The organism is Pedomonas mirosovicensis (assembly GCF_022569295.1).
Taxonomy (GTDB): Bacteria; Pseudomonadota; Alphaproteobacteria; order Sphingomonadales; family Sphingomonadaceae; genus Pedomonas; species Pedomonas mirosovicensis.
The window spans coordinates 858,358-905,578 of record NZ_JAKFIA010000002.1 but is presented as its reverse complement, the minus strand read 5'-3'; the positions used below and the strand labels follow the sequence as shown (position 1 = coordinate 905,578).

General features: G+C 64.9%; 30 protein-coding genes and 7 pseudogenes (1 of these 37 cut by a window edge). 15 read left to right on the top strand and 22 right to left on the bottom strand.

Features of this window, described 5'->3' with window-relative positions; translation table 11 throughout:
• From L0C21_RS16660 to lldD, 3 genes and pseudogenes are all read right to left on the bottom strand, one after another.
• A pseudogene (locus L0C21_RS16660) lies at positions 1–589 on the bottom strand (alpha/beta hydrolase); the annotation flags it as partial.
• Between the two features lies 1 nt (position 590).
• Positions 591–1,547 carry a rhamnogalacturonan acetylesterase gene (locus L0C21_RS16655; protein WP_259279510.1) on the bottom strand — a complete coding sequence of 319 codons (957 nt, stop codon included), beginning with the start codon at positions 1,545–1,547 and terminating at the stop codon, positions 591–593.
• Positions 1,548–1,829: 282 nt separating this feature from the next.
• Positions 1,830–2,966 (bottom strand): FMN-dependent L-lactate dehydrogenase LldD, encoded by a 1,137-nt coding sequence (gene lldD, locus L0C21_RS16650; protein ID WP_259279509.1) that lies wholly within the window; start codon positions 2,964–2,966, stop codon positions 1,830–1,832.
• 324 nt (positions 2,967–3,290) lie between these two features.
• Between lldD and L0C21_RS16645 the strand changes: the two are divergent.
• The 4 genes and pseudogenes from L0C21_RS16645 (at position 3,291) to L0C21_RS17005 (ending at position 11,131) form a co-directional block, all read left to right on the top strand.
• A pseudogene (locus L0C21_RS16645) lies at positions 3,291–6,046 on the top strand (DUF5695 domain-containing protein).
• Between the two features lie 365 nt (positions 6,047–6,411).
• Positions 6,412–9,372 (top strand): TonB-dependent receptor domain-containing protein, encoded by a 2,961-nt coding sequence (locus L0C21_RS16640; RefSeq protein WP_259279508.1) that lies wholly within the window; start codon positions 6,412–6,414, stop codon positions 9,370–9,372.
• 263 nt (positions 9,373–9,635) lie between these two features.
• Complete coding sequence (locus L0C21_RS17010) at positions 9,636–10,448, top strand: family 43 glycosylhydrolase (RefSeq protein ID WP_374940280.1); 813 nt, start codon at positions 9,636–9,638, stop codon at positions 10,446–10,448.
• Between the two features lie 23 nt (positions 10,449–10,471).
• Positions 10,472–11,131, top strand: a complete 660-nt coding sequence (locus L0C21_RS17005; RefSeq protein WP_374940279.1) for an AbfB domain-containing protein — start codon at positions 10,472–10,474, stop codon at positions 11,129–11,131.
• A 189-nt stretch (positions 11,132–11,320) separates the two neighbouring features.
• On the opposite strand, the gene L0C21_RS16630 is transcribed toward L0C21_RS17005, so the two are convergent.
• The 3 genes from L0C21_RS16630 to L0C21_RS16620 all read right to left on the bottom strand — a co-directional run bounded on the left by L0C21_RS16630 (position 11,321) and on the right by L0C21_RS16620 (position 13,967).
• Complete coding sequence (locus L0C21_RS16630; RefSeq protein WP_259279507.1) at positions 11,321–12,523, bottom strand: mechanosensitive ion channel family protein; 1,203 nt, start codon at positions 12,521–12,523, stop codon at positions 11,321–11,323.
• Between the two features lie 205 nt (positions 12,524–12,728).
• Entirely contained in the window at positions 12,729–12,989 is a 261-nt protein-coding gene (locus L0C21_RS16625; protein WP_259279506.1) for a hypothetical protein, read from the bottom strand.
• A 57-nt stretch (positions 12,990–13,046) separates the two neighbouring features.
• On the bottom strand, positions 13,047–13,967 hold the full coding sequence (locus L0C21_RS16620; RefSeq protein WP_259278896.1) for a hypothetical protein: 921 nt from the start codon (positions 13,965–13,967) through the stop codon (positions 13,047–13,049).
• A 402-nt stretch (positions 13,968–14,369) separates the two neighbouring features.
• On the opposite strand from L0C21_RS16620, the pseudogene L0C21_RS16615 reads away from it, so the two are divergent.
• Positions 14,370–16,174, top strand: a pseudogene (locus L0C21_RS16615) (IlvD/Edd family dehydratase).
• A gap of 29 nt (positions 16,175–16,203) precedes the next feature.
• Positions 16,204–17,064, top strand: a complete 861-nt coding sequence (locus L0C21_RS16610; RefSeq protein ID WP_259278894.1) for an SMP-30/gluconolactonase/LRE family protein — start codon at positions 16,204–16,206, stop codon at positions 17,062–17,064.
• A 281-nt stretch (positions 17,065–17,345) separates the two neighbouring features.
• On the opposite strand, the gene L0C21_RS17000 is transcribed toward L0C21_RS16610, so the two are convergent.
• The 6 genes and pseudogenes from L0C21_RS17000 to L0C21_RS16585 all read right to left on the bottom strand — a co-directional run bounded on the left by L0C21_RS17000 (position 17,346) and on the right by L0C21_RS16585 (position 24,976).
• Positions 17,346–18,095 (bottom strand): DUF6805 domain-containing protein, encoded by a 750-nt coding sequence (locus L0C21_RS17000; protein ID WP_374940289.1) that lies wholly within the window; start codon positions 18,093–18,095, stop codon positions 17,346–17,348.
• Positions 18,096–18,152: 57 nt separating this feature from the next.
• A pseudogene (locus tag L0C21_RS16995) lies at positions 18,153–19,681 on the bottom strand (glycoside hydrolase family 127 protein); the annotation flags it as partial.
• Positions 19,682–19,810: 129 nt separating this feature from the next.
• Positions 19,811–21,304: an alpha-N-arabinofuranosidase gene (locus tag L0C21_RS16600; protein ID WP_374940288.1), complete on the bottom strand. Its 1,494-nt coding sequence runs from the start codon at positions 21,302–21,304 to the stop codon at positions 19,811–19,813.
• A gap of 121 nt (positions 21,305–21,425) precedes the next feature.
• Positions 21,426–22,358 carry a Gfo/Idh/MocA family protein gene (locus L0C21_RS16595; RefSeq protein WP_259279503.1) on the bottom strand — a complete coding sequence of 311 codons (933 nt, stop codon included), beginning with the start codon at positions 22,356–22,358 and terminating at the stop codon, positions 21,426–21,428.
• Between the two features lie 2 nt (positions 22,359–22,360).
• Positions 22,361–23,346 (bottom strand): annotated as a pseudogene (gene araD1, locus L0C21_RS16590) (AraD1 family protein).
• Between the two features lie 54 nt (positions 23,347–23,400).
• Positions 23,401–24,976: pseudogene (locus L0C21_RS16585) on the bottom strand (aldehyde dehydrogenase (NADP(+))).
• Between the two features lie 224 nt (positions 24,977–25,200).
• On the opposite strand from L0C21_RS16585, the gene L0C21_RS16580 reads away from it, so the two are divergent.
• Together L0C21_RS16580 and L0C21_RS16575 are read left to right on the top strand one after the other, a co-directional pair.
• Positions 25,201–28,011 carry a TonB-dependent receptor gene (locus tag L0C21_RS16580; protein ID WP_259279502.1) on the top strand — a complete coding sequence of 937 codons (2,811 nt, stop codon included), beginning with the start codon at positions 25,201–25,203 and terminating at the stop codon, positions 28,009–28,011.
• A 75-nt stretch (positions 28,012–28,086) separates the two neighbouring features.
• Positions 28,087–29,127, top strand: coding sequence for an arabinan endo-1,5-alpha-L-arabinosidase (locus tag L0C21_RS16575; protein WP_259279501.1), 1,041 nt, complete (start codon positions 28,087–28,089; stop codon positions 29,125–29,127).
• A gap of 138 nt (positions 29,128–29,265) precedes the next feature.
• Here the strand turns inward: L0C21_RS16575 and L0C21_RS16570 are convergent, their stop codons facing one another.
• The 7 genes from L0C21_RS16570 to L0C21_RS16540 form a co-directional block, all read right to left on the bottom strand.
• Positions 29,266–30,042 (bottom strand): FadR/GntR family transcriptional regulator, encoded by a 777-nt coding sequence (locus L0C21_RS16570; RefSeq protein ID WP_259279553.1) that lies wholly within the window; start codon positions 30,040–30,042, stop codon positions 29,266–29,268.
• Positions 30,043–30,117: 75 nt separating this feature from the next.
• Complete coding sequence (arfA, locus tag L0C21_RS16565; protein ID WP_259279500.1) at positions 30,118–31,674, bottom strand: arabinosylfuranosidase ArfA; 1,557 nt, start codon at positions 31,672–31,674, stop codon at positions 30,118–30,120.
• 39 nt (positions 31,675–31,713) lie between these two features.
• Entirely contained in the window at positions 31,714–33,039 is a 1,326-nt protein-coding gene (locus L0C21_RS16560) for an extracellular solute-binding protein (protein ID WP_259279499.1), read from the bottom strand.
• Positions 33,036–33,866: a carbohydrate ABC transporter permease gene (locus L0C21_RS16555; protein ID WP_259279498.1), complete on the bottom strand. Its 831-nt coding sequence runs from the start codon at positions 33,864–33,866 to the stop codon at positions 33,036–33,038. The genes L0C21_RS16560 and L0C21_RS16555 overlap by 4 nt, the downstream gene beginning before the upstream one ends.
• The gene (locus tag L0C21_RS16550) at positions 33,863–34,765 is read right to left on the bottom strand and encodes a carbohydrate ABC transporter permease (RefSeq protein WP_259279497.1); all 903 of its coding nucleotides are present in this window, start codon (positions 34,763–34,765) and stop codon (positions 33,863–33,865) included. The genes L0C21_RS16555 and L0C21_RS16550 overlap by 4 nt, the downstream gene beginning before the upstream one ends.
• Before the next feature lie 10 nt (positions 34,766–34,775).
• A complete protein-coding gene (locus tag L0C21_RS16545; protein WP_259279496.1) occupies positions 34,776–35,894 on the bottom strand; it encodes an ABC transporter ATP-binding protein in 1,119 nt (372 codons plus the stop codon).
• Between the two features lie 74 nt (positions 35,895–35,968).
• A complete protein-coding gene (locus tag L0C21_RS16540) occupies positions 35,969–37,126 on the bottom strand; it encodes an aldose epimerase family protein (RefSeq protein ID WP_374940278.1) in 1,158 nt (385 codons plus the stop codon).
• A 134-nt stretch (positions 37,127–37,260) separates the two neighbouring features.
• Between L0C21_RS16540 and L0C21_RS16535 the strand changes: the two genes are divergently transcribed.
• The gene (locus L0C21_RS16535; RefSeq protein ID WP_259279495.1) at positions 37,261–38,559 is read left to right on the top strand and encodes a sugar MFS transporter; all 1,299 of its coding nucleotides are present in this window, start codon (positions 37,261–37,263) and stop codon (positions 38,557–38,559) included.
• A gap of 106 nt (positions 38,560–38,665) precedes the next feature.
• Here L0C21_RS16535 and L0C21_RS16530 read toward each other — a convergent pair whose 3' ends face one another.
• Positions 38,666–39,694, bottom strand: coding sequence for an alpha/beta fold hydrolase (locus L0C21_RS16530; protein WP_259279494.1), 1,029 nt, complete (start codon positions 39,692–39,694; stop codon positions 38,666–38,668).
• Between the two features lie 81 nt (positions 39,695–39,775).
• On the opposite strand from L0C21_RS16530, the gene L0C21_RS16525 reads away from it, so the two are divergent.
• From L0C21_RS16525 to L0C21_RS16505, 5 genes and pseudogenes are all read left to right on the top strand, one after another.
• On the top strand, positions 39,776–40,444 hold the full coding sequence (locus tag L0C21_RS16525) for a response regulator (RefSeq protein ID WP_259279493.1): 669 nt from the start codon (positions 39,776–39,778) through the stop codon (positions 40,442–40,444).
• Between the two features lie 2 nt (positions 40,445–40,446).
• Positions 40,447–41,214, top strand: coding sequence for a hypothetical protein (locus tag L0C21_RS16520; RefSeq protein WP_259279492.1), 768 nt, complete (start codon positions 40,447–40,449; stop codon positions 41,212–41,214).
• Positions 41,190–41,780: a sensor histidine kinase gene (locus L0C21_RS16515; RefSeq protein ID WP_259279491.1), complete on the top strand. Its 591-nt coding sequence runs from the start codon at positions 41,190–41,192 to the stop codon at positions 41,778–41,780. The genes L0C21_RS16520 and L0C21_RS16515 overlap by 25 nt, the downstream gene beginning before the upstream one ends.
• 50 nt (positions 41,781–41,830) lie before the next feature.
• Positions 41,831–42,490, top strand: a complete 660-nt coding sequence (locus tag L0C21_RS16510; protein ID WP_259279490.1) for an EipA family protein — start codon at positions 41,831–41,833, stop codon at positions 42,488–42,490.
• A pseudogene (locus tag L0C21_RS16505) lies at positions 42,487–43,581 on the top strand (glycosyltransferase); the annotation flags it as partial. The gene L0C21_RS16510 and the pseudogene L0C21_RS16505, both read left to right, overlap by 4 nt.
• A 210-nt stretch (positions 43,582–43,791) precedes the next feature.
• Here L0C21_RS16505 and L0C21_RS16500 read toward each other — a convergent pair.
• Positions 43,792–45,690 carry an HAD-IIIC family phosphatase gene (locus L0C21_RS16500; protein WP_259279489.1) on the bottom strand — a complete coding sequence of 633 codons (1,899 nt, stop codon included), beginning with the start codon at positions 45,688–45,690 and terminating at the stop codon, positions 43,792–43,794.
• A gap of 377 nt (positions 45,691–46,067) precedes the next feature.
• On the bottom strand, positions 46,068–46,793 hold the full coding sequence (locus L0C21_RS16495; protein WP_259279488.1) for a PEP-CTERM sorting domain-containing protein: 726 nt from the start codon (positions 46,791–46,793) through the stop codon (positions 46,068–46,070).
• A gap of 248 nt (positions 46,794–47,041) precedes the next feature.
• Here L0C21_RS16495 and L0C21_RS16490 point away from each other — a divergent pair, with 248 nt between their 5' ends.
• On the top strand, positions 47,042–47,221 hold the 5' end (the start) of the coding sequence (locus tag L0C21_RS16490) for a M3 family metallopeptidase (protein WP_259279551.1). 1,872 nt of this gene lie beyond the right edge of the window; the window shows 180 of its 2,052 coding nt (coding positions 1–180); it begins with the start codon at positions 47,042–47,044; the stop codon falls past the right edge of the window.

The window sequence follows — 47,221 nt, the reverse complement described above, 5'->3', positions numbered from 1 at the left end:
AAAGGCAGGGCGGGCGGGGGCGGTCGTCCTCGCCATCGACCCGCGCGTAGGTTTGCTCGGAGAATTCGCTGGCAAGCATGAATCGCCAGATGCCCGCCCGCCGAAAAGCCGATGACGCCCACCTTCGCTTGCGGCCCCGCTCTCCCGCGCCAGCAGGCGGAAGGCGCGCTGGGCGTCCTGCAACGGCGCGGCCTGCGGCCCAGCCGTCGTAGGGCAGGCGATAGAGGAGCGTGCCGACGAGGAAGCCGCGTTCGGCGAAGTGATGGGCGATGGGGCCGCCGTCCGGCGCGGTGGCGATCCGCTCGTAACCGCCGCCCGGCACCAGCAGCAGCGCCATGCCATTGGGGCTGGCGGGGCGCACCAGTGTCAGCGTCGGCCGGGTGATGCCGTAAAAGGCAAGGTCATCGGGCGGGGAATCCAGCCTGCGGCGCACGGCGCGCTGGGTGACGGTGACGCGCTGCCGCCTGGCGGGCGGCCGGGCCAGAGGTCGAGGGTCGCATGGACGGGTTCGGAGGGCTTCCCGCGCCAGCGCGGGGGCGGCGACGCCGATGGCGAGGCTTCCATGAAGAAAGGCGCGGCGGTTCAGCATGTCAGTCTCCATCCGGGCGGCGGGCGCTGCGGGCCGTGCTTGCGGGCAGGCGGAAGGCTTCGGGCGGCGAAGGGTTGGCGGGGTCATAGTCCCGCGCCTTGTGCAGCAGGTGCCGGGCCAGTTTCGGGTCGGCCTCGAAAAGCCGGGAGGCCACCATCCGCGCCAGCTCGTAAGCGCCGTAGTTGTTGTGGTGGGTGCGGTCGCGGCCGTCGTCGTTGAAGGCAAGGGGTGCACGCTGCGGCCCCAGTACTTCGTAAAAGGCGATGGTCATGGGGGTGAGGTCGATGAGGCCGACCCTTTCTTCGTGTGCCACCGCCCGCACCGCGTCCGGGTAGCGGCCATGGCTGGGCGTGATTTTGCCCCGGCTGTCAAAATTTCGCCGCTCGGGCGAGGTGACGAGAAGGGGCGTTGCGCCCCGCCGCCGCACCTCGGCGATGTAAGCACGCAAATAGGCGCGGTAGGTGGTTTCGGCCTCCGCATAGGTTTGCGGCCACTGCGCCTTCTGGTCGTTGTGGCCGAACTGATGAGCACCCAGTCCCCCGGCTTCATGCGGGAGAGCGCCTTGTCGAGCCGCAACTCCGCGAGGAAGGATTTCAGCGTCTCGCCGGATCTCCGCATGGTTGGCGACGGCGATCGTCGGCGCGAAAAACCGGGGGAGCATCTGCCCCCAACTGGCGGCGGGCTCGGCGGTCTGGTCGGTAACGGTGGAATCGCCGAGGAGATATACCGTCGGCACATCAATGGGCTCGATGGCGATGGCGGTCACTCGCGGGGCGCTGCCTAAAAATTCCAGCGTCAGCCGGTCGTCCCACGTGGGGCTGCCGATCTCGCGGGGCTTGAGCCGCACGGCCGCGCCGCCCGGCGCATTTTCGGGCGGCGCACCCAGCGCGGGCGTCCGCACGTTGACGATGAAGCTGCGCGTCGCGGTTTCGCCCTTGCCGGTGTGGGAGGCTCTCAACCATCAACCGGCGGCCTTCGGCCTTGACCGTGGTGTCCGACGCCTCCGCGCCGCCGAAGGCAAGGGTGACGCGGTAATTGCCCTCCGGTACTTTGACCGAGAACCGGTTGGCATCTTCCCAGCCGTGGCCGCGCGCGTCGTTGTAGGCGCGCCTGTCCGCCCCCAGCGTGAAATGCCGCGCGTTCTCGCGGGCGCAAGCAGATGTGGGGGCGAGCATAACGGCGGAGGCGGCGATAAACATCAGCGCGAGCCCGGCCAGCCGCCTCATGCACCCCCCGGATTTCATGGATGATGCTTGCTGATCTCCGCGATGCGGGTGGTGCCGGTCAGCGCCATGGCGACGTTCATCTCCGCCCGCATCAGGCCCAGCATGTGGGTGATCGCCTTCTCGCCGCCCGCCGCCAGCGCGTAGGCCCAGGCCCGGCCGAGCATGACGCCGTTTGCGCCCAGCGCCAGCATCCGCACCACATCCAGCCCGGAGCGGATGCCGCCATCGGCAAGAATGGTCATGCGCCCGCCCACTTCATCGGCGATCGGCGGCAGCGCCCGCGCGCTCGATAACGTGCCGTCCAGCTGGCGGCCGCCGTGGTTGGAGACGACGATGCCGTCCGCCCCCGCTTCCAGCGCCAGCCGGGCGTCTTGCCTGTCGAGGATGCCCTTGATGACGATGGAGCCCTTCCACTGGGAGCGGATCCACTCGATGTCGTGCCAGCCCACGTTGGGCTCAAAATTATTCCGCATCCACGCGAAGAAATCCTCAAGGCCGGTGTTCTTGCCGAGCACGGGGGCGACGTTGCCGAGCGCATGGGGGCGGCCGCAAATGCCCACATCCCATGCCCAGCGCGGGTGCAGGATCGCCTGCCCCATGCGGCGGAGAGAGCCCATGAGGCCGGGCGCGCCCGCAAGGCCGGAGCGGTAATCCCGGTAGCGCGAGCCCGGCACCGGCATGTCCACGGTGAAGACGAGGGTGGGGCAGCCGATCGCGGCGGCCTCGGCCAGCAGATCCTTCATGAAGCCGCGATCGCGGATCATGTAGAGCTGGAACCAGAAAGGCTTCGCGGCGGCTTTCGCGACTTCCGCCAGCGGGCAGGCGGAGACGGTGGAGAGAATGAAGGGGATGCCCGCCTTCTCCGCCGCGCGCACGGCCTGCCGCTCGCCGCGCCGGGCGTTCATGCCCGCCAGGCCGATGGGGGCGAGCGCCACCGGCATGGAAAAATTCTGGCCGAAGAGGGTGGTCGTGAGATCGATTTTCGAGACATCGCGCAGCACGCGCTGGCGCAGGGCGACGGCCTCCAGATCCGTGATGTTTCGCCGCAGCGTCACCTCGGCGTAGGAGCCGCCATCAATATATTCGAACAGGAATTTCGGCAAACGGGCGCGGGCCAGTTCGCGATAATCGATAACCGATGCCGCCTTCATGCGCGTCGCCCCTGCGCGAAGGCGGAAATGCTGGATGCCGCAATCAGGCAGCGTGAGTTTTGGAAATGCTGGCGCGGCTGCAGGCTTGATGCGATCATGGTCTTCTCCCCTGATCGTATAGTCATACAAAATATCGACGCATGGCAAGGGTCATTTCATATGTTCGGATGATATCTCATATATTGGGGAAATTGGGCATGTGCTGCAGCGCTTGCCCGGAAGCCGGTCAGCTTGACCGAAATGCGATACTGTATACACTCAGACAATATATACATGTGAACAGCGCAAGAGCTTGAAGACAGGGGAAATCATGAAGCGCACGAACTGGGTACGCGGCGGCGTTGCGGCCGCGCTGGTCATGCTGGCCGCAGGGGTGGCAATGCCCTGCTCGCCCGTTCTCGCCGCGACGCAGGTCGAGGCGACAGTCAGCCAGATTCAGCTGGAAACGCGGGATTTCACGGTTGTTCTCGACCGGGCATCGCAAACTCTCGTCTCCTTGCGCCAAAGGGTGCGGGCGGCTTCGATTTCGCGCCCTCGCACCGCCAGAAGGAGCGGCAGGGCGATGGTTTCTATCATCTGGGCGATATCGACCTCAGGCTGCGATTGGCCGGTGAGACCGAGTGGCGCGATTACGCGACGGCTTATAAACGTCTTCCCGTGACGCCGCTGGCGGCAACCGGCCCGGTGCTGGCGGCGAGCGATGTGTCGGCGGCCTTGCCTGCGGACCTGCCGCTTAAGGTCGAGCGGCGCTGGGTGGTGGAAAACGGCCAGCTGGCCCTGCGCTTCCGCTCACCAACCGCGCTAAGCGCGCTGTCGAGATCGGCGGGCTTGGCCTGCCGATGGTGTTCGATAATATTCTCAGCGGCCGCTCTCTTGAAGAGGCGCACGAACAGGCCAGCTTTGCCGACCCCTACATCGGGCTGGACGGCGGCTATCTTCAGGTCACCCGCCTCAACGGCAAGGGTCCGGCGCTTCTGGTGCTGCCGGAGGCGGGCACGCCGTTCGAGGCCTACAAGCCCATTCTGGACGAGAAGGACGAGAGCGGGCGCACGAAGCTGTTCAACGACGGCACCAAGCGCGGCCAGACCTTCGAGGGCTTCTACGACTGGATGGTGACAAGCCGCGGCTTTGCCGAGAAGGAATGGTCCGGCGCGGAGCAGTGGAATGAGCCAAGCGTGCTGAAGCTCGCCCCCGGCGAGACGCGTGAGATTGGCGTGCGCTTCGCGCTGTCGCCGTCCATCCGCGCCATCGAGGAAACGCTCGTCGCCAACGATCGCCCGGTCGCCATCGGCATTCCGGGCTACGTGGTGCCGATGGATCTGCCGGCTGACCTGTTCCTGAAAACCTCGAAGCGCGTGCGCTCCATCACCGCCTATCCGTCCCGCGCGCTGAAGGTGTCGAAGGATGGCTCGGTCAACGGTTGGGCCCGCTACAAGGTGGAAGGCAAGACCTGGGGGCGGGCGCGCCTCGAGATCGCCTACGCCGACGGCCAGGTGCAGACGGTGCACTATTTCGTCACCAAGCCGGCTGCCGAGGCGGTGGCCGACATGGGCCGGTTCCTCACCACCCAGCAGTGGTTCGATGATCCGAGCGATCCGTTCAAGCGCGGGCCGTCGATCATGAGCTACGACAACGAGGCCCGCTCGGTTGTCCGTCAGGATCCGCGCGTGTGGATTGCCGGCCTCAGCGACGAGGGCGGCGCGGGCGCGTGGCTGGCCGCCATCATGAAGCAGCTGGGCGAGCCGAACGAGGCCGAAGTCGGCAAGTTCGAGCGCTTCGTCACGGAGACGCTGGACGGCAAGCTGCAGGCCAACGAGGGGCCGGAAGCCTTCGGCGTACGCAAGAGCCTGTTCTTCTACGACCCCAAGGGCGTGCCGACCTTTGCCTACGACAGCGCCATCGACTGGAGCACCTGGTCCTCGTGGGACCGGGATCATGCCGCGTCCTTCGCCCGGTCGTTCAACTATGTTCACGTGGCCGCCGCGCACTGGGTGCTCTACCGGCTGGGCCGCTATCAGGAAGGTCTGGTCAAGGCGCACGACTGGCGCTGGTATCTGAACCGCGCCTATGAGACGGCCATCGCCATGGTCCGGCTCGATCCGCATTATTCAAAGTTCGGGCAGATGGAAGGCGATGTCTTCGTCGATATTCTGAACGACCTGAAGCGCGAAGGGCTGCACGCCGAAGCCCGGGCGCTGGAAGCGGTGATGCGCGGCCGGGCCCAGCATTGGGCGGAGGACGCCTACCCCTTCGGCAGCGAGATGCCGTGGGATCTGACCGGCCAGCCGGAGGTCTATGCGTGGATGCGCTACTTCGGCCATGACGACAAGGCGGAGCAGACCCGCGAGGTCATCCTCGGCTATGACCCGACTGTTCCGCACTGGGGCTATAACGGCAACGCCCGGCGCTACTGGGACTTCCTCTACGCAGGCAAGACCCGGCGGATCGAGCGCCAGATCCATCACTATGGCTCGGCCCTCAACGCCGTGCCGTTGTTCGACGCCTACCGGCGCGATCCGAAGGACACTTACCTGTTGCGCGTCGCCTATGGCGGTCTGCTCGGCTCCATCACCAACATCAACCAGGAAGGATCCGGCTCGGCCGCCTTCCACTCGAACCCGGACATGATGCGGTTCGATGCCTACACCGGCGACTACGGCATGAGCTTCTTCGGCCATGCCTACGCCACCGCCGCCTACCTGGTGAATGACGCCACCTTCGGTTACGTCGGCTTCGGCGGCATTGTGGAGAAAAGCGGAGATACCGTCCGCATCGAGCCGAAGGATGCCTTCCGCAAGCGCATCTACATCGCGCCGGCGGGCCTGTGGCTGACGCTGGATGCGGGCCAGTTCGAACGGGCGGAGTATGATACCGCCAGCGGGCGGGTGCGCGTTTACCTCGCCAAGGCCGATCGCTACACGCCCAAGGCCTATCTGAACGTGGAGACCACGGTTGCGGGCAAGCCCGCCTACCAGCCGACACTTGAGACGGTGCGGACGCGCGGCAGCTATGTGTTCGACCTGTCCACGGCGGTGACGGTGGTGGAGCTGAGCCCGACTCAGCCGACTCAGGCTCAATAACCCTGGGATCGAGTTCGGCGTCCCGCCGGGTCGGCTGGTTCTAATGAGCTGGCTTGACCTGGCGGGCGAACTCCGGCCCGATGCCGCAGGCCCGCGCCACTGCGATCCAGGCTCGGCTAAATAACTCAGACTATTCAAGGATTTTCCTCAGCCGCCTGGGCTTGGCCGCCTTGGGCGGCTGTTTTGCAAGTGCTGAAAGACCTTAAATAATATCAATGAGTTAAGCCTGAGTGTGGCACGAGAGCCGCACCTGCCATGCTCGTCGTAGTTGGTATGGTCATAGATCGTATAATTTATTTTGTATAAGTTGTTTCACGTGCTTAAATGCCCCCATCGCGTTGGAGGACGCGACAGGGAGGAAATTTATGAAAAGAAGTTCGATCCGCTTACATTTCATGGCAGGCAGCGCGCTGGTGGCAATCGCCGCGCCGTTTGCTGTGTCTACCGCCGCGGCCCAGTCCGCCGGCGAACAGGCCAGCGCCTCGATGGAAGAAATTGTGGTCACGGGTACGCGTATCCGCCGGCCTAACCTCGAGAGCAACAGCCCGCTGACCGTCGTCAGCGATCTGGAAATCAAGTACCAGGGCGCGACCAACGTCGACAGTGTGCTGAACCGCATGCCGCAGTTCACGCCTGACGCGAACGAGAACGTCTCGAACGGCGCGGACGGTACGGCGCAGATCAACCTGCGCGACCTCGGCTCCAACCGCGTGCTCGTGCTGATGGACGGCCAGCGCCTGCTGCCGTCCCAGGCGATGGACGTGAACTTCATTCCGTCCGCGCTGGTTGAGCGCATCGACGTGGTGACCGGTGGTGCTTCGGCCGTTTACGGTTCCGACGCGATTTCCGGCGTCGTCAACTTCATCATGCGGAAGAATCTGAACGGCATCCGCGCCGATGCTCAATACAGCTTCTACCAGCACAACAATAATAACGACAGCCTGCGCGATCTGGTGCGCGACAGCGGTTACGAAACCGCGCCGGGTTCGGTGACCGACGGCAGCAAGTACGACATCAACATCGCGGCCGGCACCGACTTTGCCGACGGCAAGGGCAACGTCACCATGTACGCCGGCTACCGCAAGGTTCGCCCGGTGCTGCAGGGTTCGCGCGATTACTCGGCTTGCGCTCTCGACCCGACCGGTGAAGGCAACAGCGCCTTTGCCTGCGGCGGCTCAAGCAACAACGAGTACGGTTCGTTCACGGTTCTGAAGGACCCCGTGACCGGCTCTCCGGTGAACTACAACAACACCAAGGACGGCAGCAAAACCTGGGTTCCCTACGACAGCTCGTTCCGTTTCAACTACGCGCCGGAAAACTACATCCAGCGTTCGGACATCCGCTACACCGCGGGCGCCTTCGCGCACTATGAGCTGGCTCCTTCCGCCGAAGTCTACGGCAGCTTCATGTTCATGGACGACCACAGCTACTCGCAGGCAGCCTCCGGCGGCCTGTGGGCGGGCGAGGTCTACTCCATCAACTGCGACAACCCGCTGCTCGGCGCGCAGCAGGCGACCGCCCTGTGCGGTGCGGCTGCCGGCACCGATACCAGCCGGGATACCTTCATCGGCTACCGCCTGACCGGCGAAGGCAGCTCGCCGCGTCGGGACTCGCTGCGTCACACCAATTACCGCTTCACCGGCGGCGTGCGCGGCGACATCTTCGACGGCATCAGCTATGACGTCGGCGCTCTGCGCGCGGTCTCGATCTTTAACGAGAACTACCAGAACGACGTCGATCCGGCCAAGGCGAAGAAGGCTCTGCAAGTCGTCAACGTCGACGGCGTGCCGACCTGTAAGTCGGTCATCGACGGCACCGATCCGAACTGCGTGCCGATGGATGTGTTCGGCTACGGCAACATCGACCCGTCGGCCTACGACTACATCTACGCGCCGACGTTCACCCGCGGCGAGCAGACGCTGACCATGTTCAGCGCCAACATCAGCGGCGACCTGACCAACTACGGCATCGTCAGCCCGTGGGCGTCGAGCGGCGTCGGCTTCGCGCTCGGTGTGGAGCATCGCCGCGAAAACCTGGTCTTTGAGGCCGATGCTCTGGCTCAGGCCAAGGGCACCCTGGAATCTCAGGGCAGCATCAAGGTCAACGAAGTCTACGCAGAAGTTGGCGTTCCCATCCTTGAGAACATGCCGTTCGCCAGGTCGCTCAGCATCACGGGTGGCTTCCGTTATTCGGAATACACCAATGACAGCAAGACCGGCACGGTCACCAAGTACAGCGCGTCCACCTACAAGGGCGAACTGGACTATGCGCCGAGCCGCGACGTGCGCTTCCGCGCCAGCTACAACCACGCCATCCGCGCCCCGAACATCAACGAGCTGTTCGCCTCTCAGGGCCTCGGCAACGTGTCGGCACAGGATCCGTGCGCCGGCACCTCGCCGGTGGCGAGCATGGAGCAGTGCCAGCTCACCGGCGTTTCGCCCGAGCAGTACGGCAACATTCCGGAATGCCCGGCGAACATGTGCGTGGCCCAGGGCGGCGGCAACCCGCTCTTGAAGCCGGAAGAGGCCGACACCTACACCTTCGGTGTGGTGCTGACGCCGACCTTCCTGCCGAACCTGTCGCTGTCGCTCGACTACTACAACATCAAGGTGGACGGCTACATCGGCTCGGTTGACCCGACCCTCACCATCAACCAGTGCGTGCAGACCGGCAATCCCTACTTCTGCGACCTGTTCCACCGGGCTCCGGGTACGGGCGTGCTGTTCGGCACCGACGGCTACGTGGTCGGCACCACGCTCAATACCGGTTACCTGAAGACCTCCGGTATCGACGTGAGCGCCAACTACCGCTTCGACTTCGAGGATGTCGGCCTCAACAACGCCGGTCGCCTCAACTTCGACCTGGTTGGCACCTACCTCGACAAGTCGACCGTCAAGCAGCTGCCGGGCCTCGGCACCTACGACTGCGCCGGTCTCTACGGCCCGACCTGCGGTCAGCCGACGCCGCGTTGGCGCCACAACCTCCGCACCACCTGGGAGATGCCGTGGTCGAACGCCACGCTGTCGCTCAACTGGCGCTATTTCGGCGGAACGAAGCTGTCCAGCAACACGGACAACGAGTTCCTCAAGGGCACGCCGTACATCATCAACCGCAAGCTCAAGGCCTACAGCTACTTCGACCTGAGCGGTACGGTTGAGGTGTACCAGAACCTGGTCCTGCGCGCCGGTATCAACAACCTGTTCGACAAGGACCCGCCGGCGATTGCCCAGGGGCTGCTCAGCTCCTTCGGCAACGGCAACACCTACCCGGGTGTGTACGATCCTCTCGGCCGGACGATCTTCGTCGGTCTGACCGCAGAGTTCTAAAAACACACACACGTGTCCAGCCTGGACCGGCCCGCTTCCCAGCGGGCCGGTCTTTTTTTATGCGGCAAGTTCCTGGGTTCGCGCCTTCAGGCGCGCCATTTGGCCATGGGCTGAATCACCTTGCGGGCGCAGGCCCTGGCTGCGATAGCGCCCCGCCCAAACCTGAAGCCGACCGATTTCGGCTTGAACTGCTCCCAAGCTTTTGCAATTGTCTGAGTAATAAATAGGGCGAAGCCCGCAAACGCTTTGGGGACAGGATTTTCATGATTGCTAAGTATCTGATGTCACGACGCGCCTTTGTCGCGGCTGCGGCTGCCACCACCCTTGCCGCCTGCAGCGGCGGCGGTCGAGGCTCGTCCGAAGAACAGGGTAACGGCAAGAAAGGCGGCGACGGCATGACCCAGAAGGCTCCCACGCCCATCAATCCGCTGGTGCAGCAGCGGGCCGACGCGCAGATCTTCCGTCACACCGACGGCAATTATTACATGACCGCCTCCGTGCCGGAGTACGACCGCCTCATCATCCGCCGCTCGCCCACCCTCGCGGGGCTGGGAACGGCAGAGGAAGTGGTGGTCTGGCATCGCCCGACGGAAGGCAAGATGGGCGGCCACATCTGGGCGCCGGAGCTGCACGAGATCGACGGCCGCTGGTACATGTACTTCGCCGCGGGCAATGCGGGCCAGCGCCCCGGCGACGTGTTCGAAATCCGCACCTATGTGCTGCAGGGCCCCTCGGGCGATGCGTTCAAGGGCGAGTGGTCGGTGCTGGGTGAGCTTGAGACCCCGTGGGACAGCTTCAACCTCGACTCGACCGTTTTCGAGCACAAGGGCGTGCGCTACATCTGCTGGGCGCAGCGTGAGCCGGGCATCGACACCAACAGCAACCTCTATCTCGCCCCGCTGAAAACGCCGACCACCCTTGGGGCCGAGCCGCTGCGTCTCACCGTGCCGACGCTGCCGTGGGAAATCCGGGGCTTCAAGGTGGCCGAGGCTCCGGCCTTCCTCGCCCGCAACGGCAAGGTGTTCCTCACCTATTCGGCCAGCGCCACCGACCCCGCTACTGCCTTGGCCTGCTGACGGCGGACGAGAACGCGGACCTGATGTCGGCAGCCTCCTGGACCAAGTCGCCGGAGCCGGTGTTCGTCACCTCCGAGCTGACCAAGGTCTACGGCCCCGGCCACAACAGCTTCACCGTGGACGAAGAGGGCCGCGACGTCCTCGTCTACCACGGCCGCGATTACAAGGAGATCGAGGGCGATCCGCTCTATGATCCCAACCGCCACACCCGCGTGCAGCGCCTGTACTACCGGCCGGACGGCACGCCGGATTTCGGCATCCCCGTCGGCAACGGCGAGGTGCCGGACCGCTTCTCGCCCGCAGGCCGTCAGGGCGTTTACCTGCGCCACGAAGGCGGCAAGCTGCTGGCGGACAACGGTGGCGCGCTGCCCGATACCCAGTTCCGCCAGAAGCCGGGCTTGGCCGGCGACGGCACGGTGTCGCTGGAGCCGGTCACCGCGCCGGGCCAGTTCCTGCGCCTTACGGAAACGGGCGAGCTGGTGGTGGCCAAAAATGACGGCACCCCGGCCTTTGCCCAGCAGAGCAGCTTCCGCCGCGTCGCGGGGCTGGCGGATCCGAAGGGCGTCTCCTTCGCGGCGGCGGGCGCCGCGGACAATTATCTTCGCGTTGCCGGCAATAGTGTTCGGGTCGCAACCGTGAGCAGCGACGTGGACCGGACCGGCGCGACCTTCCTCGTCAGCTGAGGCGGCGCGCCGCAACGCCGCCGCAGGGCGGCATGGCATCGCAAGGGAAGCCGGAGGTCCGCGCGGGTCTCCGGCTTTTCCTTTGGGGGAAGGATAAGCGGGCATTTCCGGCGCCGCTCCGGCCCCCTGCTGCGCCGCCCAGGCCCGTCATCAGGGATGCGCTTCCTGCTGGTTCCATGGCCGTTGGGGTCAGCCGGCGGGTGGGCGCGACGACGGCGCCGGGCCCAGGCTGCTGAAGGTGGGCGGGGCAAGTCGCAGGCCAAGCTCCGCCACGAGGTCGAGAATTTGCAGCGTCACCTCCTCCTGCACAGCGAGGAAGGCGTCGTAGTCGGGCACGAGCACATAGCTGAAAATCTCGATCGGCAACCGGTCATTTCCCACGCCGAGCAGGCGCACGCGTGGCGGCTCGGGGAACCGGCTGTCCTTGGCCAGCAGCGTTCGCAGTCTCTCAAGGAGAAGGCGGACCTGCTCCGGCGAGGTCTCCTGGTGCAGGTTAATCATGGGGTGGAACCAGAACTGGCCGCGGCGGCTGTAGTTCTCGATCTGCTTGGCGGCAAAATCGCTGTTCGGAATGACGACGAGGGTCTGGTCGAGCGTGCGGATCTTGGTGGAGCGGATGCCCAGTTCCTCGATGGTACCCATGGTGTCGCCCACCTTGCAGAACTCGCCCACCCGCACCGGCTGGTCGGCAAGGATGGTGACGCTGGCCACCAGGTTCTCGATGAGCTTCTGCGCGCCCAGCGCCAGGGCCAGGCCGCCAACACCCAAGGCTGCGATACCGGCCGTCATGTCGTAGCCGAGCGTATCGAAGATCGCGATGATGCCGATGACGACGATGACCGCCTTGATGAGCCGGCGGATGAAGGCGGCGATGGAGGCGATCTGCCCGGTGCCGCGCTGCTGCAACCGCCGGATGATAACGCCGCCGATCGCATCGATCACCCGCCAGGCCAGCCAGGCGAAAGCGATCCAGGCCACCACCTGGATGACGCGGCCGAACAGTTCCCGCGCCACGATGGACAGGCCCAGGCGCGGCGCGATGAAGGTGACGGCAACGGCCGCGATCCACAGGCGCAGCGGCGGCGCAAGGGTTGAGAAGACGGAGCGCGCCTCCCTGTGCCGCCGTCGATACCACCAGGCATCGATCTGCAGGCCAATCGCGATCAACAGCCAGGAGGCGAGGTAGGAGAGCAGGGTCAGGCCGAACAGCGCCAGCCAGTGACCCACGGGCGCGCCCAGAACGTCAGTCTTGAGAAACGGCTCGGGCAGCCATCGCTCAAGCAGCGTCGCCGCATCTGAGTTTTCACCCTCGGCCAGAAGGTCGGGCACGGCATCCAGCGTTTCGGCCGCGATGACCCAGATGGGGCCGGTTTCGCTGTCCACCTGTTCCACCAGCAGAGGGACCGACCCTTGCCGCCCCGAATGGTCCCCACCTGATCGACCTTGGGGTCGAGTTCGTCATCCAGATGGCCGGTCGCCGTGTTGCTGATCGTTGCCCTGGGCAGGAACTGGCCGCCCCTGTCCAGAAGGGTCTGGAGCTGTCGGGCCAGCGCCTGCCCGCGCTTGTGCCGACGGGAGCGGGGAATATCCTCCAGGTTCAGGTAAACGCTGGCGCGCTCGTAGTCCTGGTTGGCGATGGCATCAACGAAACCGGCGACGGTTCCTCCGGCGTGCCGCGGCCGTAGGGATCGACCGGGGCGGGCGCTTCCTCCTCGGCGGGGGCCGGGGCGGTGAGCGCCTGGGAGATCGCCGGCGCCACGGGCAGGCACAGGAGAAAGGCAAGAAAGGCAAGGCCGGGCAGGACGGCGCGCCAGCGGGCAGCGGCGGGCAGCCGGAAGAAGACAAGACGACCGATCATGGAGGAATAACGACATGTCTGGCCGTCCGGTGCCACGCGCCGCCACGCTGCGGTCTGTCAGAACGACCAGCGGAAGCCGAAACGCCAGACCAGCTCGTTGTCGTTAAGGCCGTTCACCACCTTGTCGTTCAGCATCCAGATGTCGACGCCGCCGCCCACCATGAACGGGTTCCCCGCCAGTTCGAACGCCGGCGTGGCGATGGTGACGCCGGTGCGAAAATAGCCGAAGGTGACCTTTCCCCCGTTGGCGCTGTCGTAATAGTCGTCTGACAGCCCAAGGACGAGCGGAATGCGGAACCAGACCGGCCTGTCTTCCCTGCCGAGGTTGAGCGAGGCGGTGAGCGACGGCTGGACATAGAGCGCATCCGCCCGGCCCGGCCGGCCCACCTCCTGGGTGATCCGCAGAGAGGGGGCGAGGGTGAAATCCTTCAAGGGAAGGATCCCCTCCCACTGGCCGGTATCATCATAGCTCACGATCCACTCAAAATCGCTGTAGCCCCGGAAGGAGTGGGCGGGGGAGTGGTAATAGTAATAGGCGGCGGACATGCTCCAGCGCGGCGCCAGCTCGGCGGAGACGCCAGTGTAAAGGTCCGCCTCGTACCAGCCGGACAGCGTTCCTCTGTTCTCCTGCCCAAGACCCGGCCCGCCGAACTGGAAGCTGTTCCAGTTGCCGACGAACCAGCGCACTTCCTCAAACGGTCCGCCTGACAGCTCCGGCAAGGCGATGGTTAGCGTCACGTAGGGCTGCAGGCTCGGCTCCTCGGAGAAGGCGACCCCGCGCGAGATGTACTGGCCGGCCACCCGCATGCCGGTATCGATGCTGAAGCGATCGGGTTGCCGCCGCTGCGTGGGTTTCTCCTTCACTATGATCTCTGATGGCTTCTCGTCGGCTTCCGGCATCAGGCCCTGCTGCTGTTGCTGAGCGGGGACAGGCGCTGCCATCAGCAGGAGCGGTAAGCTCAGCGCTATCCTGGCCATGAGACATCCCAATCAAACAACAGGGTTGGCTTCTGCCCCAACAGCGATAGATGCGGCCTGGTTCCAGAGCTGGGGCCGGACAGTCGATGCTAATATCAAGCCAATCGAGTCGCGGCGCCGGCGAGTTGATTTCGCCTCCGGAATTAGCGTATTCCGCCTGTAGCGCCGATCTTCCAGGCGCATCTTCCCGGCCTGTTCGGCCGTGTTGCATAAGTCCGGATGAATCGAGGCATTCCAAGGAGATTGGGACTTGCACATCCCCAATGGTTCTGTAATTGTCTGAGTTAATGAGCGACGTTGCCAAAGTCGCGATCGGCCGGGGAGGGCTGGCTGACGGTATTTGGTTGGCGTTCTTGACTCATCAATCTTAGTTCTCAACGTCTTAGAAAAAACGAAGGCATCATGTCCCAGGATCGTAATAACGCCTCCAAGCCTTTGCGCTCGCGCGCCTGGTTCGATGACCCGTCCAATGCGGACATGACCGCGCTGTATCTCGAGCGGTACATGAACTACGGCCTGTCGCTGGAGGAACTGCAGTCCGGCAAGCCGATCATCGGTATCGCGCAGACGGGTAGCGATCTCAGCCCCTGCAACCGGCATCACATGGTCCTGGCGGAACGCGTTCGCGCCGGCATCATCGAGGCGGGGGGCATTCCCTTCGAATTTCCGGTCCATCCGATCCAGGAAACCGGCAAGCGTCCGACCGCCGGTCTCGACCGCAACCTGGCCTACATGGGCCTCGTCGAGGTGCTGTTCGGCTACCCGCTCGACGGCGTGGTGCTGACCATCGGTTGCGACAAGACCACCCCGGCCTGCCTCATGGCGGCGGCCACCGTCAACATTCCGGCCATCGCCCTGTCGGTCGGCCCGATGCTGAACGGCTGGTATAAGGGTGAGCGCACCGGCTCGGGCACCATCGTGTGGAAAGCGCGCGAACTGCTCGCTGCCGGCGAGATCGACTACCAGGGCTTCATCAAGCTCGTGGCGTCCTCGGCTCCGTCCACCGGCTACTGCAACACCATGGGCACGGCAACGACCATGAACTCGCTGGCCGAGGTGCTGGGCATGTCGCTGCCGGGTTCGGCCGCCATTCCCGCGCCGCTGCGCGACCGCCAGGAATCGGCCTACCGCACGGGCCTCCAGATCGTCGAGATGGTGCGGGCCGACCGCAAGCCGTCCGACATCATGACCCGCGAGTCCTTCATTAATGCCATCCGCGCCAATGCGGCGCTTGGCGGCTCCACCAACGCGCCGATCCACCTGGCCGCGCTGGCGCGCCACCTGGATGTCGAGCTGACCATCGATGACTGGCAGACCTACGGCCGCGATATCCCGCTGCTGGTCAACCTGCAGCCCGCAGGCGAATATCTGGGTGAGGATTTCTACCGCGCGGGCGGCGTTCCGGCGGTGATGAACCAGCTGATGCGCCAGGGCCTGGTGTTCGAGAACGCGCTCACCGCCAACGGCCGCACCATTGGCGAGAACTACCGCGACGCCACGATCGAGGACGAGAAGGTGATCCGTCCGTTCGAGCGTCCGCTGAAGGAATCCGCCGGTTTCTCCGTGCTGCGCGGCAATCTGTTCGACAGCGCCATCATGAAGCTGAGCGTGATTTCGGAGGAATTCCGCAAGCGCTACCTCAGCAACCCGAACGATCCGGATGCCTTCGAAGGTCCGGTCGTGGTGTTCGACGGTCCGGAGGACTACCATCACCGCATCGATGATCCCGCGCTCGGCATCGACGAGAACACCATTCTCATCATGCGCGGCGCCGGTCCGGTCGGCTATCCCGGCGCGGCCGAGGTGGTGAACATGCGCCCGCCGGTGCATCTCATCAAGGCGGGCATCCATTCGCTGCCGTGCGTGGGCGATGGCCGGCAGTCCGGCACATCCGGCTCGCCGTCCATTCTCAATGCCTCGCCGGAAGCGGCGGCCAACGGCGGTCTTGCCTTGCTGCGGACCGGCGACCGGGTTCGCATCGACCTCCGCAAGGGCACGGCCAACGTGCTTATCAGCGACGAGGAACTGGCGGAGCGCCGCCGCGAGCTGGAGGCCAAGGGCGGCTTCCCTATCCGGAAAGCCAGACGCCGTGGCAGGAAATCCAGCGCATGACCATCGGCCAGATGGAAACCGGCGCTGTGCTTGAGCCTGCCGTGAAGTACCAGCGGATCGCCCAGAAGCACGGCGTTCCGCGGCACAACCACTAAAAGGCGCGGCCTGAAGGGGAGCGGGCTTGATGGCTGATTATCGCATCATCGAACGCGACGTGCGGGACCAGTTGGGCGAAGGCCTCTACTGGTCCCCGCGGGACAACGCGGTCTACTGGACGGACATCATCGGCAAGGCGGTGCACCGGCTCTCCTTCGGGACCGGCGCCATCGCCAGCTGGAGCGTGCCCGAGATGGTGGGCTGGGTGATCGAGCGGGAAAACAAGCCCGGCTTCATCGCCGGGTTCCAGAGCGGTTTCGTCGAGCTGGAGCTTGAGCCGCTTGCCATCCGGCCTATCCATAATCCGCACCCGCACCTGCCGGGCAACCGGATGAACGACGCCAAGGCCGACAGGCATGGCCGCATCTGGGCGGGCTCCATGCACGTGGACGCGGACCGTCCGACCGGGGCCTTCCACCGCCTCGACCCGGACTTCTCCGTCCATAAGATGGACGATGGCTACACCGTCGCCAATGGCCCGGCCCTGTCGCCCGACCAAACGTGGCTCTACCACACCGATACCGAACTGCGCCGCATCTACCGCTTTGCTCTCCACGACGACGGAAGCCTTGACGAGCGCAGCGTCTTCATCGAATTCCAGGAAGACTGGGGCTACCCGGACGGCATGACCGTCGACAGCGAAGGCGGCCTCTGGGTCGCCCACTGGGGCGGCGGCCGCGTCAGCCGCTTCTCGGCCGACGGCACGCTGGAACGCTCCATCCACCTGCCGGCATCGCAGATCACCAACGTGGTGTTCGCAGGCGAAAACTTTGAGCGCATGTTCGTCACCTCCGCCGCCGTCGGCAAGGACGACGAGCCCCTCGCGGGCAGCCTCTTCGAGGTGAATCCCGGCGTGCGGGGCCTGCCCTGCGGGCGCTTCGGCGGATAAGGTTTGCGTCCTGAAGTTTGAACGGGCGGTGGGTTGTCTCAACCCGCCGCCTTTTTTGTCTGTGTTTTTCGTTTTGCAGGAGGGACTCGGTCCCTCCTGCACCTCCCATTCGTTTTGCGGGGCGCTTCCAGCGCCGCCTGACATACGCCCCAATAATAGAATGAGAATTATAGGGCCGCGCCCTGCATCCAGCAGGTAGCGCCAGTACGACCGGGTACGGCCCGATAAAACGAATGGGGGACAAGTCCCCCTTTCATTTCCATGCCCCCTTACACAAACATTCACTTGCCAGCCGTCAGCGTTCGCAGCTCATAAACCGGCGCGTCGCTGCCGCGGGTTTCGAAGCGCACGGCGATGGTGGATTTGCCGCGGATCAGCGCCTCGGGAAGGGCATAGTCCACGGAGACGAACTTCTTTACCGGCTCGGCCTGACGGCGCTCGTTCACGAGGCGTTTGCCATCGATGAGGATATCGAAGTTCTTGTTCACTTCCTCGCCCCAGTAGAGGGCGCGCAGCACCATGGGGCCGGGGCGGACGGCCATGTCCACCTCGATGTAATTGCCCTCGCCCCACCATGCCTGACGGCCGCTGCGGCCCTGCCAGGAGAGCAGATCGCTGTGGTTGGAGCGGAAATTATGATCGCGTTCGGGCTGCATTTCGCCGAGGAAGACCACATCGACCGTGCGCTTCTCCAGCGCCGCCTTTTCCCTTTGCGCGGCAAGGAACGCTTCGCGCTCGCCCGCCCATTCGGCCTGGCTGAAGATGGGGAAGTAGACCGCCGTGCGGTTGTCGTACTGGTTGAAGAAGGGGCGCAGCGTCAGCGCCTGCGGCACCGCGCCTTCCATGCGGAACACATGCTGCGCCGCATCCACTGGCTTCAGCGCCTTGAGCGGGTCGGGCGAGACCAGCGCCGGGGTCTGCTGCTCGAAATGCTTGTCTGCCGGGCCGAGATCGGCGGCGAGCACCAGCGGGCCGTGGAGGAAGGCGAGCAGGCGCGGATTGTCCGGCGTCGCCTCGGTCCGCAGCGGCATCGGCAAGGCAAGTTCGATGCGATCGCCCACCCGCCATTGGCGTTTGAGAATGGCATAGCCGCGCTGGCGCTCGAATGCAGCGGGCTTGCCGTTCAGGAACACTGCCGGGTTTTCGCACCAGCCGGGCAGGCGCAGCGCGATGTCCAGCGGCAGGCCGGAGGTGCGGGTGACCCGCAGCGTCACCGTCTCGCTGAAGGGATATTGGGTGTCCAGCTCGAACGCCATGCCCTTCTCCGCCCAGTCGAGCGTCGAGGGGGTGAACAGGTTTACGTAGAGCGTCCTGCCGTTTTCCCAGTAGATGGAGTCGCCGTGCTTGGAATGGCTTTCGATACCGGATCCGACGCAGCACCAGAAGCTGTCATCCGGCGTTGAGTAGGTGCGGCGCGCGCCCGAGGTCAGCGGCATGAAATAGACGAACATGCCGGTCTCTGGGTGCTGGTGCGCCATGATGTGGTTGAGGTGCACCCGCTCGAAATAGTCGAAGTAATGGGCCTCCGGCTCCCACGCGTAGAGGTGCCGGGTCAGCTTCAGCATGTTGTAGCTGTTGCAGGCCTCGCAGGTGCGGTCGGTGATGTAAGGGGACAGCACATCCGGCGGGCCGAAATGCTCGCGCTCGGAATTGCCGCCGATCACGTAAGAATGGTGGTCGAGCACGGTCTTGTGGAAGAAGCGCGCCGCCTGCGCGTGGCCGGGCTCGCCAGTCAGCTCGTAAAGCCGCGCCAGGCCGATGATCTTGGGGATCTGCGTGTTGGCGTGTAGGCCGGGGAGGATATTCTTTCCTGCCGTGATCGGGTCCAGCACCTTGCGGTCGCGGATGCGCTCCGCCAGTTTTAGATAGCGCGGGTTGCCGGTCAGCGCATAGGTTTCGGCGTAGCTGTCGTTGAGGCCGCCATATTCGGCAGCCAGCAGCTTTTGCATCTGCGCGTCGGAAAGCTGCTCCAGAATGGTTGCCAGATAATCGGCCATGCCGAGCATCACGTCGAGCGCGCGCGGCTCCTTGCCCAGCCGGTAGGCATCGATGAGACCGGCGTGAACCTTGTGCCAAGTGTAGAGCGGCACCCAGCCGCCGTTGATGTCGAACCCGCCGGTGCGGATATCCCCGCGCCGGATTTCCTCGAACACGATCTTGCCATCGAGCACCTTGCCATCGCGCTCGACCGTGGTGCCGCCGACATAACCATCGCCGTGGGCCGCCTGACAGCGGGCAAGTTCGGCAACCATGTACTGGATGCGGGCCTGAACCTCCTTGTCGCCCGTCTGCGCGAACATCAACGAGCAGGCGGAGAGGTAGTGGCCGAGCGTGTGCCCGGCGATGCCGCGGGCTTCCCAGCCGCCATAGACCTCGCCCTTGGGGGCAGCCCGGCGCTCTTGTGGAAATTGTGAAGCAGCCGGTCCGGCTGCAGCTCCAGCAAATAACGGCGGTTCGCCTCGAGCGCGTTTTTCTGGATGGAGGGTTTTAGGCGCACGGCCTCGAGGGGGAGGGGGCGCACACGCTCCCGCGCTGACTTTCCGAGGGCTTCCGCAAGGGCGGGGCCCGCCAGCGCCACCGCACTGGCCGAGAGCAGAAAGGTGCGGCGCGAGAGCATGTGCGAGTTCCCCTTTGATGGTTCTGGTCGTTTTATGGGGACGCATCCGATGGAGCAGGTGCGGCCCGATAAAACGAAAGGGAGATGCGGGAGGAACTGTACATTCCTCCCGCAAGGTCGGTATTTCCCTTAGTCGACGGCGACGACGGCGACCGACTTGGCCGGCAGGTCGAACACCAGCTTGCAGCCTTCGACGCGGCCGCTGAACGCCACCGGCTTGACGACGTTCGGGTTGTCGAAGGTGTTGTGGGCGTCGATCTTGTCGGCGGTCAGCACGCGGCCCTTGGCGCCCTTCACCTTCACGCCGGCGATGTCGGTGGTGACACGTGCCGGACGGGTCGGGTCCAGGTTGACCAGCGCGATGTGCAGCTTGCCCGAGGTATCGCGGGCAGCGGACACGTCGACGCGCGGCAGGGTAACGTCGCCCTTCTTGTACGCCGGCGCTTCAACCGACGCGTTGACCGGGGTCGCGCCCTGGAACGGCACGTACAGGTCGAACACGTGGTAGGTCGGCGTCAGGATCATCTTTTCCTTGTCGGTCAGGATCATCGCCTGAAGGACGTTGATCATCTGCGCGATGTTGGCCATCCGCACGCGGTCGGTGTGACGGTGGAAGATGTTCAGCGTCAGTGCCGCTACTTCCGCGTCGCGCAGGCTGTTCTGCTGGTAGAGGAAGCCCGGCGTCGAGCCCGGCTCCTGGTTGAACCAGGTGCCCCACTCGTCCACGAACAGGCCGACGCGCTTCTGCGGGTCGTACTGGTCCATGATGGCGGAGTGCTTGGTCAGCAGCTCGTCCATCCGCAGGGCGTTCTGCAGGGTGGTGGCCCAGCCGTCTTCATTGAAGCCGGTGGCCGGACCCTTGTCTTCCCAGCTGTGGGTGAAAGTGTAGTAGTGAAGGCTGATGGCGTCCATCTGATGGGCGGCGCGTTCCATCAGCACCTTGGTGAAGTTGTAGTCATCGACGTTCGCGCCGGTGGCCACCTTGATGACCGGATTTTCGCGCGGCGCCTTCACGAAGGTCTGGTAACGGCGGTGCAGGTCGGCCGAATATTCCGGACGCATGTTGCCGCCGCAGCCCCAGCTCTCGTTGCCGATGCCGAAGTACTTCACCTTCCACGGCTTGTCGCGGCCGTTGGCGCGGCGCTCGTTGGCCAGCGACGACTGGCTGTCGGAGGTCATGTACTCCACCCATTCAGCCATTTCGCGCGGGGTGCCGCTGCCCATGTTGCCGGCCACATAGGCTTCCGCGCCCACCAGTTCGGTGAAGTCGAGGAATTCGTGGGTGCCGAATTCGTTGTTCTCGGTCACGCCACCCCAGTGGGTGTTGACGCGCACCGGGCGCTTGTCGCGCGGGCCGATACCGTCGCGCCAGTTGTACTCGTCGGCGAAGCAGCCGCCCGGCCAGCGGATGACCGGCACGCGGATCTTCCGCAGCGCCTCGAGCACGTCGTTGCGATAGCCCTTGGTGTTGGGAATGGAAGAGTTTTCCCCAACCCAGATGCCTTCATAGATGCCGCGGCCCAGGTGTTCGGCGAACTGGCCATAGATATCGCGGTTGATGACAGGGCCAGTCTTGGCCGGGTCCACCGAAACGGAGACCGGCACCGGATCGCTCTTCGCCATGGCCGATTGCGGGCTGGTGAGGGCCAGCACGCCCAGCGCCGTCACGGCAGCGCCCGCGACGGATTTCAACTTCAAGGCAATGCCCACGCGTTATTCTCCCCTTTATTGCAGCGTAGTTTCTTTATTCAACAAACGGTTCGACGATGGTGCGGCGGCCCAGCATGAAGGCGTCGGCCACCAGCCGGAACGGGGCAAGGTCAACCTCGCTCTCCCCATTGCGAACCAGTTCGGCGAATCGGGCATAGAGGCCCGGATATTCAGCATCGATCGCGCCGCCATCGACCTGCACGTCCCCGCCGATGGCAAGGCGCGCGCCGCCCTTGGAGAGGGCGAGGCGGCCGCAGTCGGTCACGATGTCGATGTCCCAGCGCTCCGAACCCTGCTCGCGCCAGTCGAATTCGGCGCGCACCGGCGTGCCGTTCGCATCGCTCATGGTCAGGTGCGCGGCGATCGGCGCAGCGCGGTTGGACGGGAAGAACAGCTCCGCATCGGTCAGATGCAGGTGGTTCGGCATGATGCGGGTGATGGCCGACAGGGCGTTGATGCCCGGATCGAACACGCCAAGGCCGCCCGGCTCCCAGATCCACGCCTGGCCGGGGTGCCATTTCTTCACGTCCTCGCGCCAGGTGATGACGACATCGCGCAGGTTGCGGTCGGCCACCCAGTTGCGCGCCGGTTCAATCGCTGGGGCAGCGCGGGTGTGCCAGGTGGTGTAGAGGCTGACGCCGCGCCGGCGCGCCGCGTCGGCCAGATCTTCCACCTCGGTCACGCTGGCGGCGGGCGGCTTTTCCAGCATCACATGCAGGCCGGCGGCAATCGCCGTGCGCGCCAGCGCATAGCGGCCGACTGGCGGCGTGCACAGGGAGACGGCATCGACCTCGATCTTTGCCGCCAGCATTTCCTCGATGGTGCGGAAGGAGGGAATGCCTTCCGGCCCGGTGTGGCGGGTGACGGCGGCAACCAGTTCATAATCCTGGCTGGCCGCGAGCGCCGGAATGTGCTGGTCGCGGGCAATCTTGCCGATGCCGACCAGCGCGATTTTGATCGGCGCCATGCTTACAGCTCCTTCACGGCGACGGTTTCAGCCTCGGCGATGCGGAGGCGATTCCGCAGCGGCAGGCTGAACGGCGCGGCGGACACCTCGAAAACGTCGCCTTCCTGGGTGGTGAGGCCGTCCGAGAAGGAGAGGGTGGCGGTGCCGAAGAAGTGGATGTGCACGTCGCCCGGCTGGCGGAACAGCTGATACTTGAAGTGGTGGTGCTCCAGGTTGGCAATGGTGTGGGACATGTTCGCCTCACCGGAGAGGAACGGCTTTTCCCAGATCACCTCGCCGTTGCGGACGATGCGGCTGGTGCCGCGCACGTCCTCCGGCAGGCTGCCGACCAGCAGCTCCGCGCCGACGGAGGCCGGGCGCAGCTTGGAGTGGGCAAGCCACAGGTAGTTGCCGCGCTCGGTCACGTGGTCGGAGAATTCGTTGGCGAGCGCAAAGCCCAGGCGGCGCGGATTGCCGTCCTGGTCAATGATGTAGATGCCGGCGATCTCCGGCTCCTCGCTGCCGTCGAGCGCGAAGTGCGGGGAGACCAGATCCTCGCCCGAGGCCACCATGCAGGTGCCGTTGCCCTTGTAGAACCATTCCGGCTGCACGCCCGGCTTGCCACCCTCCGGCTTGCCGCCCTCGACGCCGAGGAGGAACATCCGCATGGAATCGGTCATCTTCTCGCCGGCGGCGGCCTTGTGCATCTTATCGCGGCCCTCGGCCGAACCCAGGTGGGTGAGGCCGGTGCCGGTCAGGTGCACGTGGGCAGGGTCTGCATGATCGATCGGGGCAGCAGCCGCCCTTCGGCGGCTGCTGCTTGAAGATCCACCACGTCGCTGGTCAGGCGGGCGGCCACGACATCGGCCAGCTTATGCCCCGCATTGATCGCCTCCAGCGCCAGCGCATAGGTGCTGGTGGCGCCGTCGATACGGCGCGCAACGCCGTCATTGTCCACTGCGGCAACGATCCGCGTGCCGTCCTGGGCCCGTAACTGAACCAGCTTCACGGTTCTTCTCCCCTTACTCTAACTTCTTCTCATGGGTTGTTGGTATGCGCTGGATCAGTCGGCCTTGTAGACGCCGTCCAGACGGTGCGGGATGCCCTTCTGATTGCCGTTGCGGAGAACCTCCGGCAGCAGACCGTTCGGGAAATCCTGATAGCAGACCGGGCGCAGGAAGCGCTCGATGGCAAGCGTGCCGACCGAGGTGCTGCGGCCATCCGAGGTGGACGGGAACGGGCCGCCATGCACCATCGCGTGGCAAACCTCGACGCCCGTCGGCCAACCGTTGGCGACCAGACGGCCTGCCAGGCGCTCCAGCACCGGCACGACTTCGGCCACAGCGGCGTGATCGGCCTCGATGAAGTGCAGGCTGGCGGTCAGCTGGCCTTCCATGTGGCGGAGCACCCGGATGAGCTGCTGGTTGTCCTTGCAGCGCACCACCACGGAGGACGCGCCGAACACTTCCTGGGCGGCACTTTCATCCTGCATGAAGTCCTCCGCCGAGATCGTGAACAGGGCTGCCTGGCAGGAGTTCACGCCGCCGGTCTGGCCACGGGTGACCAGCTTCAGCTTGCCGTTGGCGGCCAGCTGCTCGACGCCCTTGGAGTAAGCCTGGCAGATGCCCGGCGTCAGCATGGTCGCGGCCGGCGCGGCGCTCAGCGTCTCGGCGGCGGTGGCGATGAAGCGCTCCAGATCCGGGCCATCGACGGCCAGTACGAGGCCGGGGTTGGTGCAGAACTGGCCGGCGCCCATGGTGAGCGAGGCAACGAACGCGCGGCCCAGATCCTCGGCCCGCGCGGTGAGCGCCGCCGGGAACAGCAGGATCGGGTTGATGCTGCTCATTTCCGCATAGACCGGAATCGGCACTTCGCGCTCGCTCGCCACCTTCATCAGGGCGAGGCCGCCGCCGCGCGAACCGGTGAAGCCCACGGCCTTGATCGCCGGGTTGGCGACGAGCGCGGTGCCCAGTTCGTAGCTGGTGCCGCTCACCAGCGAGAAGGTGCCTGCCGGGAAGCCCGTAGCGGCAACCGCCTTGGTGATGGCCTTGGCTACCAATTCCGAGGTGCCAGGGTGGGCCGGGTGGCCCTTCACGACAACCGGGCAGCCGGCGGCGAGCGCCGAGGCGGTGTCACCGCCCGCGACGGAGAAGGCGAGCGGGAAATTGCTGGCGCCAAACACGGCGACCGGGCCCAGCGGCACCATCTGCATCCGCAGGTCAGACCGCGGCATCGGGGTGCGCTCCGGCATGGCCGGGTCGATGCGAACGCGCAGCCAGCCGTTCGAGCGCACTTCAGCGGCAAACAGCCGCAGCTGGCCAACCGTGCGGCCACGCTCGCCGGTCAGACGCGCCAGCGGCAGGCCGGTTTCCTTGTTCGCGCGCTCCAGCAATTCGTCGCCGATTTCCATGATGGCGTCGGCAATGGCTTCGAGCAGCGCGGCGCGGCGCTCGTGGCTGATGCCGCGCATCTCCACAAAGGCGGATTCTGGCCGCCTGGCAAGCCTCTGTCACGTCATCGAGGCTGGAGATGCTGAAATCCGTGGGGAGAGATTCGCCGGTCGCGGGGTCGATCGCCCGGAAGGTCTCCTTCGAGCTGCGTGCTTTCCCTGCGATGAAGAATTCGCCTGTCAGTACCATGATACTCTCTCCGATTGGTGTGATGCGATGCTCGGCCTGAATACCAAAGCCGCGCGGCGAGGTCGCCACCAAATTGTATACGGTTTCATCAAATTGTATGAGTTAATGCGAAAATAGCTTGCCCGTTTCCTCAATACAAGCATATTGTCTGAGTTAATGCCACCCGGTGAAGCGTCATCGGAGATAGGCACACCTTTGTTTTGGGGAGGTTTGTAATGAGGCTCATGAAGGGCAAACTGTATCTGTCGGCATCCGTCCTGATGATGGGCATGGGTGTTCAATCCGCTATGGCTCAAGATGCCGCAGCGACGGCGCAGACCGACGGCTCCGCCGTGGAGATGGACGCCATCGTCGTCACCGGCGTTCGCGCGTCTCTGGTGGGCGGCCTTGAGGTCAAGAAGAACTCCACGCAGATCGTCGAATCGATCATCGCGGAAGACGTGGGCAAGCTGCCGGACAACAACGTGGTCGAGGCGCTGCAGCGTATCACCGGCGTTCAGGTGACCGACCGCGCCAGCGGTCAGGTGGGCCGCGTGTTCATCCGCGGTCTGGATGACGTCACCACCACCTGGAACGGCCGCAACATCTTCACCGCATCGGGCCAGAATTTTGCGCTGGCCGATATTCCGGCGAACCTCGTTCGCCGAATCGATGTCTTCAAGACCCGCAACGCCGAGCAGATTGAAAGCGGCATCGCGGGCCAGATCGACGTGTTCACCCGTCGTCCGTTTGATTTTGATGGATTCGCCGTCACCGGCGCCGTGCGCGGCGTTTATCACGAGCAGGCGGACAAGATTAATCCGAACGTCAGCGCCCTCATCAGTGACCGCTGGGAGACCAGCGCCGGTGAATTCGGCGCGCTGCTGAACGTCAGCTACGAGCGCACCCGCTTCCGCGATCAGAGCATCACGGCCGGCGCGATTGTGCCGTTTGCCACTGCTGACAATCCGCCGGCGGGCTGGGCGCCGCTGGAGCGTATCCAGCCGACCGACGGCCGCGCTCCCGACCAGCAGATCTGGATTCCGGGCCTCAATTCCGGCCTGCCGACCGCACCGAACTCGACCCTGCCGATCAACGGCGAGGATGTTCCCTACCTGCTGGGCCGCGACGCCATGTTCGGCGCCGACCTGACCGGCAAGCGCGAACGCCCGGCGGTCAACCTGGCGCTGCAGTACAGCCCGAATTCAAAGTCTGAATACACCTTCGAATTCTTCTACAGCGGCTTCCGCAACCAGACCTTCAATAACCTGCACTTCACGTTCGTGGATTGGTGGGGCAATCCGGACCGTGACGTGACGCTGTATCCGGATTCCAACCTGATCAAGTCCCGCACTGTCCGTGATATCTACGGCTTCAACAGCGGCGACATGACCAAGCAGAAGACCGACAGCTTCGTCTACGCCCTGAACGGCAAGTGGGACATCACGGACAACTTCCAGCTGACGGCCGACCTGTCCTACCAGACCAGCAAGTTCACCCAGAACTTCCTGGCACTGCGGACCGAGCGCGTGGCTGACATTGTGACCGTGGACTTCAATGCCGGCGGCGGCCTGCCGTCGTGGGAGTTCGGCGACAACAGCCTGATGACCGATCCGTCGCAGTGGACCCTGGCGCAGTTCTATGACAACGGCGTGCAGCGCAAGGGTGAGGCAGTCACCTTGTCGGTCGATGGCGACTATGACTTTGACAGCGGCCTGCTGACCCGCCTGAGCTTCGGCTTCCGCCACGATGTTCGCTCGGCCAGCGAAGCCCAGCGCGATCAGAACGCCGGTGTCCTTGGCCGCAAGCTGTCTGAGTTCGATGAGGGTCTCTACCACACGAACAACGACTTCTTCGATGGCAAGTCGAATGTGCCGTCCTCCTGGGTGGTGCCGAGCGGCTCCTACCTGTGGAATCATGCCGACGAGTTCCGCAAGCTCTACCAGAACGTCAATCCGAATCTCGTGCTGAGCGATCAGCTGGCGTTCGCGAAGAACTTCGATCTCGACGAGGTGACCACATCCGCCTACGTGCAGGCGGACATGGAGCATGACGTATTTGGTCGTCCGCTGTTCGTGCAGGTTGGCGCGCGCGCCGTCCGCATCGAGACCGACATGCAGTTCTTCAACCAGCTGAGCGCTGGCGATTCTGATGCAGCTTCGAAGAAGGTTACCGAGTTCCTGCCGAGCGTTACGCTTCGCTACGACATCACGGACAACCTGCGTCTGCGCTTCAATTATGGCGAGACCATCCGCCGTCCGAACTTCGTCGATCTCAATCCGTTCATCCTCTACACGGATGATCTGACCAACATCGGCTACGGCACGGGCTCGGGCGGCAACCCGGATCTGGAGCCGACCCGCTCCAAGAACTTTGACCTTGGCCTCGAGTGGTACTTCGCCAACGACAGCGCCATCTACGCCACCCTGTTCCGCCGCAAGATCGACGGTCTGGTGGTGCCGCTGCGGCAGGTCCGCGAGCTGGTCGATCCGAAGTATGTTGCGACCCAGTTCGTCGTTACCCAGCCGGTCAATGCGTCCAACGGCATCATGAAGGGTGCTGAACTCGGCATGGTCTACTTCCCCGAACTGCCGGGCCTGCTCAACGGCCTTGGCGTCCAGGGCAGCATGACCTTGCTTGATACCAAGCAGAACATTCCGCTGACCAACGAGAAGGGCGAGATCATCGGCGAGGCGTCGTCGGATTTCTTCGGCGTGTCGGATATCTCCTACAACGTCACGCTCGCCTACGAGCATGGTCCGGTCGGGATGCGCGTGTCCTACGTCTGGCGCGACGACTTCCTCAACAACAACGAGGCGGCCCAGTTCGCAGGTCCGATCGGTATCTGGCGCAAGGCCGAGCAGAGCCTCGATGCTCAGTTCACCTACAACGTCAACGATCGGATGGCTCTGACCTTCGACGCGGTTAACCTGACCAACGAAATCTACCAGTCCTACTACTACTTCGATGGCGCAGGCAGCCCGGAGACCACCAACTTCGGCAACAGCCTGCCGGGCCGCACCTTCGCGATCGGTTTCCGCTACTCGCTGAACTAATCGCACAGTGCTCTGTTGATGAGAAAAGGTTGGGGGCGGCTTCGGCTGCCCCCAATCGCTTTTAGGGGGAGGAAAATGACAAAAGGATTTTCCGCACGCAGCGCGGCGTTGATGCTCGCCGCCGTTCTTGCCGCCTGTTCGGCTTCTACATCTCCCGTCGCCGATGCCGCCTCGGAGAAGTCTCTCAATGCCCAACTGGATGAGACGCTGCTTCCGGTGCACGATCCGGCGATTATTCGGGTGGGGGACACCTATCATCTGTTCTCAACCGGCCATGCGGGCGAGAAGGCAGGCATCATTCCCTGGCGCACCTCGAAGGATCTGGTGCACTGGACTGAAGAAGGCCCTGTGTTCGTTCAGCTGCCCACCTGGGCAACGGAGCGCATCAAGGGCACGCGCGGCCTGTGGGCGCCGGATATTTCCTACTCGAACGGCGAATATCGCCTCTACTATTCCGTCTCCACCTTCGGGAAAAACCGCTCGGCCATCGGCCTTGCCGTCACGCCGACGCTGGACCGGTCAGACCCGAAATTCGGCTGGATCGATCGCGGCCTGGTGATCGAGTCTCACCCGTCGGACGACTACAACACCATCGATCCGAACCTGTTTCATGACGACGACGGCCGGCAGTGGATGGTATTCGGCAGCTTCTGGGGCGGCATCAAGCTGACGGAGATTGACCCTGCGACCGGCAAGCTGAAGGACCCCAAGGCCCCCTTGCAGGCGTTGGCGCGCCGTCCGCTCGACCCCGACCCGGTGGAAGCGCCATTCCTCATCAAGCGGGACGGTTTCTATTACCTTTTCATATCCTATGACTTTTGCTGCCGAGGCACGAAGAGCACCTACTACACAGTTGTCGGCCGGGCGAAGGCTATCCAGGGTCCGTATCTCGACCGGGACGGCAAGCCCCTGCTGGAGGGCGGCGGCACCGTGGTGCTCCATGCCAACCAGGACCCGCAAAAACGCTGGGTTGGGCCGGGTCATAACGCAATTCTGCGTGATCCGGGGCAGGACTATATCGTCTACCACGCCTACGATGCCACGCGGCGCGGTGCGCCGGCGCTGCGGATTCAGCCTCTTGTCTGGACGAAAGATAGCTGGCCCGAGGCTCGTTGAACAATAATTGTCTGATTTATTATGGAGGAGGGGCGAAATCCCTCCGGCTTCCGCAAGAAATTTTCGTTGCTATTAAAAAATCGCCGCCGGGATCTTATCCTGGCGGCGTTTTTCCGTGTCTGGGTTCGCGGCGGATTTCTAGCCTGCCGCCTGGCGTTTCCTGGCGCGCGCCTTGGTCTGGGGCGTGCCGATGGTGTCGAGGAACGCCATGTCGATCAGATGCACCATGGCTTCATGGGCGGCCTGCGGGTCGCCGGCGGCGATGGCATCCAGTACCTTGCGGTGATCCGGCACCGGGTCGCGCGGCAGCGGCCGGTTGCGCTGCTTGAAGATCGTCGTCCAGGTGATAGCGGCGCTCACGCTGCTGGTCAGCGTCACCAGAAAGGGGTTGCCTGTGGCATCCAGCAGCGCGGCGTGAAATTGCTGGTCGGCGGCGCGGCCTTCTTCGGTCGCCAGGCTATGCTCCGCCATGCCCTCGAGCGCCTGGTGCATGGCCTCCACCTGGGCCTCGGTGCGGCGCCGGGCGGCGAAGGCCGCCGCTTCCGGTTCTACCACCTTGCGGAGTTCGAACAGGCTACGCAGCAGATGTTCGTCCGGCTCATGCTTGAAAATCCACGACAGCACGTCGGGGTCGAGCATGTGCCATTTCTCGCGCGGGCTGACGCGCGTGCCGGTCTTGGGGCGGCTCTCCACCAGTCCCTTGGCGGCCAGAATACGCACGGCCTCGCGGTAGGCGGTGCGGGAGACGTTCAGGCGATCGCTTGCTTCGATTTCATTGTCGAGAATATCGCCCGGCTTGTACCGGCCCGAGACGATCAGGATACCGAGATCCCGTGCCACCATGCCGTGCAGGCGCAGCTGCCTGCGCCGCGCACGCACATCAAGACCCCCATCTGAGTTGCGTGTAATCCCCATCATAGCCCTTTGTTATTGTTATCCGGGTGTTGACGCAACTATAGCTTGCCCCAAGTTGGATGGAAACCTTTAGTCTCAAGCACGCTGCGTCACAAATACGTTCCAGGACAATGGCTTCAGCGTGGCCCGCAGATTTGCGCCGTCGAGCCGCGCATCGCCATGGGTCTTGGGCGCGATCCGGTCCGGCTCAGCCTTGCTGTTGACCGCCTTTAGGTCCGCGTCGTGCAGCTCAAGCGCCTGTGCGATGCGGCGTGGGCCGAAGCCGCGCAGCTCCGCCGTCAGGTCCATCGCCTGGTCCGTGCTGCGGTTGAGCGCAAACACGGTGACTTGGCCGGTTGCCGCATCGTGCACAACGGAGGAGACGAGCAGCGGCGCGTCCGCCACCTTGTCGGTCGCGTAGGCATCCGTCTTCACCCGGGCGCTCAGCACCTCGCCGCGGGCATAGCGGGAGGTGAGGGCGAAGGGGTGGAAGATGGTCTGCCGCCAGGCCGGGCCGCCGGTTTCGGTGAAGATCGCGCCGAGCACATTCACCAGCTGGGCAAGGCACGCCACTTTTACCCGGTCGGCGTTGTTGAGCATGGTGAGGAGCGCGCCGCCCACCACCAGCGCATCCTCAAAATTGTAGATCTCCTCCAGAAGCGGCGGGGCCTTGGGCCAGCCCGGCTGCTTGAGATCCGAAGGCGCATGCGCCTTGTACCAGACATTCCATTCGTCCACGGACAGCATGACCCGTTTGTTCGAGCGGCGCTTGGCCGCCACCGCGTCCGCAATCGCCGCCACTTCACGGATGAAGCTGTCCAGCTGGTCGATGTGGGTGAGGAAGCTGCGAATGTCGTCCGCATCGTTGCGGAAATACTGGTGCAGCGAGATGAGGTCCACCTGCTCGAAGCACAGGTCCAGCATCTCATATTCCCACGCGGCGTAGGTCTTCATGTCCCGGTGAGAGGAGCCGCAGGCGGCCAGCTCCAGGTTCTGGCGAGCCATTTGCAGGCTGCCGTCCGGGTTGAAGGTGAGCATGTCATCGCCCACCCCGCGCATCACCTTGGCGGTTTCCTTGGCGATGCGGCCATATTCGTAGGCGGTCTTCTGGCCGGTCTGCCACGGGCCGTCCATCTCGTTGCCAAGGCACCACAGGCGAATGTTGTGCGGCTGTTCATAGCCGTGGGCGCGGCGCAGGTCGGACCAGTAGGTGCCGCCCGGATGGTTGCAATATTCAAGGAACGCGGCGGCTTCGGCGGGACCGCGCGTGCCGAGGTTAACGCCGAACATCGGCTCGATGTTGGTCTGCCGGCACCAGTCGATAAATTCGTTGGTGCCGAATTCGTTGGTCTCGGTCGAACCCCAGGCGAGGTCCAGCCGCACCGGCCGCTTGTCCTTGGGGCCGACGCCATCTTCCCAATTGTAGCCGGAGAGGAAATTGCCGCCCGGATAGCGCGCCACCGTCACGCCCAGCTCGCGGGTCAGCGCCGCCACGTCCTGCCGGAAGCCGCGCGCGTCCGCCGTCGGGTGGCCCGGCTCATAGATGCCGCCATAGACGCAGCGGCCCATGTGCTCGACGAAGCTGCCGAAAATGCGCCGGTCGAGTTCGCTCAAAACGAAATCGCGGTCGGCAATAACATGGGACTTCAGCATCGGTGGTCTTCCTTAACGCAGTCGGGGCAGGGCTAGGGTCTAGAGGTTGGCGAGGAGTTCGTTGATGCGGTGCTCGGCGTCCCTGAGCGCCCGGTCAATGGATTTCTGGCCGGTAATGGCGGCGGCGGTTTCCTCGCCGATAATGTTCTCGATCGGGTATTGCCGGCGGATGCTGCGGGGCAGGGTTGCGCCGGTTTCGGCAATGCGGGCGTAGGCCTCCCGGTGCGGCAGGGCACGGAACTCCGGGCTCAATAGAATATCGCGGAACACCGGCAGGTGGCCGGTGCGCGCCCAGTCGCCGTCGTGCTCGGCCAGGAAACGCATCAGGCGCAGCGCAGCCGCGCGCTGCGCCGAGGTGCGGTGCTTGTTGACCGGCATCACCCAGTTGTGGCCGTCGATGAAGGTCACGTCCGGCCCGCCGAACAGCTGAGGGTAGGGGCGCACCGCATAGCCGCCGGAAAGCGGGCGGTCCGTTTTCTTCGTCTCCGCGTCGAACGTGCTCACCATCCACGTGCCGGTCAAAAACACGCCGCCGCCGCCGTTGAGGAAGGAGGCGGTCGCCGCTGAATAGTCCTGGTTCCGGGTGGTGAGGTCGCGCCGGTAGATCTCGCGGTACAGCTCCAGCACCCGCCGGGCTTCGGGCGTTTGCAGTTTTATGTGGCGGGCGTCGGTGAATGGCTCGGCGCCCTGCTGCATCAGGCCGGTATAGAAGTTCCGGGCAAAGGCCGCATATTCGTTGGCCATGATCTGCACGAAATAGGGCTTGCCGGTGGCGCGTTTGAACTGCTCGGCCTGCGCCAGCAACTCCTCCGGGGTGCGCGGCAGGATCGGCTGGCCGTCCGCCTGCACCAGTCCCGCTTTCCTGAACAGCCCCATGTTGATGTGCCACAGCATCGACCAGCTGTCGAACGGCAGGCCGTAGATTGCGCCATCGATGGTGACGGCCTGCCGGGCAGCCGGGCTGAAGCGCGCGGGGTCGATGCCTGCCTCGCGCAGCGCGCCGTCCAGCGGCTCCAAAAGCCCGCGCGCCTGGTAGTCCGGGATGACCGAGGCGTGCATGGTAACCAGATCCGGCTCGTCGTTGGCGGCAAGCTGGGCGGTCAGCTGGTCATAGCCCGGCCAGTAGACCGTGTTCACCCGCACGTGGATATCCGGGTTTTCCGCCTCGAACCGGTTGATGAGCGTGGTGATGATGCCGCATTCGTCGTCGGCCGCGGCAACGTCGGTCACGCCGCCGAACTCAGCCTCGCATGAACCGAACACCCGTTGCAGGGTGATTTCCGTCTTGCCGTCGGGCGTTCCGTCCGAGCAGGCGGCGGGCAGCAGGAGCGCAAGGGCGGCCACAAGGCGAAGGACAGGTTTCATCGCCCGGCCGCTCCCGCCACTGCCTGCACCACGTATTTCTGGAAGAACAGGTAGACGAGCAGGATGGGCAGCCCGGCGAATACCGCCTGCGCCATGAGGTAGCCGAGCCCTTCGGTTTGCGCGAAATTCACTTGCGAGGAGGCAATGCCCACGGTCAAGGTGAACATCTCCCGCTTGGTGGCGGAGATGAGCGGCCACCAGTAGTCGTTCCAGGCGGTGATGAAGGTGAAGATGCCGAGCGTTGCCTGCGCCGGGATGGTGAGCGGCAGCAGCACCTTCCAGAAAATCTGGAAGCGCGAGGCCCCGTCCAGCAGCGCCGCCTCGTCCAGTTCCCTCGGGATGGCGCGGAAATACTGGGTCATCAGGAATACGCCGAAGGGCACCGAAAGGCCGGGCAGGATGAGCGCCCCGTAGGTGTTGTGCAGGTCAATGGCGCTGAACATCTGATGCCGGGCGAGCAGCACCGCCTGTTCCGGAATGGCAAGGCCCATCAGCACGAACACGAACAGCCAGTTCCTGCCCGGAAACTCCAGCCGCGCGAAGCCATAGCCCGCCAGCGAGGAGAGGATCAGCACGCCTGCCGTCATGCCTGCTGAGACGACGAGGCTGTTGAACACCCAGCGGAACACGCCCGAGCTGCCGATGATGGCGGCGTAGTTCTCCAGCGTGTAGGGCGCACGGAAGACGGAGCTGGTATCCGCCATCAGCTCCGCGTTGGGCTTCAATGACAGGCCGAGCACCCACAGCATGGGCAGCAGCATCAGCACCGCCGCCAGAATGACGAGCACGGTGCCGATGCTCCGGGTTGCGCGGTAGCCCGTCATCATCGGCCCTGCTCCTTGCGGCCGATAGTGAACTGGGCGATGGCGGCAATGAGGATCATCAGGAACAGCACCTGCGAGGCGGCGGCCGCATAGCCCAAGTCCCAACGACGGAAGCCGGTCTCGTAGATGAACAGCACGATCGGCCGCGAGGCGTTGTTGGGCCCGCCCAGCGTCATCAGCTGCGCCTGCCCGAACAGCTGGAACTGCAGGATGACCTGAATGACGATGACGAGAAACACCGTGCGGCGGATGGAGGGCAGGGTGATGTTCCAGAGCGTGCGCCACGGCCCGGCGTTGTCGAGCGCGGCGGCTTCATAGATGTCGCGCGGCACCTGCTGGAGCGCCGCCAGAAACAGCATCATCGGCAGGCCGATGCACCACCAGATGGTGGTGATGGCGATGGCGGGCAGGGCGAGAGTCTCGTTGTTGAGGAAATTGATCGGCCCCGCGCCGAACATCTCCCGCACCTCGGCGATCATGCCGCCTTCGGGAATGAACACCATGCGCCAGATGAGGGCGACGATGGTGACCGAAAGCACCGTCGAGGAAAAGAAAACCGCCCGCAAGATAGCCGAAAGGCGGGTTTCCCGGTTCAGCGCCAGGGCCAGCAGCAGGCCGATGATGGTGAGGGCCGGCACGGTCAGCACCACGAAGGAGAGGGTGTTGAGCACGGTGCCGAGGAACACCTTGTCTCCCACCAGCCGCGCGAAATTGTGAAGGCCCACAAACCGTTCGACGCCGAACAGGTCCGCCTTGAACAGGCTGAGCCCGATGCCCTGCAGCAAGGGGTAAACGAGAAGTGCAAGATAAACGGCAAGGAAGGGGAGGACGAACAGCAGGTTCTTCCACTCGCCTGCAAAAGCCTTCCGGGCGATGGCCGGAACGGTTGCGGGACGGGGCATGGCGAGCGCCTCAGGCATGGCAGGCGGCTGCCGGTTCAAGGCTGTCCGCATGGTGGGCGCGGCCGTTTTCCTCGAACAGGTGCAGGCGCGCATTGCGGAAGCCAAGGCCCACCGCATCGCCTTCAACGGCGCGGCTCGCGGCGGCGTCCTCTGCCACCACGGAGGTGCCGTCCGCCAGTTTCACGTAGAGAAGCGTGCGGTCGCCCAGCCGCTCCACCACTTCCACCTGGCCGCGGGTGTCGCCTGCTTCCGGCGCGGTCACCATAATCTGCTCGGCGCGCACGCCCAGCCGGTAGGAGGTGGTGGAAGGCAGGCGGGCCGGGTTGAACCCGGCGGTTATCTTTGCGCCGTCGCCCAGCGTCAGGGTCAGCGGGCGCATGCCATCAGCGGCGATGGAGACCGGAATGAGGTTGATTTTGGGCGTGCCGACGAAGCAGGCGACGAACTCGGTTGCCGGCCGGTCGTAGATCTCCATGGGCGTGCCGATCTGCTCGATCTTCTGGGCATTCATCAGCACGATGCGGTCCGCCAGCGTCATCGCCTCGATCTGGTCGTGGGTGACGAACACCATGGTGGAGGCCATGCGCTGGTGCAGGCGGGCCAGTTCCACACGGGTGCGCCCGCGCAGCGCGGCATCGAGGTTGGAGAGCGGCTCGTCGAACAGGAACAGCCTGGGCTCCTTGACGATGGCCCGGCCGATGGCGACGCGCTGACGCTGGCCGCCCGAAAGCTGGGTGGGGCGGCGGTCCAGCAGCTGGCCGATTTCCAGCATGGCGGCGGCGTTTTCGATGCGCCGGCCGATCTCGGCCTTATCGACGCCCACGTTCCGCAGGCCAAAGGCCATGTTCTCGCGCACGCTCATGTGCGGGTAGAGGGCATAGTGCTGGAAGACCATGGCGACGCCGCGCTCGCCCGGCGGCAGGGTATCGACCCGTTCGTCCCCAATGCGGATTTCACCGCCGTCGATGGTCTCAAGCCCCGCGATCATGCGGAGCAGGGTGGATTTGCCGCAACCCGAGGGGCCGAGGATCACCAGGAATTCGCCGGAGGCGACGGTCAGCGACAGGTTGTCGATGACCGTGTTGCCGCCGAAGCGCTTCACGATATTGCGTAGCTCGACCGAAGCCATTGAGTCCTCCCCTCCTCAAAGCTTCACGCTGGCCGCCGCCGCGGAAGACGGCGGCCAGCGCTATGGGGTGGCGCTTAGCGCGCCGAGGTCGTGAGGCGGAAGGCCATCTTGTGGTGATACTCCTGGCCCGGATTGAGGCGGGCGTTGGGGAAGTTCGGCTTGTTCGGCGAGTCTGGGAACACCTGCGGCTCAAGCGCGATGCCATCGCCCTGGCGGTAGATGTGGTTGCTCTTGCCGATCATCGTGCCGTCGATGAAGTTACCGGCATAGAACTGCACGCCCGGCTGGTTGGTCAGCACTTCCAGCACGCGGCCCGAGGCCGGATCTTCCAGCCGCCCGGCCAGGTGCATCTCATCGCCCGACGACTTGCCGTTCAGCACGAAGTTGTGGTCATAGCCGCGGCCGACCACGATCTGGGGGTCGCTGGCGTCGCGGATGTCCTTGCCGACCACGCGCGGCTTGCGGAAATCGAACGGCGTGCCTTCAACCGGCCGCAGTTCGCCGGTCGGAATCAGCTCCGCGTCCACCGGCGTGATGTAATCCGCCGGGATGGTGAGCACATTGCCCATCGCGCCTTCGGGCGAGCCTTCACCCGCCATGTTGAACAGGGCGTGATTGGTGAGGTTGACGATGGTCGGCTTATCCGTCTTGGCGCGGTAGTCGATGGTCAGCTGGTTGTTCTCATCGAGCGAATAGGTGGCGGTTACGGTCAGCGTGCCGGGATAGCCTTCCTCGCCGTCCGGGCTGGTGTAGCCGAAGGTGACGCTGGCAACCGGGCCGCTCTTCACGTCCAGCACCTTCCACACCCGCTTGTCGAAGCCCTTGGGGCCGCCGTGCAGGGCAGCAACGCCATTGTCGTTCAGCGCCAGCTGGTAGGACTTGCCGTCGATGGTGAACTTGCCCTTGCCGATGCGGTTCGCATAGCGGCCGACGGAGGCGCCGAAATAGCTAGCGTTCTTCTCGTAGGCGGCGGCATCCTTAAAACCCAGCGCGATATCGGCCATCTTGCCGTCGCGGCCCGGCGCGATCAGCGACTGCAGGGTCGCGCCATAGGTGATGATGCTGGCGGAGACGCCGTTCTTGTTCTTGAGCGTGATGGCCTCGATGGCCTCGCCCGTTGAAATCTTGCCGAAGGGTGCGCGCGCAGCTTCTGCGCCGATGGCCTGTCCAGAAAAGGTCATGAGCATGGCTCCAAGCATGATCGGAGCGGCGAGGGCATTGCGATTTGCCATAATTCTTGTCTTTCTCCCCGTGCACGGTTCGTTGACTCGCGCTTCAACAGCATTTACTCAGACAATTAAAAGAAATGCAACCCCGCACAGCGCAAGGGATTGGGGAGAAGTAGAATATGCCAGTGGTTCCTGGAATGACCACAGTTAATAGCGAGCAAGGCGCCAGCGGAGGGTCGACCTACCGCGCCGCTTTGATTTTGCTCGCAAGTTTGTTTTTCATGTGGGGCTTCGCGACAGTCCTCAACAACACGCTGTTGCCTCACCTGCGCTCGGTTTTCGAGCTGAGCTACACCCAGACCACCCTCATCGAATCGGTGTGGTTTATCGCCTATTTCGTCGCCTCGCTGCCGGCGGCCAAACTCATCGAGCGCATCGGCTACAAGAAGGCCATGGTCGCTGGCCTCCTCACCATGGCGGTCGGCGCGCTGCTGATGCTGCCGGCCTCGCAGATTCCGTCCTATCCGTTCTTCCTGTCGGCGCTGTTCATCATCGCCTCGGGCATCACCATCCTGCAGGTGGCGGCCAACCCGTATGTGGCGGTGGTCGGTCCGGCTGAGACCGCATCCTCGCGCCTGAACCTCGTCCAGGCGTTCAACTCCATGGGGACGACGCTGGCCCCGCTGTTCGGCGGGTATCTCATCCTCGCCCGCAGCGCCTCCGGCTCGGCCGAGGGCGGCGAGGCGACCCTCACCGCCGCCGAGCGTCTGGCCGATGCCCAGTCGGTGCAGCTGCCCTACATCCTCATCGCCGTGGTGCTGGCCGTCATCGCCATCATCATCGCGCGCTTCAAGCTGCCGGATTTCGCGCCGTCGTCGCGCCGCGCAGCGGCTGAAGAGCGCCAGTCGCTCTCGCTGTGGAAGCACCGCAACCTGGTGTTCGGCATTCCGGCCATCTTCATCTACCTGATTGCCGAAATCGGCGTCTCCAACCTGTTCATCAACTTCGTCTCGTCGCCTGAGATCGGCAATCTCAGCCATGCCGAAGCCTCCCACTACCTCTTCCTGCTGTGGGGCGGCATGATGGTGGGCCGGTTCCTCGGCAGCTACATCATGCGAAGCGTCAAGCCGGAAACCGTGCTGGCCTGGGCGAGCATCGGCGCCTTCATCGTCATGCTCATCACCGCCTTCGGTTCGGGCAAGCTGGCCATGTGGTCGCTCATCAGCGTCGGCCTGTTCCACTCCATCATGTTCCCGACCATCTTCACCCTCGGCATTCGCGGCCTTGGCCCGCTCACCGAGGAAGGCTCGGGCCTCCTCATCATGGCGATCGCGGGCGGCGCGCTGGTCATCGCGCAGGGCTGGCTGGCCGACCACTTCGGCCTGCAGGCCTCGTTCCTGTTGCCGGCGGTGTGCGAACTCTACGTGCTGTTCTATGCGCTCTGGGGTTCCAAGCCGACCCATGCTCTTGAGGAGCATAGCCTGGACAAGGCGTAACACGACAACCGCCCACCTTTCCCACCTCTTGGGCGGGAAGGCACGGCGGGTCTCCACTCCCTTGGCTTCAGGGAAGGGCGCGGTCAGCTGGCCGCGCCCTTTTTGCTTACCTGCGGGTGAGGGCCGCCAGCCCTTTGAGCAGCGCCGCATGGAACCGGTCGGGCGCTTCCACCTGCGGGGAGTGGCCGAGGTCCGGGAACTCTACCAGCGTGGCGTCGGGAATGGTCTCTGCCGCGCGGCGCGCCAGCGCCGGATAGTTGCCCAGCCGCTCGGCCACCTCTTGCGGGGCACGGCTGGCCCCCGGCGCGGTGCGGTCGAGCCCGCCGATCAGCAGCAAGGTCGGGGCCTTGATGCGGCCGAACTCATGCACCACCGGCTGGGTGAACAGCATGTCGGTGGTCAGCGCCTGGCTCCACGCCACCTGCTGCTGGCCGGGTCCGCGGTACATGCCCGCCAGCATATTGACCCACCGGTCGTACTCCGGCTTCCAGTTGCCGTGGTAGTAGAAGCGCATCTGGTAGGCCTTGATGCTCTCGAAGCTGGTTTTCAGCTCGTTTGCGTAATTCTGGTCCACCGTGGCGTAGGGCACGCCTTCGGCCTGCCAGTCCTCCAGCCCGATGGGATTGACCAGCACCAGCTGCTCCGTCGTCTCGGGGTAGGCCAGCGCGAAGCGGGCGGCCAGCATCCCGCCCATGGAGTGGCCCACGATCACAGCCTTTCCCACGCCCCGCGCCTTCAGCAGCGCCTGCGTGTTGGCGGCCAGCTGGTTGAAGCTGAACTGGTAGCGCTCAGGCTTCGATGACTTGCAGAAGCCGATCTGGTCCGGCGCGATCACCCGGTAGCCCGAGGTGGTGAGCGTTTTGATCGTTGCCTCCCACGTCGCGCCGCAGAAGTTCTTGCCGTGCAGCAGCACCACCGTGCGGCCGTTGGCCTGCCCGGCGGGGGCGATATCCATGAACGCCATTTCCAGCTTTTGCCCCTGGGAGGAGAAGGCGAAGCGCTCCACCGGGTAGGGGTAGTCGAACCCCTCCAGCCTGGGGCCGTAGGCGGGCGTGTCGGCAACCGCGGGGGCAGCGCTGGCGAGAATGGCGATTGCAGGGGCGAGCAGCAGGGCGGCGGCAAGATGTTGCGGCATGGGAAGGTCTCCGTCAGCTTGCAGTCAGGCTGCTGACCGCATAGCAGGTGCAAGAGAGGCCAGGAAGAAAGAGGCGCCATCATGCGGCTGCTGCTGGTGGAAGACAATGACCGCTTGGCGGCCCTGATGGCCGGGGGGCTGCGGGATGCCGGGTTCACCGTCGACTGGGCGGGGCAGGCGGAAGCGGCCCGTGACCTGCTCGCCAGCTATGGCTACGATCTTGTGGTGCTTGATCTCGGCCTGCCCGACGAGGACGGCGAGACCTTCATCCGCGCCCTGCGGCGGGACGGGCAGACGATCCCCGTGCTGGTGGTCTCGGCCCGCAACGGGCTTGATGATCGGGTGCGCGGCCTGAATTTGGGGGCGGATGATTTTCTGGTGAAGCCCTTTGCCATGCCCGAGCTGGTGGCCCGCGTGCGCGCGCTCCTGCGCCGGCCGGAGACCTACCTTGCCTCCATCATCGAGGTGGGGGATATCCGCTTCGACACCGCCTCCCGCAGCGCGGAGGTTGCCGGAAAACCGGTCGCGCTCGCCCGGCGGGAGCTGACCCTGCTCGAATTGCTGCTGCGCCGGGCCGGGCGCACCGTGCCGCGCGCGGCCATCGACGATGCCCTTTACGATGCCGAGCAGGATGTCACCCCCAACGCCATCGATGCCGTGGTCTCGCGCCTGCGTCGCCAGTTGCAGCAGGCGGGGTCCGGCGCGCGCATTCATGCGGTGCGGGGCGTCGGCTATTTTCTGGAAGCCTGAGAATGGCGCGCCGCATCTCCACCCTGGCCCAGCGGGTCGCCCGTCAGCTGGCGCTGGCGGCGGTGATCGCCGTTGCCATCCAGTCCGTCTGGGCGGTGTGGAGCTACCAGACCCCCGACGAAATCGGCGAACTGGAGGAGGATGCGGTTGAATGGGTGCTGGATGCTCTCGGCGCCCGCTTGCAGCCGGACGGCACCATCGATGACTTTCACCCCGAACGTTATGATTTCGCGGCTGTGCGCTATGCCATTGTCAATCCGGCAGGGGCCCGCGTTGATGGCGACCTGACGGTGAAGCCTGACCTGTTGCGGCAGGTGCGGCGTATCCATGAAATCTTCCTGGTGGACGAGCATGCCGGTGGCAACCGCTGGCTGGGCGCGCGGCGAATGCGGACGCGCGATGGCGCGCTGCTCATCATCCTGGCGGAAGTCCACTTCCGCCCCGGCGTCTACCCGCTCAACATCCTGGTGGCGGAGGTGCTGGAGACGGCCCTGTTCCCCACGCTTCCCGTCATCGTGCTGATGTATCTCGTCGGCGTGCTCGCCATCCGGGGAGCCTCGCCGGGCTCAAGCGGGCGGCGCGCGAGGCGCGCGCGCTTGATCCCCAGCAGCGCGGGCGGCGCCTGTCGGAAGCCGGTCTGCCCCTTGAGGCGCTCAGTCTGGTCAGGGCCGTCAACCGGGGCATCGCGGCGCTGGAGACTCAGCTGGCCGAGCAGCAGGCCTTCGCGGGCGAGGTGGCGCATGAATTGCGAACGCCGCTCGCCATCATGACGCTGGAGCTGGAGCGGCTGGAAGGCCCGGTGGCCGGGCGGCTTCGCGGCGACGTGGCGGCGCTCTCCCGCCGCATCGATCAGCTGCTCGCCTCCGCCCGGGCCGGGGCGCTGCGGCTCGACGGCACGGAGCGGGCGGACCTTGCCGACATCGCCGCCGAAGTGGTGGGGCGCTACGCCCCTATCGCCATGGGGCGCGAGATAACCCTGGTTCTGGAAGGCGAGGGGCCGGTGCCGGTCATCGGCGATGCCACCGCCATCGGCGCCGCGCTGCTCAACATCCTGGAAAATGCGGTGCGCGCCTCGCCTGCGGGCGGCACGGTGCAGGTGATCGCCGGGCCGGGGCCGGAACTGATAGTGGCGGATAACGGGCCGGGCATCGCCCCTGACGTGCGGGAGCAACTGTTCGAGCCCTATAAGCGCGGCGATGCGCGCGGGCCTGGCGCGGGGCTGGGGCTGTTCATCGTCCGCCGCACCATGGAGGCGCATGGCGGTGCAGTCCTGCTGGTGGGCCGGCCCGAAGGCGGCACCCGCGTTATCCTGCGGTTTCGCAGCGCCCATCGTTAAAAGGCGCAGCTTGTCAGGGTTCCGTCATGAGCCGGCGCTAGATCGGCCCCATGAGCTTGAGAATCTTCGCCTTTCTACCGAACCGCCGTGCCCTGCTGCTGGCGGCCGTCCTGTGCGCCTTCAACCTGTGCGTTGCCGCGCCGGCGCAGGCGCAGGAGGCGCCCCCGGTTGGGCAAACGCCGGCCGCTCAGGAGGCCGCGGCTGTGGCCATTGCGGCGCAAAACAAGCGGCGCGGCATCATCGCCGCGGCGGATGAGTTTTTCGGCGATGTCAGCCACGGCGTTGCCGAGGCCATCGAGAAGGCCGCCGCTGATCTCGGCGTGCCCACCGGCTACATCGCGGGTGAGGAGGTGAGCGCCGGCTTCATTGGCGGGCTGCGCTACGGCTCGGGCACGCTGGTATTTACCGATACGCAGGAACGGCACATCTTCCAGCGCATCTATTGGCAGGGCCCCTCCGTCGGCGTCGATGTCGGAGCCAACGTCTCCAAGGTGTTCATCCTCGTCTACAACCTGCGCGACCTCGAGGACATCTACGGGCGCCGCCCCATGGCGCAGGCCGGGGTCTATGTCGGGGCCGGCGGCGATGTCGGCGTGGATCACCTCAAGTCGGTCACCCTCGTGCCGGTTTACAGCGGCGTCGGCGTGCGGCTTGGCGCGCGGCTCGGCTATGTCAAAATCACCCCCAAACGCCAGTGGTTCCCCCTATGATGCTCTCCCCCGTCATCACGCCGGCGCGCGTCTGCTCCGGGCCGGATCTTGCCATTCTCGTCTATGATTTTCGCGGCAGCGGCGTCGTTCGCAATGCGCTTCGCATCGCCGCCGCCGCAAGCGCGCGCGGGCTGAAGGCCCAGCTGTGGGTGGTCCGCGCCGAGGGCGCGCTTGAACAGGAAGTGCCCCCAAACGTCGAGGTGCTGGCTCTGGCCGAGGCCAATCCCCTGCTCAGGCGCTGTCGTCACAGGGCGCTGGCCATCTTCATGGCGGCCGGCGCGCTCGGCCAGGCGCTGAAGCGGCACCGGCCGCAGGTGTTGCTCTCCAGCGGCAACCACGTGCATTGGCTGGCTGCCCGCGCCAATGCGTTGGCCGGCCATCCCTGCCGCCTCGTCATGCGCGCCAGCAATGACCTGTTCCACCGGCAGGGCAGGCCGCTTGCGGCGGTGGGCGAGGCGCTGCGGGCGCTTGTGGCCCGCACTCTCATGCGCCGGGTGTTTGGGCAGGCCGACCATGTGGTCGCTGTCTCGCGTGATCTTGCCGGGCAGATGCGCCGCGCCCTTGCTCTGGATAAGGTATCGGTCGTGCCCAACGGCGTGCCGTGCGACTGGACGCAGGCGCGGGCGGCAGCGCTGCTGGATGATCCCTGGTTTGCGCCCGATGCGCCGCCGGTCATCCTCGGCATCGGGCGGCTGGCGCGGCAGAAGAATTTCCCGCTGCTGCTGCAGGCGTTCGCCCGCCTGCGCCAGACGCGCCCCTGCCGCCTTCTCGTTCTGGGCGAAGGTTCCCACCGGGCGCGGGCAGGATTGCTGCGGGAGGCGGAGCGGCTGGGCATCGCAAGCGACGTGCGGCTGGCCGGGTTCGACCCCAACCCCCACCGTTATCTCGCCCGCGCTGCCCTGTTCGTGCTGGCGTCCTCGTGGGAAGGGGCGAGCAACGCCCTCCTCGAGGCGCTGGCCTGCGGCTGCCCGGTGGTGGCGACAGACTGCCCCACCGGCCCGCGCGAGGTGCTGGCCCACGGCCGTTTCGGCCCGCTGGTGCCGATCAACGATGCGGATGCGCTTGCCGCCGCGATGGACTGGCGGTTGGCCCAGCCGCGCGAGTCCGGGCTGCTGCGGGCCCGCGCCCGCGCGTTCGATGCGGAGCGGATGCTGGATGCCTACGTCACCCTGCTGGCCCGGATGGCCGGGGGTCGGCTGGCGTCGGCCGCCACTGGCAGCCGGATCAGCCGTCCGTCGTTGGGCACCCCGCAGGCCCGGTTCGATTGGCGGGCTAGGGGCATACTGGCTTTTCAGCGCAGGCTACACCGCTGCCCGACGGTCATCCGGCAGGTCGCTCGGGTAGCCGCCGTGCAATGTAAGCAAGTCGGTCGCGAAGGCCTCCGGCGTCACTGCCCGGCGCAGCAGGCCGTCCCCCTCCGGCGAGAGCCCCAGCTTGGCGAGCACGGCTTGCGCCGCGCCGTTGCGGTCGGTACGCCGGAAGTTGATCTCCAGGTGCCGCGCCTGCCAGCCGGGGCGGCGGGTCAGGTGATGCAGCAGCGCCTGCTCGATGAACTTGCCCTGCACCCGGCAGGAGAGCATCAGATCTTCGATCCGCACGCCGTCCTCTATGATGCGGGCGAGGCAGAAGCCCACGATGCCATAGTCCCCATAGCGGTCGGCGCAGCGAATGACGTAGCGCTCGCGCGTCGGGTCGGCGAGGATCGCGGTCATCTTCTCCCGGCTGTATTTACGGCCTGAAAAATTCAGCTGGTTGGTGCGCTGCGCCAGTTCGCAGATGCGCTCCAGATCTTCGGGCCGGTCGGGCCGGATTTCAACGGTTATCGCGCAGGCGCGCAGGAAATCCAGGTAGTTCGGCCCAAAGGCCTCGGCGGCGGACTGGCGCGCCATTGCCTGCCGGTACAGCGTCCGGCGCAGGCGGGATTCAGCCGTTACCGCCCCTTGCAGGCGGGGGTGGTCCGGCAGCGTTGCCAGGGCGCTGTCGGGCAGAACCTCCACCTCCGGCAGGGCGCCGGCCACTTCATCCCGCTCGAAGGGGCTGTCGTCGATAAACATTAACGCATCGATGCCGATGTTGAGGTTCCTGGCGATGGAGCGCAGGCCTTCCGACTTCGGGCTCCAGTCGATGGCCGGGAACAGCAGATAATCCTCAATGCCGAACTCGCGCAGCTGGGTCATTGCCTCGTCGTGGGCGTTCTTGCTGGCAACCGAAATCAGAATGCCGCGCTCATCGAGCCGGCGCATCACCTCCAGCACGTCGGCGCGCAGCCGCACCGGGCCTTCCAGCAGCACCCCATCCCACAGGGTATTGTCGAGATCAAAGACCACGCACTTGACCGCCGGCGCGGCCGCCCTGGGCTTTGCCATGGCAGCGGTCGCGCTGGGCTCCGCTGCCTGGTACTGCACAAAGTCGAGCGTCAGGAAAACAAGGCGCGCGCCGTCGTCGTCCTTGGGGGAGGGGCCGCTCGGCGTCAGCGCAATGCCGAAGGGCAGGCGCGAAGCGATCAGATCGCGGAATGCCTCGCGCGGCAGGTCCTCGCGGAAATATCCTGGCTTGACCTGCAATTTTCGCAATACCGGCGCGGGCAGCTGGTCCGGCCGCAGCGTGCGCCCGATTTTCGAGCGGTCGACGATCATCGACAATTGTAGGGCGACGGTCGCACTGGTCGGGTTATAGATTTCAATAACAAACGCGTCCGGCATGTGGCGCAAGCTGTTGCGCTTGTGCAAAAAGGCGTTCAGCCGTTCCAACAGGGCGAAGGTGATGTAGGCCCAGCGGATATCCCTCGTCGCCCGGCTCGCAAGCCGCCCCAGCCCGTTGGTTGCCGGGGCGAGCAGCTGCACGGCGCGCTCGAGCGCACGCGTCCGCCGCTCGGGCAGCAGGGCGGCGTTGCCGCGCGCTTCGAGCTTGCCCCAGCGTTTGAACGTGATCTCCGCGCCATAGCCGGCGGCGGAGGCAAAGGCGCGGTTTTTATAAATGCCATATTTGAAGCGCCGGCAGCGCTGGTCGGGCCGAGCCTGGTAGAGGTCGCACGTGGCATAGCAATCGGGCGCCGCGCACTCGATGCAATGCTCGCTCCACAGCAGGAAGGCGCGCCTCCGGCCGCCCTCGAACGGCGTATAGGGACCATCCGGCCGGGCAGGGGCGCCGTGCCGCTTCTTCTCATATTTATCGAGTTCGAACATTTGCTCACCTGCCATGCAGTTGTTCCGGCCGGCTCGGCTTCCGCAGGGCGCCGTTGCCGGTCAGGCGAAAGCAAACGCCAGGCGCAAAAATTACAGACGCGGGGGAAAGCACAGGGTGAGACGGTGACAGACTGGCCGCGGCATGGGCACGTGACCCTGTAAGCATCCGTTATTGATAATATAGTTTTATATTCGTCGCCACCGCGCCATGGTCGAAGGCAAAGGAGCCCGGCGTTGCAGGCGCATTTTTGGGGCGGCCGAAATTTCAGTTTTGTTTGAGCGCTTTATTGTTTTTGGCCTCAAAAGATTGGGAGAAGAACACATAAAAAAAGGGCGCGCCTTGCCGAAGGCGCGCCCCAGTGGCAGCTTTTCTTGTTGTTTATATCCTGCGCTCAGGCGGCCTTGCGGCGGCGCAACCATGCTGCGCCAGCAAGCCCAAGGCCCAGCAGGCCGAGGGCCGCCGGCTCCGGCGCTTCCGCCGGTGGGCCGTTCGAAGCGCCGCCGATGCCGACGGTGAGGCCGTGCCAGAATTCGTTGTTCAGATCCGTGAACGTGATTGAGGTATAGGTGCCATCGAGGCGGATCACGCCGTGAAATTCGCCGTTGGTCTCAAAACCCGTTCCGCCGTTGATAAGGGTGATATCGCCGCTGCCGAAAATGCCGGCGCCGGAGCTGATGAGCTCAATCTCACTGTCGAACAGGGTTGTCTGGCCATTCCAGCTGAGGAAGGCAAGATAGGGGTCCTCAACGGCCTGGCTGAAAGTGATGGTTCGCGTGCCGGCTTGGTCAAGCTGGATCAGGTCATCGCCTGGCGGGGCGTTTTCCACGATGCCGCTGGTATAGGCAGGAGGGATACCCTCGTTCCAATAGCCGCTGCTGCCGCCGGTTATGACGCTGCTGTAATTCCCTTGGAAGGTCACGCCAATGGCCTGGCCTTCATGGTTGATCTGGCCGGAGGCGGTGGAATCTTGGCCGCTTTGCCAGTCCGTCCAACTTACAACGACGGCCTGGGCAGAGGATGCGGAACCTGCAAGCAATGCCGCTACAAGAAGCGTGTGAAGCATTCTGTTCATGGTCGTCATCCTTTTGTTGACCAGGCCAATCTCAGCAAGGGCCATGCCAAAAGGGGAAGTCTCGGAAATACAGGGGATTTGTATTAATCTATATGGCCTAAGTGTAAGCCGTTTCGACGTTGATACAGACATATCAATCATTCGTCTCGTCCCGGCCGATGGTGTGACACGGATGCCGGCGCCACGCGTTCTAGGGGCCGAACGGCCCCAGCCTCTTGAAATCGCATGGCCAAGGCCGCAATTGCTTGTAACGGAAGGGAAATGCCCACCCGCTCCAGCCAGAGGAGGCCACCATTACCGACGCAACCGAAAACCCGCTGCTTCAAGACGCGGATCTGCCCGCCTTTGCCGATATCCGCGCGGAGCATATCGGCCCGGCCGTCGATGCGGTGCTCGCGGAGCACGCCGCCGCCATGGCCCGCATCACGGACCCCTCGACGCCGCGCACCTTCGAGGATGTGCTGATGGCCAAG

Coding starts and splice junctions, on each gene's coding strand:
- L0C21_RS16495 (WP_259279488.1), bottom strand. CDS start 46,793: ATGGCCCTTGCTGAGATTGGCCTGGTCAACAAAAGGATGACGACCATG.
- L0C21_RS17000 (WP_374940289.1), bottom strand. CDS start 18,095: ATGCCGCTGCGGACCGAGGCGACGCCGGACAATCCGCGCCTGCTCGCC.
- arfA (WP_259279500.1), bottom strand. CDS start 31,674: ATGCTGAAGTCCCATGTTATTGCCGACCGCGATTTCGTTTTGAGCGAA.
- L0C21_RS16640 (WP_259279508.1), top strand. CDS start 6,412: ATGAAAAGAAGTTCGATCCGCTTACATTTCATGGCAGGCAGCGCGCTG.
- L0C21_RS16500 (WP_259279489.1), bottom strand. CDS start 45,690: ATGGCAGGTGAGCAAATGTTCGAACTCGATAAATATGAGAAGAAGCGG.
- L0C21_RS16520 (WP_259279492.1), top strand. CDS start 40,447: ATGGCGCGCCGCATCTCCACCCTGGCCCAGCGGGTCGCCCGTCAGCTG.
- L0C21_RS17010 (WP_374940280.1), top strand. CDS start 9,636: ATGATTGCTAAGTATCTGATGTCACGACGCGCCTTTGTCGCGGCTGCG.
- lldD (WP_259279509.1), bottom strand. CDS start 2,966: ATGAAGGCGGCATCGGTTATCGATTATCGCGAACTGGCCCGCGCCCGT.
- L0C21_RS17005 (WP_374940279.1), top strand. CDS start 10,472: ATGTCGGCAGCCTCCTGGACCAAGTCGCCGGAGCCGGTGTTCGTCACC.
- L0C21_RS16550 (WP_259279497.1), bottom strand. CDS start 34,765: ATGCCCCGTCCCGCAACCGTTCCGGCCATCGCCCGGAAGGCTTTTGCA.
- L0C21_RS16610 (WP_259278894.1), top strand. CDS start 16,204: ATGGCTGATTATCGCATCATCGAACGCGACGTGCGGGACCAGTTGGGC.
- L0C21_RS16525 (WP_259279493.1), top strand. CDS start 39,776: ATGCGGCTGCTGCTGGTGGAAGACAATGACCGCTTGGCGGCCCTGATG.
- L0C21_RS16620 (WP_259278896.1), bottom strand. CDS start 13,967: ATGGCCAGGATAGCGCTGAGCTTACCGCTCCTGCTGATGGCAGCGCCT.
- L0C21_RS16595 (WP_259279503.1), bottom strand. CDS start 22,358: ATGGCGCCGATCAAAATCGCGCTGGTCGGCATCGGCAAGATTGCCCGC.
- L0C21_RS16555 (WP_259279498.1), bottom strand. CDS start 33,866: ATGATGACGGGCTACCGCGCAACCCGGAGCATCGGCACCGTGCTCGTC.
- L0C21_RS16545 (WP_259279496.1), bottom strand. CDS start 35,894: ATGGCTTCGGTCGAGCTACGCAATATCGTGAAGCGCTTCGGCGGCAAC.
- L0C21_RS16530 (WP_259279494.1), bottom strand. CDS start 39,694: ATGCCGCAACATCTTGCCGCCGCCCTGCTGCTCGCCCCTGCAATCGCC.
- L0C21_RS16575 (WP_259279501.1), top strand. CDS start 28,087: ATGACAAAAGGATTTTCCGCACGCAGCGCGGCGTTGATGCTCGCCGCC.
- L0C21_RS16540 (WP_374940278.1), bottom strand. CDS start 37,126: ATGGCAAATCGCAATGCCCTCGCCGCTCCGATCATGCTTGGAGCCATG.
- L0C21_RS16625 (WP_259279506.1), bottom strand. CDS start 12,989: ATGATCGGTCGTCTTGTCTTCTTCCGGCTGCCCGCCGCTGCCCGCTGG.
- L0C21_RS16570 (WP_259279553.1), bottom strand. CDS start 30,042: ATGGGGATTACACGCAACTCAGATGGGGGTCTTGATGTGCGTGCGCGG.
- L0C21_RS16560 (WP_259279499.1), bottom strand. CDS start 33,039: ATGAAACCTGTCCTTCGCCTTGTGGCCGCCCTTGCGCTCCTGCTGCCC.
- L0C21_RS16600 (WP_374940288.1), bottom strand. CDS start 21,304: ATGGCGAAGAGCGATCCGGTGCCGGTCTCCGTTTCGGTGGACCCGGCC.
- L0C21_RS16535 (WP_259279495.1), top strand. CDS start 37,261: ATGACCACAGTTAATAGCGAGCAAGGCGCCAGCGGAGGGTCGACCTAC.
- L0C21_RS16580 (WP_259279502.1), top strand. CDS start 25,201: ATGAAGGGCAAACTGTATCTGTCGGCATCCGTCCTGATGATGGGCATG.
- L0C21_RS16510 (WP_259279490.1), top strand. CDS start 41,831: ATGAGCTTGAGAATCTTCGCCTTTCTACCGAACCGCCGTGCCCTGCTG.